The following is a 57,671-nucleotide window of genomic DNA, read 5'->3' as shown; positions in this document are numbered from 1 at the left end:
CAAAAGTCGCCCTAGACTCAGATGGAATAAATACAAGAAAAGAAAATATTTTAGCCATTGGAGTTGAAAAAAATGAAATTTTTACTACAGTTGATTTCGAAAAAATGAGCTATAGCCTTATTGAGCAAGCCCAAAAACAAAACAAAAATACTTCTGTAATTTACAATCAAGAAATTGTTCATATAGAAAAAAAAGATGATATTTTTGTTGTAAAAAGTTCTGACTTTAAAGAATATAGAGCCAAATTTGTAGTTGTAAACGCTGGAGCACATTCTTTGTATCTAGCACATAAAATGAATTTAGGTCTTGACAAGTCTTGTTGGCCAGTTGCTGGAAGTTTTTATCTTACAAAAAAAAGACTTTTAAATGGAAAAGTCTATACTGTTCAAAACCCCAAACTTCCTTTTGCGGCACTTCATGGAGATCCTGATTTGATGGCGGATATGAATACACGTTTTGGTCCAACTGCTCTTGTTATACCAAAATTAGAACGTTATAAAGGCTTAAAATCTGTACCTGAATTTTTTGAAGCATTAAAATTTGATAAAACTGTTTTAAGAGTATGCATAAAAATGCTAAAGGATCCAACAATTCGCAATTATATATTTTATAACTATCTTTTTGAGATTCCTTTTATTAATAAAAAAATATTTGTTAAAGATATAAGAAAGATTATTCCTTCTCTTAGAGTAGATGATATTTACTATGCTAAAGGTTTTGGAGGAATTCGACCACAAGTTGTTGATAAAACCAAAGAAGAACTTATGCTAGGAGAATCAAGTATCAATGATATACCAGGTATAATTTTTAATATGACCCCAAGCCCAGGTGCAACAAGTTGCTTATATAATGCTCAAAAAGATACAAAAATAATATGCGAGTATTTAGGAACAAGTATTAATGAAGATCGATTAAATTCAGAATTATTAAATTAAAAGGAAAATTTATGACAAAAAAAACAAAAATCGTTGCAACAATAGGTCCAGCAAGCGAAGATGAAAATATATTACGTCAAATGATAATCAATGGTGTTAATGTTTTTAGACTTAATTTTTCTCATGGAAGTCATGAATATCATAAAAAAAATTTAATGACAATTAGAAAAGTTAGCCAAGAGCTTAATATAAGAGTAGGAATTCTTCAAGATATTAGCGGACCTAAAATTAGAACCAAAGAATTAAAAGAAGCTTTTGAACTCAAAAAAGATGATAGACTTGATTTTTATAAAGAAGAAATTCTTGGAGAAAAAATTAGTGATAAGCATTATAAAATTAGCATAAATCATCCAGAAATTCTTGACATGCTAAAAATCGATGATTATATTTATCTTTATGATGGTAGCATTCGTGTTAAAGTATCTCGCATTGAAAAAGACTACATACAAACAATAGTTGAAAATGATGGTTTTTTAAATTCTAATAAAGGGATTAATTTTCCAAATACAAAAATTAATATTGATGTTATCACTCGCAAAGATAAGGAAGATTTATTTTGGGGTATAAAAAACGAAGTGGATTTCTTAGCTATATCCTTCGTTCAAAATGCTCATGACATCAAAGAAGTAAAAAAAATATTAAAAGATAACAATTCAAAAATAGCTATTTTTGCAAAAATAGAAAAATTTGATGCTGTAGAAAATATAGATGAAATTATAGATTCAAGCGATGGTATTATGGTAGCTAGAGGCGATCTTGGAATAGAAGTTCCTTATTATAAAGTTCCAAATATACAAAAAAGAATTATTCAAAAAGCTAACAATGCTAGTAAACCAGTTATCACTGCAACGCAAATGCTTTTTTCTCTTGCTAAAAGCAAAACAGCTACAAGAGCTGAAATTTCAGATGTTGCCAATGCGGTTTTAGATGGAACTGATGCAGTAATGTTAAGCGAAGAAAGTGCTATTGGAATAGATCCTGTAAATGCTGTTGATATAATGAGTAAAACTATTATAGAAATAGAAAAAACTTACCCTTATAATAAATTTAATACTTTTGATTATATTGATGACACAGATAAAATTATGCAATCAAGCACTCATTTAGCAAAAGATTTAAAAGTAGATGCTATATTTGCATTAACAAGTAGCGGAAAATCAGCTATTAAGATAGCAAGATATAGACCAAATATGCCAATTATTGCCATAGCTCATTCTGAAAAAACTTTAAATTTTTTAAGTATTGTTTGGGGGGTTAACCCTGCTATTTTGGTTAACAAAAGCGAAAATCTTAATGCTTTGCTTAAAGATTCTATACGCTCAAGCGTTCAAAAAGGTTTTATAGATAAAAATAAATGCTACATACTAACCGCAGGTTTTCCAACTGGAGTAGAAGGATCAAGCAATCTTATCCGTATACTTAAAAAAGAACAAATAGCTCATTATCTTGATTAAAAATCAAGATTAATTTTTATAAGATATATTGGCTAATTCTTGTAAAGAATAATCTGCTATTTTAATATAAGAAAATCCCTCTTCTTTTAAAAAATTTAATAAAATTTTTTCCATAATTTGAGTGCTCTTAATAATTTCATCAGAAATTGCAAAACTCATCTGCTCAATTCTTTTTGGGATACAAGCCAAAATTCTAGTTTCTGGAAGATCTCCTAAAATTTCCATATACTGTAGAGTTTGAAGCATTTCAACTTCATGAGCACTTCCACTCCACTTAATTTTATTGGGCATAGCACAATAAGGGAAAAAAAATACTTCTCCGATATTTGAATCATCAGCTGAAATGCAATCAAGTATAATTACCTTATCATATTTGGCGATAATATAACTTAATTGCAAAGCCAAAGTTCCTCCATCAACAAAATCTAAAATATATCCATTTGGATGAGAAAATTTATAATTTTTTTCAAGCAATTTACAAAGATGAACGCCTAAACCTTCATCTGCAAACATAATATTGCCTATCCCAAGAATTAAGAATTTCAATGTTTCTCTTCTTTTACAAACTTATATCCACTAATGATAGCATCTATAGCACCATCTTTGCCTTTAATTGCATTAAAAATCGCCATGTAAATATGAACTGGTACAAATATTATAATCACCCACATCAAAATTCTATGATAAGTTCTTACATCAGCTAAACCACCCATTGCAGCTTCAAGAGGTCTTAAAATATTATATAGCAATCCCCCTAAACCCTCATGATAAGTATGGGTATAAAGAATAAGTCCAGTTAAAATAATACCTAACATCACAAGATAAAAGAAAAAATAGGTCACAAACTGTAAAGGATTATAAACTCCTTTTAAATGAGGGTGTTTTCCTAAAAAAATATAAAATTTTATTTGTTCTATCCATAATTTGACATTAAAAATATCCCACACACTTCTACGTTCTTTTGCGCTTACCTTGTCACAAAAAAATAAATATATCTTAAAAATAATACAAGCAATCAAAACAAAACCCACTGCTTGATGAACTAAACGGTATTTTGCCTGCATAAAATTAACAGGCTCACCATTGCTAATTGGAGTTTGAAATACATAAGAAAGATAATATCCCGTGCCAATAAGTATTACTATCGCAATAGCTCTTACCCAGTGCGTTAAACGCAAACCTATGCTAAATTCGTATTCAGCTTTTCTTTGCAATCTTTCTTCCTTATTTTGCATGAAAGCCTCCTTATAAATTGACATTCACTTTATATTCACTTAAATTATTACCTTTTGTATCCATAACATGAACAGCGCAAGCAATACAAGGATCGTAAGAGTGAATTTTTCTAATAATTTCAAGAGGTTGTTTTACATCAGCAATTTTTAAACCTATTAAACATTGCTCATAGCTTCCGCCTACTCCTTTAGCATCTTTTGGACTTGCATTCCAAGTTGACGGTACTACTGCTTGCCAATTTTCAATTACACCATTTTTAATACGACACCAATGACTTAATGTTCCACGAGGCACATGACCCATATAACGGCCTTTATACTCTTTAGAATTATCAATTACATATGGAGCACAAGTACTTTGATCTACCTTTAAATTTTCTACCAAATTATCAAAAGCTCTTAAAGTATTGTTTGCCACAATTTTTGCTTCTATACAGCGTGCCGCTGTTCTTCCAAGCGTACTAAATATAGCATTTAAAGGAAGTCCTGTTTCTTTTAAAAACTCATCTACAACAGGGACAACATTTTTATTACCCTTAGCATAATTAACCACAATGTTTGCTAAAGGTCCTACTTGCATTGGCTCCCCATCATATCTTGGCGCTTTAATCCAACTATATTTACCTTTAGTATCAAATACTTTAGAGGTTACTTTATTTCCATGATGATCTATACTTTCTCCATCTATAAGTCCTGTATAATTTGGATTTGTTTTACCATCATAAGGATGTAAAGCTTCATTATCTGCATACCAAGAATGCGTTGCCTCTTCTGTAATTTTATCTTCATTAACTTCGTAAACTTTACTCAAATCACCATTTTTAATAATACCGCTTTCAAAAAGCCATTCATCTCTTCCAAGTTGAAATTCCTTAAAAGTATAAAGATTGGAAACACCTATATCATTTAAAACGCTTGCTTCGTTTGCATAAGCTTTAGCTGCCATAACAAGATCAGGATAATAAGCACGATTAACAAAATCCGCAACCTCTTGGAATTTGCTCATATATTCACCCATTCTAGAAGGAGATAATAAATCCATAACACAAGTTACCCCTCCTACAGTTAAACTTTGAGGATGTGGATTTTTTGCACCAAAAATTGCCATACACTGAGCAATTATCCTTTGAATTCTTAAGCATTCAAGATAATGAGAAAGAACTATAAGATTTTCCTCAGGACTTAAACGATAAGTTGGATGACCATAATAAGCATTAGCAAAAGGTCCTAAATTTCCTTTATCTACAAAAGTTTTAAGTCTTTGTTGCACCTCTAAAAGTTTATCTGCACCTGTTGCATAAGGATTAGATGTATAATTAAATGCAATATCACTAGCCTTTTTTACATCGGCACTTAAAGCACTTACAACATCTGCCCAATCAAGCCCATGAAGTTGATAAAAATGCACTATATGATCATGTAAAAATAAAGCAGCATTCATTAAAGTTCTAGTAAGCAAAGCATTAAGCGGAGGAGTAATTCCCAAAGCATTTTCAACAGCAACAATACCTGCTTTATAATGAGAAAAAGTACAAACTCCACAAATTCTTTGAGTCATAAAGCCAGCATCTCTTGGATCACGCCCCTTAACAATAACTTCTATACCACGCCATAAAGTAGAACCTGCATAAGCTTCTTTAACTATATTATTTTCATCAACAACGACTTCAACCCTTAAATGGCCTTCAATTCTTGTAATCGGATCTACGATAATTTTTTGATTCATTATTATTCCTTGTCTTTTTGTGTAGAAGATATTATAGCATGTGCTGCAATCGCAACACCAGTAAGAGTAAGAACTCCTATGCCAATTTTATCAGAAATACTATCAGCACCTAAACCAAAAACTGTATCAAATTTTCGACTTGCCATAGGCTCTTCAAAAGGACCCATAGTATCCCAAAAATCAGGCTCTGAGCAACCTATACAACCATGCCCTGCTTGAATAGGCCAAGAAGTGTGCTGATTAAATCTTTCTCTTGAACAATTATTAAAAGTATAAGGACCTTTACAACCTACTCTATAAAGGCAATATCCATTTTTTGCACCTTCATCTCCAAAAGAATGGACAAATTCTCCTGCATCAAAATGCCCCCTTCTTTCACAAAGATCATGAATTCTTAAACCATAAGCCCATTTTGGTCTATTATAGACATCTAAAGATGGGAGTTCGCCAAAAAGTAAATAATGTAAAACATTACCTACAATATTTTTCTCGCTAGGAGGACAACCTGGAATATTAATAACAGTTTTATTTGTTACTTTAGATAAGGCTTTAGCATTACTTGGATTTGGTCTTGCTGCCTGAATTCCCCCAAAAGATGAACATGTTCCTATAGCAAAAATAGCAAGAGCATTTTCACTTGCTTCTTTTGCTATTTCAAATCCACTTTTACCTTTTGGACCTATAGTTAAAAAATATTCTGTATCTCCAGAAGGAATCCCTCCTTCTACCATTAAAATATATTTATTTTTATGCTTAATGATAGCATTTTCTAAATTCTCTTCAGCTTGCCAACCTGCTGCTGCCATAACGGTTTCATGATATTCTAAAGAAATATAATCAAAAATTAAACTATCAATAGTTGGTGTATCTGTTCTCAATAAACTCTCTGAACAACCTGTGCATTCTGCCATATGAAGCCATATAACAGGAAGTCTATCAGCTAACTCAGCAGCACGAGCTACCATAGGAGTAAAACTTGCTGGAAGAGCCAAAAAAGCTGTCATAGCTGCTGCCCATTTCATAAAATCTCTTCTAGTAAAACCTGAGTTTTCCAAAGCTTTTACAATAGAATTATTGGATTTTAAAGAAGGAAGTTTTTCAAGCATTTTTAAACGGAAATCAATTTCTTTATAATCAATCATCCTTATTCCTTGCATAGTAAATTTATTTAATTATAAATATATAATAAAATAAAGAAATTTAAATTTAAATTAAATTTTGATTTATTATTTATAATATTTTTTAAATTAAAATACTAATTTTATTTATAAACCCTTTTTTAATTTTCTAATCAAAAATCTTGCAGGATGTATGTCAGAAATAAATCTTTTAAAAAATCCTAAGGGCTCTTCATTTATCAGAAAACAAATATATCTAGCAGCTAAAATACTCGTACTAAAAGCTCTTGAACCGTGTGCGAAATTCAAATAAAGATTGGGAATATTTTTTCCAGTTTTTTGTTCTTTATTTTTAGTCCATAATAAATTTTTATAATTTGCTTTATAAAACTGCTCATCATAAGCTGGACCTACTATGCAAAATCTATCACTTGAATAAGATCTAAAACCAACTTTTGAACCTACAACTACAGCCTTTTTAGTATCTTTTAAAAATCCGCTCACTTTTTCTATATTTTCTTTATCATCTACATTTTTAGAAGATAAACTTTCATCTAAGCGATCATAACTTGCTCCAATTACTTGTATATCATTTTTTATAGGGCAAATATAACCCTTTGAAGACAAAGGATATTTGATATCTAAAATAGGTTTTAGATGAGTAACTTGACCTCTAACCTTGCTTAAATTCATCCCATCATAATTTATAAAATCTTTGGTATCTGATCCTAATGCATAGATTAAAATCCCAAAGCCATCTTTTTTTTCAGCATCTTTAAAACTAAGTGAAAAAAGTTCATTATCAAATTCATAATTTAAAAATTCATGATTAAAATAAATCTTAGCATTGCTTTTTATAAAAAGTTCTTTTACAATTTTTTTAGGATCTATAATACCACCATCTTCTAAAAAAGCTTGATTATCTTTTATAGCAAATAAAGGATTATCTTTTTGACTTATAAATCTTTGTTTCATCAAATCATTATGAGCAAATTCAACTACTCCATTAAAAGACAGATTAAGAATTTGCCTATAAAAACGACTTGCTTCAATAAAAGATTCTTGAGAGAATTCTCCCAAAGAAACATTAGGCTTTAAAATTAAAGAACTTAAAATCCCACTTTCATTGCCACTTGCACCCAATCCTAAAGAAGATTTTTTCTCAAAAATACTTATATCAAACCCTCTTAAACTAAGTTCATATGCAAGCAATGCAGCACAAATACCTGCACCTACAATTGCAACTTTTTTATTTTTTACTTTTTGATCAACTTTTAAGAAATAAGCTTCTTTATCTTTGATTAAATAACCTTTAAAAAAAGCTCTAAGCATTTCTCTTTTTCTAAAGCCTGAAATTTTCTTTGTTTCAAAACCAAAATTTTCAAGATTTTTTCTTAAAAAACTCGAAGCAGAAAAAGTGCAAACTTGGGCTTTAAAATTGGATAATCTTGACATATTAAAGACAAGTTTTTCATCAAACATTTCTTTATTTTTACTAGGTGAAAAACCATCTAAGTACCAAACATCTGCCTTAAATTCAAGATCGCTTAAAATATTAGCATTGCCAAAAACAAGATCTAAAAAACAATCCTTAAAATAAAAACGATAATATCCCTCTTTACATTTTGGATAAAACTTTAAAAATTCTTCCAAATATTCTTTAAATTCATCATAAAATCCTAATTTTTTATAAATTTCCCTTAAAAAATCTTTTTCTATATAAAAACCTTCTATGCTTATATAAAAAAGTTTTTTAGGTCTTTTTGTGGCCTTTAAGAATCTTTTCAAAGTAAGAAAAAAATTTAAACCTATACCAAAACCTAATTCAGCAATCACAAAACTATCATTTTGTGTAAATTCAAAAGATTCACTGTAAATATATTTACTCTCATTTAAGCCATCTTTAGAATTAAAATAAAAATCATCAAAATCTAAAGAAAAAGGAGTATTATCTTTAAAAATAATATTAGCTTTTTTCATTTTCTTTAGCGATTGTTATAAAAATAACTCTCCACTCCATCCACTATACCCTTGGCTAAAGTATCCTGAAAACTCTTATTTGCTATTCTTTTGCCTTCGCTTGGATGGGTAATATAGCCTATCTCAATCAAAATCGCTGGCATTTGTGCTCCAACTAAAACCCAAAAAGGAGCTTCTCTTACCCCTCCATCAACAACTTTGTATTTTTTTCTTACTTGAGAAAGAATATTTTTTTGAACATCTATAGCAAATTTATTTGAAGCAATAATTTTTTCACGATTTAAAAAATTTAAAATACTTTGTTTTGAGAAATAATTAATTTCTTCAAAATCTCCCTGATTTTCTTTTTCAGCGGCTTTTTTGCTTCTTTCGCTTCTTGCTGGACTCAAAAAGAAAGTTTCAACCCCTTCTGCACTTTTAGCTTTTTTTGCATTAGGAGCTGCATTTGCGTGAATTGATATAAATAAATCAGCTTTTTTATCATTGGCAAATTTAGTCCTATCTCTTAAATTGATAAATTTATCTGTACTTCTAGTATAAAGAACTTTATAGCCTTTTTTCTTAAGTTCATTACCAAGTTTCAAAGCTGTGCTTAATACTATATTCTTCTCTTTTAAAGTGCCCTTTTTATCACTTAAAGCACCACTATCTTTTCCTCCATGTCCTGCATCAATCACTATCAGTTTTTTAGATCTAAAATTTGAATTCAAAGCACTCTTATTTGAATTAGTTTTTGTAGTATTTTTTGCAGTTTGAAAAGCTATCATCAAAGTTTTATCACTTAAATCTTGAGTAAATTGAAATTCTTTTGGTCCACTCAAAACTATACGGATAGTTTTAGGATTATACTGTGCTACTGTGATAGTATTTTGCTTAAAACTAAAACTTTTACGTGATCCTTCTAAAACTCCTTTAAAACTTATAATTTGTCTAAAAACATTTTGTTCCTTTGAGACAAAAGAATTTATCTCTTTTTCATCAATATCTCCACTTAAATTTAAAACTACCCCATTTAAAACTTTATCTACATCTAAAACATAAAGTGTTTCTTCTTTTTGATTTTTTTTATCAATTGGTTTTTGATTTTGTTTTTTTTCTAAGGCCTGAGATTTTATTTCTTGCTTATTTATTTTTTTTTCTATAGAAACTTCTTGTTTAATTTTTTCTTGAACTGAATTTTTTTTGATTTCTTTTTCTTTTTGCGAAATTAAAATGCTTAATTTACTTCCGTCTAATTTAAAACTAATAGGAAGTTTTTCTTTAGCATAAACAACAATACGCGTCGTTTTAGGATTATACTGAGAAATTACGACATTATAGTTATTAAAATCATACTTTTTTCTTCCACCTTCTAAAATAGCCTCAAAATCAATAATGTAACGAAAATTATTCTTTTCATCTAAAACAAAGTTCTTAATATCTTCCTTTTTTAAATTTGAATTAAGAATTAATTCTACATCCTGTTCATTTTTTTTTGAAGATAAAATATAAATTTTATCTGTTTTGATATTGCTTTTAGAATTAATTTCTTGAGTGTTTTTGCTAGTATTTTTTGTTAAATTCTTGTCTATTGTTTTATCTTGCTTTTTATTTTGTTCTTTTACCTGAACTTGTTTAATTTGATTTTCTTTATTTAGAGAATTTGATGTTTGAGTAATTTGAGCATCATTGTTTAAATTTGTTTTTGATGGTGCTTTAGATTTTTCATCTTTAAGTTTTATAACAATTTCTCTTAAAGCATTAATAACACTTTGTTTAACTCCACTTTCTTCTAATTCGCTAGCATAGGATTTATCATCTAAGCTTAAAGCATTTGAGCTAATAATCAAACGTTTTAAAACTTCTATTTTAGATTTTTCATCATCTTTTATTACGCTTTGTATATAAAGACTTTTGAGTTGATGATGAAATTTAATTTGTTCTTGATTATTAGAATTAATAAAATTTTTATCAAAATTTGATAATTCATTTTCAAAAGCACCAAAACAAAAATTAACAAAAATAAAAAATAATACTAAAATTTTAGTCATTATTCTCCATTAACAAGTTTATCTATAAGCTCTTTAACGCTTATTAATTTTTCTAAACGATAACCATTAGCACCAGTAAAAAACAATCCTGTTTCTTTTCTTCCATAATAAGCATCAAAAAGTCTATCAGCTATACAATATCCTACCTTTGTAGCTTCTTTTCCTCTTTCGCAAGGAGAAACACAATTGCTAACACAATTAATTTTTGGACCCATTCTTTTTTCAACCAAATTAAGTAAATTAGTTTGTATACCCCTTGCTGGATAACCTACAGGTGATTTTATGAGTTTAATATCATCTTCTTTACACTCAAGCAAAACATTTTTAAATTCATCACTTGCATCACATTCAAAAGTTCCAATAAATCTTGTTCCCATTTGAACTCCACTTGCACCAAGAGAAAGCATTTTCTCAATATCATTTTTATCCCAAATTCCACCAGCAACTATGACAGGAAAAGAACCCCAATTTTTTACTTCCTCTAATACAGGGGCAATTAGATTTTCAAGCTTATATGCAGGATTTAAACATTGTTCATAAGTAAAACCTTGATGTCCTCCACTTTTTGGTCCCTCTAAGATAACAGCATCAGGTAAACGATTATAACGCCCAAGCCATCTTTTGCAGATAATTTTTAGAGCTTTAGCAGATGAAACAATAGGAACAAGTGCTACATCTGGAAAATCTATAGTAAATTCTGGCAAATTTGTAGGAAGACCTGCTCCTGAAACAATAACATTAAACCCAGCTTCACAAGCATCACGCACAATCCTAGAATAATCATTACTAGCACAAAGTATATTGCACCCTAAAGGCGCATCTTTACAAATTTTTCTAGCATTATCAATTAAAGCTTGCAATCCTTTACGTGAATAAAAATTTTCACTTCCATAAGGTCTTGAATTAAATTCTTTGCTTACATATTGTAAATTTCCATAATATCCCGTTCCAACAGATGAAATAATTCCAAGTCCCCCATTTAAAGATACAGCTGAAGCCAATTTATCCCAACTTATACCAAGTCCCATTCCACCTTGAAAAATGGGATATTTTATAGTATGTTTTCCTATTTTCAAAGGTTTAAAACTCATTGAACTACCTTTAATTTTGCAAATTTTCTCTTACCAATTTGTATAACGTACTCGCCTTTGTAAAGTTGCATTTGCTCTTCTTTGGTTTTATTTCCATTAATACTTACTGAATTAGCCAATATGCTCCTTCTTGCTGAAGAGGTTGAATTCTCTAAACCACAAAATACCAAAGCCTTAGCAAGCCAAATACTTTCTCCTTTAAATTCAAACTCTTCAATTTCACTTGGCAAAGCATTAAAGCTATGAATTTTATCAAATTCTATTTTTGCATTATTTGCTTGTTCTTTAGAGTGAAAACGTTCTACTATTTCCAAAGCTAAATTTTCTTTAGCTATTTTAGGATGAAGTTTATTATTTTTAATATCTTCTTTTATTGATTCAAGCTCAATTAAACTTTTCTGACTTAAAAGCTCGTAATATCTAAACATAAGTTCATCGCTAATGCTTAAAATTTTAGCATACATATCATTAGCTTTTTCTGTAACTCCTATATAGTTATTTAAACTTTTGCTCATTTTATTAATGCCATCTAGACCTTCTAAAAGAGGCATCATTATAACAACTTGTTCTTTATTTGTATTGTAAATTCTTTGTAGAGTTCTTCCCATTAAAAGATTAAATTTTTGATCTGTTCCACCCATTTCTATATCATTTTTAAGTACAACACTATCATAGCCTTGAAGCAAAGGGTATAAAAATTCACAAATACTAATAGGACTTTGTTCCTTAAAACGTTTGGTAAAATCATCTCTTTCTAGCATTCTAGCTACACTGAAAGTTGAAGTAAGTTCAACCAATCCGCTTGCTCCTAATTCATTTAACCAAGTAGAATTAAATTTAATCTGAGTTTTATCCTTATCTAAAATCTTAAAAACTTGCTCTTCATAAGTTTTAGCATTTTTTAAAACTTGCTCTTTATCTAGTTTTTTTCTTGTTGCATTTTTACCGCTTGGATCTCCAATTTGTCCAGTAAAATCACCAATTAAAAATTGAACTATAGCCCCGTGTTTTTGCAAAAAGGCCATTTTATTTAAAACTACACTATGACCTAAATGCAAATCTGGAGCAGTTGGATCAAAACCTGCTTTAATGAAAAAATTTTCACCCTTTTCATAATAATTTTTAATTAAAATTTCTAATTTTTCTTCATCAATAATCTCAGCACACCCTCTTTTAACTTCGGCTAAAATATTTTCCATATTCATAATTTTTCCTTTATTTTATACCCCAGCTTTCTTTATATGCATCATTCAAAGATACAAAATCTAAAATTTTACAATGAGTTTTTAACCTATCTTTGATAAGCTCAGGATCAATATTATCTAAAAATTCTATTATAATTTCAAAATAATCGACAATAGAACTTTTTTCATTAAATAAATTAATTTTTAATAAATTTACTTGCATTTTAGCAAGTAAAGCTAAAAATTCAGCTAAAGCTCCTTTTTTATTTTCCAAAGAAAAAAGGAGCTTATAACTTTTTGGAATCTTAGCATCCCATTTTATAAAAACCATATCTTTGTTTTCTTCAAGCATTTTATCAGCTCTTTCACAAAATTTATGATGAACCATAGCATTTCCAGAATGAACAAAAGCCATAATAGAATCACCATATTTTGGATGGCAACAATAATCAAACTCTATATTTGAAATCTTATGATTTGAATAAAGAATAAAATTTCCTATCTTTTGCTCTTTAATCTCATATTTATCAAACCAATAGGATTTTTTTGCGTATTTTTTAAGTCCATTGACAATATCTTGTAAATATACCTTATCATTAGAAGCTTGTCTTATTCTTCGTTTTAAATTTTCTTTTTCAATCCAGTTTTCGATTTGATTTTTAGAAGTTCCAAAAATAAAACATAAAATATTAATCACATTAATAAGATTAATTTCTCTAGATTTTTGTTTACAAAATTCTCTTATGCTAGCTTTTGCTTTCCCAGTTTTAACACTATCAATCCAAGAGCAACGATAAAATTTTTCATCACTTGTTATAATATGCACAATATCACCGTTTTTAAGTTCTGTTAAAAGCGGAACCTTGATACGATTTACATAAGCACTTTTTGCATGAAGTCCTATTTTAGTATGAATTTCATAAGCAAAATCAAGAGCTGTTGCTCCACGTGGCAAAGTAAAAATTTCTCCTTTAGGAGAATAAACAGCTATATCTTCAACATATAAACTATCTTTAGCATATTCATAAAGCTCTATTGCGCTATAATCTTGCGAATTTAATACCTCATTTGAAGAAAGATCATTAATCCAATCAAGCTTAGGTACAGCAACATTTCCTTCTTTATATCTCCAATGCGCTGCTATTCCATATTCTGCAATCTTATGCATATCAAAAGTTCTAATTTGAGCCTCAATAATATTTTTTGTATCAAATAAAGTTGTATGTATTGTTTGATATCCATTTTGTTTTGGCAAAGCTATATAGTCTTTAAAACGAGAAATTAAAGGATTAAAATGCGTATGCAAAATTCCCAAAGCAAGATAGCAATCACTTACTTTTTCAACTAAAATTCTAACACCCAATAAATCTAAAACCTCTTCAATTCCTATACCTTTTCTTTGCATTTTAAGATATATAGAATAACTATGTTTAATACGTTTTTGTATTTCAAAGCTCCCTTGTCTAAAACCATTATTTAAAAACAAAAGCTCTATTTTGGAAATAAATTCATTAAGACCAAGTTGCATGTGTTGATTATTTGAATTAATATAACGACTAATTTGATTATATTCATCTGGCATTAAATATTTAAAACTTAAGTCTTCAAGATGGTTCTTAATACTTGAAATTCCAAGTCTATGAGCAATAGGAGCATAAACAACTAATGTTTCTTCGCTAATTCTTTTTTGTTTTTCACTTCTTAGGACATCTAAAGTAAGCATATTATGAAGTCTATCACAAAGTTTTACAACCAAAACTCCAACATCTTCTATACTTGCTAAAAGCATATTTCTAAATGTTAAAGCTGACTTAGTTAAATTTTGTTTAGACTTTGAGCTAATCAGATTATCTTCTCTGATTTCAATAATTTTAGTAAGGCCTAAAACAAGTTTTAAAACTTCTGAACCAAATTTTTTTCCCAATTCTTCTTCTGTGCAGTAAGTATCCTCGATTACATCATGAAGTAAAGCAGCGATTATACAAGATTTATTACCACTTAAAAATGCTACTAAAGTTGCCACTAAAATAGGATGAACAGCATAAGGTTCCCCGCTTTTTCTTGTTTGTCCTTCATGATAAGTTATACAACAATTTACCGCTTTTTCTAGCATAGAATCAGGTTTAAAAACACTATAAAGAAGTTCTTTTGCCTCCTCAAGATTTTTACAATTTTTAACTTGTTCTATTAATCTTTCAAGCAATAATTCTTCATCAACTAATTTCAACTAAACCCTCTAAGGTAATTTTATCATTTGCAATTTCATATAAAGCAATATCTGTTAATTTTACTTTATTTTTATCAAGTTCAACTAAACAAGTAGCACCATTAGCTAATTGTTCTGCTCTCTTTGCAACAACTAAAGATAATTTATAGCGATCATTATTCATTTTCTTTAAAGCTTTGGCAGTAATTTCTTCAATTCTCAACATTTTTATCCTTTAATTTTTAACTATAGAACAAAGACTGATATCGCCTTGTATTATTTTTAATAAATTTCCTTCTTTAAACATATTACATACTACAATAGGTAAAGCATTATCTTTTGCTAAGGCAATCGCAGTATCATCCATTACTTTTATATTATCTTGCATTGCTTCATCATAACTTAAAGTATTTAAAAACCTAGCATCTTCAAATTTATTAGGATCTTTATCATAAATCCCATCAACTTTTGTTGCCTTAATAACCATATGAGCATCAATTTCAACAGCTCTTAAAATGGCTGTTGTATCGGTTGTAAAATAAGGATTTCCAGTTCCTGCGGCAAAAATCACAACACGACCTTTTTCTAAATGTCTTTGAGCTCTTCTCATAATATAAGTTTCACAAAAAGCTTCCATTTGTATAGCACTTTGAACTCTAACATCAAGTCCACAACTTTCTAAGGCTTCTTGAATTGCTATAGCATTTATAACCGTTGCAAGCATTCCCATATGATCAGCACTTGTCCTTTTAATAAGACCGCCCTTAGACGCAGAAACGCCTCTTATTATATTACCGCCTCCTATAACAATACCAACTTCAATTTGGTTTTGAATTAAAGTTTTAATTTCTGCAGCAATGAATTTTAGAATAGAATTTTCAATTCCAAAGCCATTTTCTCCAGCTAAAGCTTCTCCTGAAAATTTTACCAAAACCCTTTTTTTATCTTGATGCATTTCTCCTCCTTAAACTTATAAAATTATATTTTAACTTCTATTAAAATTAGCTAATTTAAACTAATAAGCTCTAATGGATTAATATGAAAATTTTCTTGAGTAACTTCAAAAGTTAAATCATTCTTAATCCTTCCAACCACAGATCCTTTTTTAACATTTTTTCCAACTTTAATTGTTGGTGCTATTTTATCTAAATGTGCATAGATGGTATGAATACCATTATTATGTTCTATGATAACCACTCTTTGAAGCATAGAAGTATCTTTAGCAAAAACAACTTTTCCATCTAAAACACTTCTAACTGTTGCATCACTTTTTGTACTTCTTAATATTACATTTTCATTGAAAATTTTTATATTGTATATGGGATCTAAATAATTGCCAAACTTTTGCTTTACAGTAAAAGAATCTAAAGGTGCTATAGTTTTTTTTCCGGTATATTTTTTAATATTACCACTTTGATAACTTGAACCAAGCTGTCTAATAGTTTGTTTATTATTTGAAGGCTTTGATTTATTGTCCTTTGTCTCTTCTTGCTTTTTATTTTGAATGATTTTTAATTGATTTAAAGTTTTTCTTAATTCTTCTTGCTGGGCTTGCAAATTCTCTAATTTTTTAGCATAAATACTTCTATCGGTTTTTTGTTTATTAATTTCATTAAGTTGATTTTGCTTTAAAAGTTGTAACTTAGCTATTTGATCATTATAATCTTTAAGATTAAGATTAATCTTTTGAATTTGAGCCTGTTTGTTATCAATAAGACGTGTTATATCTTCATAATCTTTAGAAAGCTTAAAAATCTCTTCGCTCAAAACCCTATCAAGACCTTCTAAAACCTCAAAGGCCATAAAACTTTCTTTACTCTCTATATAACCTTGAGGGATAGGCAAATCATAGGCAAAATCTTTGGCCATTAAGACTATAAGCTTATTTTCCATTAAAGCCTTGCTTTTGAGCAATTCTTTATTTTGAGAGCTTAAAGTTTGGAGCTCTTTATTTTGTGCTTTTGCATTAGCTTCTAACTTATTTGTTTGTAAATTTAAAACTTGAATTTGATCACTTAATTCTTTTAATTTTTTTTCTCCACTTAAAATATCATTTGCCAAATCTTCGAGTTTTTTATTAAGTTGTTCTTGAATCCTTTTATTGCTTTCCAAATTTTTAGTTTTTTCTGAAATTTCATTGGCAAATAAACCCAAAAAACAAAAAAAGATAAAAAAGATTTTTCTCATTTTTTAACTCTAAACATAACAGAATTAACACAAATTAGACAAATCAATAAAGTAAAAATAAAAATTCCACCTAAATGTAAAATAAAATTGATTTTAGGTAAAATAAGATCTATAGACTTTAAACTTTCTTGTATAAATGAAAAATTATAAATTTGTGTAAAAAATATAAGCAAAATTAAAAATGCGATCAAACAATCAATTAAAACGATTTTATAAAGCATAAAAGATCTAAACCAAAATGGCGCACCAAATAAGCACATAATTTCAACTCTTTGCGTATGCTCATAAAGCCATATTCTCATCTGTTTTAAAAATAACACAAATGAAAGTAAAATAATAATACACATAAAAAACCAAAATACCACTTTAATAAGAACAAGTAAGGAATATATTTTATCATGAGTTTTTGAAAAAGTTTCAACCTTATTAATTCCAGGTATTGTTAAAAGAGTTGTTCTAATTTGCATCAACTCCTCTTGAGTTGGGAGATAATCAAGCTTAAGGGTATAAAACTTTGGCAAAGAAGCTCTTAAAATTTTTAAATTTTTATCAGAAATATCATTTTTAAGTCTTTCAATAAGTTTTTTAGGATCTAAAATTTCTACTGATACAACTGATGGTATTTTAGTTTTAATTAAATTTTGACTTAATTCATTAGAACTAGTTACTATAATATTATATTCTTTGTTTAAAACTTGTTCATAATGCTTTAAAGTAGCGTTAGTTAACAAAATAAATTCAAAAGCAAACATCATAAAAAGCAAAGGTAATATTAAAGATAAGTGGGTTTTAAAAAATTTCATTCATTTTTCCATTTTCTATATTAAATCTTCTATAATTAAGTCTTAAATTGCTTGGAATTCTATGTGTAACAACTACAACACAAGTTCCCAAAAGCTCCCTAGCTGATTTTAAAAGAGTCCAAATAATATCAGATGAATACTCATCAAGATTTCCAGTTGGTTCATCACAAAGCAAAAGCTTTGGATTGTGAGCCAATGCTCTTGCCATAGCAACTCTTTGTTGTTCTCCTCCTGAAAGCTGATCTGGTTTTTTATCTGCCTTAAAGGTTAAATTGACATGTTTTAAAAGCTTAGTTGCTTGTTCTTGACATATTTTTTTACTATAACCTTTTATCATGAGAGGAAGCATAACATTTTTTTCAACACTAAATTCTTTGATTAAGCGATAATCTTGAAAAATAATACCTATTTTTTGTCTCAATTTAAGAAGTTCTAAATTTCCTATTTTTTTCATACTGCTTCCACAAATTTCAAGTTGACCTGAAAGCAATTCTAAGTCTCCATAAAATGATTTTAAAAGTGTACTTTTGCCACTTCCACTTTTTCCAGTAATGAAAACAAAGTCATCGTCTTTAAAAGCAAAACTCGCCTCTTTAATAACTAGCTCATCATAACCTAAAGATAATTTTTGTGCTTTTATAAGGTTAGACATTAATTTTCCTTAAAAATAAAAAATTAAAATAAATTATTTTGCTTTATTTTCACTTAAAATTCAAGAAAATAATCTATTTTCATAGTAAATTATTTTTTTAAATTCTTCTATAGCTTTTAAATTCTCTAAAGTTTTAAAAGGAGCTTTAAATACAAAATAACATTTATCTCCTAAAAAAATATAGGCATGTTCAGGTTTATTAAAAGCTCCAAAAGCTATTTTTACAACTAAAGAATCTGAAGTTATATAAAAATTTTCAATATGAAGAAAAAAATCTTTATATTTAAATGTTTGATTTTTAAAATTACGCAAAAGCTTTAACTGCTCTTTAGAAAAATGAATAGATTGTAAATTAAAATCTATAATACTTCTTTCTTGATCAAAAGAATTAAGATTATAAACAATTAAATCATAAATATTTTTATTTTGTTTTTTCCATCTATCCTCGTATTTACTCGAAATCTCCAAATCTTCATTCTTTTTTATATCAAATTTTGGATTTTCAAATTCTAAAAAAATTCCTAAACTATAATTAAAATATTCATAACTATCTGTTCTAAGTTCAAATTTTCCATTACTTTTAAGCACTCTAGCACATTCTTTTGAAAAAGCTTCACTCATTACTCTACGATGCGGTTTCTTATCCCATGGAACAGGAAAATGCAAAAAAATCTTATCAATACTTTGTTTTTGCAAAACGCTCAATAACAACCTTGCATCATTTTGTATCAATAAAATATTATTTATTTCTTGATTTAAAGCAAGCTTAGCAACCTGTTCTATAGCAGGAGTATATATTTCTATACCTAAAATCAAAATATCTTGATTAGTTTTAGCCTGATAAAGCAAATGTCTTCCTGAACCAAAACCTATTTCTATATAAATTTTTTTATAATTTTGTATTTTTTCTAAAATCTCATTAAAATCATATGCTATTAAGGGAATTTTTTTATCTAAAGCATTTTTCTTAAAAGCAAAAGACTCACTTACAATCTCGTTGCAAAAATTTTCTTTAAAACACAATAAAGCTTTTTGTAAATATGTTATTTTAGATGGTTTAGAATGCTTATCAGCCTTAATAATAAAAAATTGATTATCTTGCTTAACTTGTAAAAAAAAACTTTCTTCTTCTACTTTTGTAAAAATCAAGATAACATTTTCATTATATGCTTTCCATAAAAACTCTACTCCATTGCTACAAAAAGGCAAAGTTAATTCTTTAATGGATTTAGCTTTAAAATTTGGCATTACTGTGCTGCTTTTACTTTTTTAGAAGGTTCAGACTCTAAACCTTGATTATCAATAGAAATAACCTCATAAGTATATTCTACTCCAGGCAAAGCTTTAATATCTCTAAGTTTTTTTTCTTTAAGACCTTTAAAAATAGCAGTACTGCCTCCACCATATCTTTTTACCATATATTCAACAGCCCTATTATCATTATCTATCCACTCAACCTCGATTGCTCCATCTTTAATTTGTGCAAGTATGATACTTGGCGCCAATGGATCTCCTAAAGTCTTTCCTTCTATACCATTTTTTGGCATAGGGCTTTCAAGTCCATCTTTATCAACTATAGTTACTTTATAATATTTACTTTTATTTTTTCCATTTACAATATCTTCATAGTTGTTTTCTTGAGTTTTTGCTAGCAAAGTATAAGGCAAAAAACTTGAACTTGTAGAATAGATCTTATAATAAGAAAAATCTTTATAATCACTTTTATCCCAATTTAAAAAAATTCTATTTACCTGATCAAAACTAGCGCTTAAAGAAGTAATTTCAGGTGGTAAAGCTTTTGAATTTGAACTTAAAATATCACTTGGCTCACTCATCACACCGTCAAAACTAAGTGCAAAAATTCTATAAGAGAAATTTTCATTTGGTTTTAAATTATCATCTATATATTCTGCGTTTAAACGATTTTTAACTTCTGCTATTTTTTTAAATTCTCCCTCTCCATCTTTCTTTCTCTCAATGATATAAGAACTTACTCGCAAATCAGGATGAGGACGCCAAATAAGCTTAATACGATTAGGCAAATTTGTAATAGCTTCAACAAAAGGAATTTTTTCAAGACGTGGCATAGTGTAAACTTCTATCACTTTGCCTTCTTCAGAAATATGACCTTGATCATTAAAACTTCTTAAACTATAAAAATACTTAGTCCCGGGATTTAATTTTGTATCAACAAAATGAGTTTGAAATTTATCTTTAATCGTAGCAATAATTTTAAAATTTGGCTCACTATCACTAGCACGATATAAATAAAATCCGGCTATATTTTGATCATACAAAGGATCCCATTCAAAGCCTATGCTACTCATTTCACTTATACTTTTTAAATTTTCTATTTTTGGCAAAGACTCATTAACTAAAATTTCTTTTGCTTCTATAGTATTAAACAAAAGAATTAAACAAAGAAAATAAAACTTGAACTGAAATTTTTTCATCTAACTCTCCTAAAGTATATTTTTTAAATAAAACTTTTTTAAAATCATCCATCAAAGGAGCATTAATTAATAGCATTTCCTTTGTTCTAGGATGGATAAAATATAAAATGTAAGCATGAAGCATAACCCTTAAATCATTTCTACCTTTATATCCATATAAATAATCTCCTAAAATATAACGATTTAAACTTGCTAAATGCGCTCTTATTTGATGAGTTCTTCCTGTAAATAACTTTGCCCCAATTAAGCAAAATTCATCATTTATCATTAAATTTACAAAAGCACTTTTTGCACTTTTTGCACACGTTAATTCCTCATTTATAGCTATTTTTTTTATCGGATTACTAGGAGATCTCATTAAAAATTTTTGTATTATTATTTTATCTTGTTTTAAGGGTAAGTTGATTAATGCAAGATAAATTCTCCCCATTGATTTATCTTTTAATTGTTCGCTTAAAATTTTATGAGAATAATTATTTTTTGCAATAACTATTGCCCCACTTGTTTGCTTATCCAATCTATGTACAAGACCTGCTCTAAGTTCACCTCCTAAATTTGAAAGGGTGTAATTTTTTTGCATTAGCCAATCAACCAAAGTGGCCTCTTTAACACTTTTTGCACCATGAACGACCAAATGAGGAGGTTTATTTAACACAACTACATCATCATCTTCATATAAAATATCTATATCAAAATCTACATTGTATTTAAGATTTTTTTCTTGCAAAATTACTTCTTTAATATCAACCGTATCGCCTATTTTTAGTTTAAAAGAATTTTTAGTTTGAATTTTTTTATTAACCAAAACATAACCATTTTTAATGAGTAAAGCTACTTGATTACGACTTTGTTCTAAATTTTTACTTAGAAAAATATCTAAACGAATATCATTACCTACTAAAAAATTCTGCATTATTTTTTCAAACCCTTTGTAAAATTAAAGAATTTTAACATATAATTCAATATAAAAAACTATAAGGTTAATTTTGTTTAAACTAGATAGACGTATTTTAACACATTTTGATTATATTCAACCTATTTTAATTTTGCCTATTATACTGATATCATTTTTTCTTGTATTTGAAGCAAATACTTTTCTAGCCGAAAAACAATTTATTTATACTTGTGTGGGATTTTTAGCATTTAGCTTTTTCTTTCTTTTGCCACTTAGAAAGCTAATATGGCTTATTCCTGTATTTTACTGGCTTAATATAGCCTTACTTTTAAGTGTAGATATTTTCGGTGTTGAAAAGCTTGGAGCTAAAAGATGGCTTGAAATTCCATTTACACATTTTACCATCCAACCTTCTGAAATATTTAAACCTTTTTTTATTTTAATGCTTGCTTATCTTATTCATCAAAATCCACCATCAAGAAATGGTTATAATGTAAAACAATTTTTAAAATTAAGTTTTTATATACTTTTACCTTTTTTACTTATCACAAAAGAACCTGATTTAGGAACTGCCACAATATTACTTATCGTTGGATTTGGTGTGCTTTTTATTATAGGAGTAAATTACAAAATTTGGCTAAGTATTTTTTTAGCATTATCTTTAAGTTCTCCTTTAATTTATACCCATTTTTTAAAACCATATCAAAAACAAAGAATTCATGATTTTTTATCAGAAAAACCAAGTTATCAAGTTATTCAATCAATGATAGCCATAGGTAATGGGGGGCTAACCGGAAAAACTTACGAAGAAGCTACTCAAACCCATTTTAAATTTTTACCTATTTCTACAAGTGATTTTATATTTGCATACATGATAGAAAGATTTGGATTTTTAGGAGGACTTTCTTTAATCATACTTTATATTTTACTTATACTTCACCTCTTAAGCTTAAACTATAAACTCAAAGAAGATTATTTTGCTAGAGTTGCTATTAACGCTGTTGCACTTTTTATTTTTATTTATGCAGCAGTTAATATCTCTATGACTATAGGTTTTGCACCTGTAGTTGGAGTTCCCTTGCCATTTTTTAGTCACGGCGGAAGTTCTTTTACAACTTTTATGGTTTTTTTTGGAATTTTGCAACACTTAATTACTTTTAGATTTTTTTGGACACAAAAAATTAAAAAATAAAATATTTTTAAGAAAATTTAATTATAATTACAATCTTTAAATATTTATAAGTTTCGGATTTATAGCTCAGTTGGTTAGAGCAACCGGCTCATAACCGGTTGGTCGCAGGTTCGAGTCCTGCTAAATCCACCACATTTTATTAATTTCTATAAACAGAAATTTTATAATCCTTATACTTATAATCTAACAATTATTTTAATATAAAACATCTGCTATATAATATTAAAACAATTAAAACAGTTTATTCAATTATGAAAACTATTTTAAAAATTTATGATAGAAGTTATTTTTGAATCTAGTATTTAAAAGAATAATGGTGGTTAGAGGCAGAATCGAACTGCCGACACGCAGATTTTCAGTCTGCTGCTCTACCGACTGAGCTATCCAACCACTTTAAAAATTTTTCATAGAGTGTAATTCTATCTTTTTATCTTTAATATAACTTTAAATTTAATTTTTATTTTTATTAAAGTTTCAAAAGCTAGAATTATAAAATTTTAAAATAAAAATTTTATCGAGGATTTCTTGAAACAATTTGGACTTGATAGACGCACTTTTAAAATATTATTAATTGGTTATATTATCATTGCTTTAATAGGAGCTTTGCTTTTATTATGCGATTGGGCTCATACAAAATCTATTAGTTTTTTAGACGCTTTTTTTATAAGCACCTCAGCTGTTAGTATGACGGGGCTTGTGACAAAAAATATCGCTACAGATTTTACCGTATACGGACAAATTATTATTTTAGCTCTTATACAAATTGGTGGTTTAGGCTATGTAGGAATAGGACTTTTGGTTTATATTTTAATCAGAAAAAAAGTAGGTTTTGATGGAAAAAATTTATTAAGAGAAACTTTACTTTATCCTTCTATGGATGGATTATTTAAATTTTTTAAAAAAGTTTTATTATTTATTCTTGCCATAGAATTATGCGGTGCTATTTTGCTAACCCTACGCTTTGCTTTAGAAATGAATTTTTCAAAAGCTTTGTGGTTTGGCCTATTTCATTCTATAAGTGCATTCAATAACGCTGGTTTTAGTATAATCAAAACAGGACTTATGGATTATAAACATGATTTAGCTATAAATTTTATTATTACAACCTTAATCATTATCGGTGGATTGGGATATTTTGTTTTAATCGAACTTTATTTTTTTCAAAAAAAACGTTTGCAAAATCTTAGTTTACATGCTAAAATTGTTATTATTGCAACGGTATTTTTAATTTTATTTTCGACTTTCATTATATTTACTTTTGAGTATTCTAATACTAAAACAATTGGAAATTTTTCTTTTTTTGATAAATTGCTTGCTTCGTATTTTACGGCAATTAACTATAGGACAGCAGGGTTTTCAACACTTGACTTAGGTGGCTTAAGAGATGCCAGTTTATTTTTTGGTTCTTTATTTATGGTGATAGGTGGAGCACCAGGAGGAACTGCTGGAGGAATGAAAGTTACAACAATAGTTGTATTATTAGTTTATGCTTATTGGTCTATTAAAAATGGTCGTGTAAGAATTTTTAATTATGAAATTCCACAAGAAACTATCAATAAAGCTTTTATTATTGCCATTGGTTCAGCTGTTTATATTATTGTATGCGTAATTTTACTTTCTTTATTAAATCCAGATATTCGTTTCATTACTTTATTATTTGAAACTTCTTCAGCATTTGCTACGGTTGGAGTTTCAGTAGGAGATGGCGGATCGCTTTCTTTAAGTGCTTTATTAAATGAACCAAGTAAAATTATTTTAATTGTTTTAATGATAAGTGGAAGAATAGGTGTCTTTGCATTTTTACTTTCTGTATTTAACAAAGATAAAACAATGTATATTAAATATCCAGAAGGAAGAATAAATTTATGAAAAATATTACTTATGGGATTATTGGACTAGGAAAATTTGGATCGGTTGTAGCTGAAGAATTAATTTCTCAAGGGCATACTGTTATAGTTGCTGATAAAGACGAAGAAGCTTTAAAAAATATTCAAAATTCTACTAATTATGCTTATATTCTAGATTCTGCCAATACCACAGCTTTAAAAGAAGCTGGTTTTCACGAAGCTGAAACTGTCATTGTGAGTATTGGGGAAAATGTTGAAAAAAGTATTTTAACCTTAATGGCTCTTAAAGATATAGGGGTAAATACAATTATTGCAAAAGCAACTTCTACTATGCATGGACAAATTCTTTCAAAATTGGGAGCATCAAAAGTCATATATCCTGAAAAAGAAAGTGCAAAAAGACTTGTAAAAGAATTTCTTTTGCGATCAACAGATTTTGAAATTTTTGACCTATCCGCTAATACAATTCGTGCTATTAAGATGATTGTAGATGATAAAATAGCAGGAAATTCTCTTAAACATATAGCACAAAATATGAAAATAATTGCTTATAAAAAATCAAATGGGGATTGGGAAATATTACCAGATCTTGAAACAATTATTGCTTATAGTGGTGATGTTATAATTTTACTTGGAACAAATAAAGAATTAGAGAATTTTGAACATTAGAAAAAAAGCTTAATAAAATATGGTAAAATATCTCTTATTAATTAAAATTTAAGGAGATAAAATGTCAATAGCAATAGTCTATGGAAGTTCAATGGGAAACACAGAAGGCGCTGCAAATACAATCGCTTCAAAACTTGGAATAAGTGATGTTTTTAATATCAGCGATATTGATGCTGATAAAATTAATTCTTACGACAAAATTCTTTTTGGAACTTCAACTTGGGGAAGCGGTGATTTACAAGATGATTGGGATAGTTTTGATTTTTCAGCTTTAAAACTCTCAGGTAAAACTGTAGCTGTTTTTGGTATGGGAGATAGCGAAAGCTATTCTGATACATTTTGTGGAGCTATGGGAAAACTAGCTGAAAATTTAAAAAATGCTGGTGCAAATTTAGTAGGAGAAGTTTCAACCGATGGTTATACTTTTGAATCAAGCGATGCAGTAGTTAATGGTAAATTTGTTGGACTCGCACTAGATAATGACAATCAAGAGGATCAAACAGAATCAAGAATTGATGCTTGGATTGAACAAATTAAACCTTATTTTTCTTAATTTAAATTTAAAGTTTGCATTTTGCAAACTTTAAATTTATCCAGATTAAAACCAAAACAATTTCAAATTTATACAAATATATAATTCTACAATACTTCTTTATCTGAAAATGTATATTTTAAAGATATAAATTATTTATTTTATTTAACATTTTTCTTTCAATTATAAAATTTATAATAGAAAAATAAATTCTAGTTTAAATTTATAGAACTTATCAATTATTAATTAAAATTCTAATTATTTTTCAATACCGCATAAAATATAATTTTAAAATCAAACATTAAAAAATTATAAAAAACTATTTTGTTTTTCTAAATTCATAAAAAAATCAAATAAATCATTTGCTTCTTTGATGTTTAATCTTATGCAAACATTATTTAAAAATTTCATCTTTAATTCTTCAAAATTTAAAGGATTATCAAAATTACCTTTATTGATAAAAATATCTTTTTGAATTATATTTCCATTTTGCAAGATAGCTTCTAAGTGACCTGGAAAATATTTTGGAAAACCTTGAGATTTTCTTTTTTTATAAGTAATTTTTTTAGCAAAATCAAGCACTTCTTTACGCTTTAAATTTTCATAAGATTTAAGAGTAATCTTGCCATCAAAAAATCCCAAAGCCATTAAAAAAGGCATAGAAAATTTAGCCTCATAAGCACTATTTGGAGTATATTTTGCCTCTAAAGGATCACAAATAAAAGAAACAGCAACCTCATCTACAAAACAACAAATACTTTTAATTTCATCAGCCTTTAAGCCATCATTTTTTAAAGCAATAGCACAATCAATTAGTCCATGAGCAAAATGACAACTTGGATAAGGTTTTATTGAAACTTGCATAGTTTGCCAAATTTCACCCAAAGCCTTATTAAGCTCTGTTTTATCACATTCTTGTTCTATACCAAAACATTTAAAGATATTATCCCTACCCTCAAAAATACTCAAAGGTCCGCTCATATTATTCTTAGCAAAATGGGCGATCATAATCCCATTTTTAATAGCATTAGCTATATGCAAAACCTTAGAATTAGAACCATTGGATAAAAATTCATTAATCCCACTTGCAAAACTTCCAGCAAGTCCCAAAGCATTAATGATTTGTTCTTTGTTTAGATCTAGCAAGATTGCGCTTGCACTTGTGCTTGCAAAAATTCCAGCAATAGCAGTAGTATGAAAACCACGCTTATGAAAAGTTCCTTTACCTGCAATACCTACTCTAGCTGCAATTTCCCAGCCAACAATAAAAGCTTTGATAATTTTTTGAGCCTCTTTGTTAATATAAAAACCATAACTCAAACAAAGCGGTGCTAAAATCGCACTTGCATGTAAAATAGCTTCTGTATGTGTATCATCAAAATCTAGTGCATGAGAAGCAATACCATTAAGCATAGCAGCATATATAGGATCTAATTTTTGCTCATTTATCCATACAGGAGTATTTTTTTCTGTACTTAAATTTTTAAAGGTTTTAAAAGCATTCAAAACACATTCTTCATTACTTGCTGCTATAGCAGTTCCAAAGCTATCAAGCATAAGCTCTTTAGCTCTTTGAACAACAACATCAGGAATATTTTCATATCGAATGTTTAAAATAAAATCTGCTAAAATTTCGCTATAAAACATAATTTTCCCTATTTTAAAATAGCACTATTTTTGATTTTTGCTAAAAATTCATCTACAAGTTTTGGTGCATATCCTACATAAGTTGTCGCATCAAGCAAAGCATCAATTTCTTTTTCTTTTAATACTTTAGATACTCTTTTATCAGCAAGCAAAACTTCCTTAAAAGTTTTTTGTTTTTCAATGCCTAGCATTGCATTTTCATAAACGATTTCATGAGCATGTTGTTTTCCATAATGATCGCTTAATGCAAACATAATGCGCTCTGCTAAAACAAAACCATTAAGAGTGTTTAAATTTTTGAGCATCTTATCTTTTTTTACTTCCAAATCACTAAGAGCAAATTTCATATTTGCTAAAACCACAGAAAGCATTAAAAACATTTCAGGTAAAAGCTTCCACTCCATTTTCCAAACTTGACCATCTCTTTCATGTTCGTGTCTTTCTATATCGCTTAAAATTGCTAAATTTGCTTTAAAAGCATTGCTTACAGTAACAGCATTTTCGCTTATAGCAGGATTTCTCTTATGTGGCATAGTGCTTGATCCTACTTGACCCTTGCCAAAAGGCTCTGCAACTTCATCAATTTCATTATGAGAAAGAATTAAAATTTCATGGGCAATTTTATTAAAGGTTGCATTGATATTGCCTAAGACAAATCCAAGCTCTATAAAGCGATCACGTGCACTTTGCCAAGAGATATTAGGAGTTTCAAGTCCTAAATTTTCTAAAGTAAGCCTTTCTACTTCATTACACTTATCGCTTAAACTTGCCTTAGTTCCTACAGCACCTACTATACTACCAACATAAAGTCTTTTTTCAAGTTCAAGTATTCTTTCAAAATGACGTTCAAGCTCACTTAACCAAATAGCGACTTTATGTCCAAAGGTAATAGGTAAAGCTTGAAGAGTTAAAGTTCTTCCCATCATAGCAGTATTTTTATGTGTTTTAGCTAGTTTTACTAAAGCTTTTGCAATAATTTTTAATTCACTTTTTATAAGCTGCATTGCTTCTTTAAATTGTAAAATAAGTCCTGTATCGATAATATCTTGAGTGGTTACTCCAAAATGCACATATTCGCCTAAATTATTATCACAAGCTTTTTCCAAACCTCTAACCGTAGGAACTAAAGGATGTTTAGTCTTTTTAAATTCAGCAAATATAAAATCCATATCCATAAATTTATAATGAGCCTTTTTTACAATCTCATCAGCTGCCTTTTTAGGAATAATTTTAAGTTTTGCTTGTGCCTTTGCTAATGCTGCTTCAACATCTAGCCATTTTTGTATGCGATTTTGCTCACAAAAAATCGCACGCATATTTTCAGTGCTCCAAGAGTTTGCTAATAATTTTTGATCAAATACACTAATTCCTGTCATTTTATCTCCTTATTTTTTAATACTATCAAAAGCTTGTGTTAAATCAGCAATCAAATCTTTAGTATCTTCAAGGCCTATATGAAATCTTACAAATGGACCCCTTTTGCTTAGATCTGCTATGGTTCTAGGTGGAGTAGTTACAGTTGCTAAACTTTCATAGCCACCCCAACTTGCACCTATTGAAAAATATTCTAATTTATCTGCAAATTTAATAGCATCATCTTTACTAAAATCTTCTATAAATTCAATGGTAATCATGCCATTAGCCCCTTTATGATCACGCATAAAAATTTCATGATTTGGATGAGATTTAAGTTTTGGATAAAAAATAGTTTTAACTTCTTTTCTTGTTTGTAAAAATTCTACAATTTCATCTGCATTTTTTTCATGGGCTCTCATTCTTACATCTAGTGTTCTCATACCACGAAGTACTAAATAAGCATCATCAGGACTTGTTGTAAAACCTAAAACTTCTGGAAGTTTATCAAAATTTTTCCACTCTTTTTCATTAACAACCACTATACCCATAGTTACATCAGAGTGCCCACTAAGATATTTTGTAGCAGCAATAACTGAAATATCTACACCAAACTCTAAAGGATTTAAAAAATACCCACTTGAATAAGTATTATCAATAGCTACTGGGATATTATGAGCGTGAGCAACTTTACAAAGTTTTGGCAAATCTATAATCTCATAAAGTATAGATCCTGGACTCTCACATAAAATAAGCTTAGTATTAGGTTTGATTTTTTCTTCTACATCACTTGCATCAGCTTTTAAAAAATCAATCTTGACTCCTATTTTTTCCAAAAATAACTCACAAATCGTTCTAACAGGTCCATAAATAGCATCAGTGATTAAAAAATGCGCATCTTTACTTGCATAGTTTAAAAGCACCATAGCCAGTGCCGCAAGTCCTGTTGGAAAAAGTTGAGCTCTATATCCACCTTCTAAAGTGCAAATAAGCTTCTCAAGTTCAAAATTGGTCACTGTTCCTCTAGCGCCATAACTTAAAACACGATCTGTCTTTCTTAATTCTTTGTATTTTTGCCAAGTTGCATGATCTTTAAAAAGTATAGTTGATGCACGCATAAGAGTAGGATTAACCGATCTTACTTCAGTATTTTGATCGCCTCTACCACAATGAATAAGCTTAGTTTTTGAATTCATTTTTTCTCCTTTAAAGATAGATATAAGTCATAATAATATTTACAATAACCGCTACAAGCATAGGAATAGCTGTTCTTTTAACCACAGCAAACGGACTTACTTTTGCAATAGCTGAAATAGCTAAGATCGCTGGCGCAATAGGACTAACACACCTTCCAAAACCTGTCATAATTTGAATAGGTGCTATCATGGTAATAGTTTCGATGTTAAAATGTTTTGCTATATTTGGGATAAGTGGGGCAAAACTAAAAAATGCTGCATTTCCTGAGCCCATTAAAAAAGCACAAATTGCAAGTAAAATTGAAATAGCACTAATAATAGCAAGCACCCCAAAACCTGCATTTTTACAAATTTCTATTAAAGTATCTACAAAACCTACAGATAAAAGGCCACTTGCAAATACTTGACCACAAACGATGAGTGAAACCGTAATTACAAATAAATGACCCATTCCTTTAAAGAAAATCATAATAGAATTAAGAGTTTCTACTATACTTTTATAACGTATTATTTCAAAAATAATAGCTACAAAAGTTGAAATTATCATTGCTACTGGAACATTCATTTTAATTGCTGTAGCAGTTTCTGTTTTTAACTCTTGTGCATTAATAATTCCCATTAAAACCAAAATACTATCAAATACTGAACTAAATCCTAAAATTAAAATCAAAGGAATGATTGGTAAAATAGCATAAATTCTAGGAGGTTTTTTAAGTTCTTTTTCTTTACTTTCATTTTCATTAAGTTCTTTTTCAATTTCTTGTTTATTAAAAATAAAATTATCTTTCTTATCAAAAAATTTATTGCAAAGATATATCGCAATACCTACAGCTATAATGATAGGCAAAGTTGTAGGGAGTTGATAATGAACAAAATAGATCGCAGGATCAATCTCAGCTATCTTTGATGCCATAATAACATTTCCACTTCCAGGACCATGATCAATGTATTGACAAATGGCAATAACACTTAATGCAGAAAGCTTTGAAACACCAGAACGCACAAGTATAGGATACATAGTAACCATAAGTAAAAGTGCTAAACCTGCATGAGAAGGGATAAAAAGCACTAAAAATTGCACGGTAAAATAAGCAACTATGAGTAAAACATAAGGAGATTTTACCGCTTTTAAAGGTTTTTCAAAAACTTTAAAAAGCGCATAAGAAGCTCCAACATGATCCATATAAGCAGAAAAACCTGCTATACTCATTAGCGTAAGACCAAGTCCTGCTAATGTCTTTGACATAGTTTGATTAAAAACTTCAAATATATCAAAAAAACCTAAATTTAAAGAACCTTTAGCAACAATATGCGGAGAGAGCCCAAAAATAGCAGCCAAAGAAAGCAAAAGCAATCCGCTTAAAAGCAATGCCATATGAGCGTTAATTTTTTTATAAAGCATAAACACAAGCAAAGCTATACTAAAAAATGAAAAAATAAGTCCCAACATAATTACCCTTTAGCCGCTATAACCTCAATCTCAACTAAAGCATTTTTTGGTAAATCTTTTACTGCAAAAGCACTTCTTGCAGGATAAGGAGCTTTGAAAAAGCTTGAATAAATTTCATTAAAATTTACAAAATCATTAATATTGGCTAAAAAACAAGTTGTTTTAATTACATTATCAAAACAAAGATTATTTTCTTTTAAAATAGCTTCTATATTTAATAAAGATTGTTTAGTTTGTTCTTTGATATCTTTAGCTTCTATCTCACCACTTTCTGGATTGATAGGAAGTTGTCCTGAAATAAATAAAAATCCATTAGCTTCTCTATAAGCTGAGTAAGGTCCTATAGCTTTTGGATAGTTTGACATAAAATCTCCTTTATGGTAAGTTAATTTTCATTTAATAAAAAATACACGGATTATAATTTTGTTTTATATATAAAATATTATCTTAAAATATATTCTTAAAAAATAAAAATATAAAATATAGACAATCTAACTATAAGAAATTAAATAAAAATCATAAAAACTAAGCAAGAGATTTAAAAGTAAAACATATGAAAATAAATACCCTTATTTAAATAAAGGGTATTTTTGCACATCAAACTGATTTAATTCTCCTCTTATTTCTTTGTGTCCAACGTGCTTATGACAACTAACACAACTTAAAGTTTGATTTGAATCAAAATATTTTTTATGCATTAAATTTTGTTTTGTCGATGCTAAAAGATTATCTTTTATATTAGAGTGACAATTTAAACATCCAGAATCATAAACAAATTTTTTTCTATTTTCTAATTTCTCTAACCAATTTATATTTTCATCATGATTAATAGCTGTTATAAACACTTCTTTAACGCCATTGTGAATTTTAGTTGTAAGATAATTGATTAAATTATCATGAGGTAAATGACAATCTACACAAGCTGCTTTAATACCGCTTGATCCTATACCAGAATGAACATCTTTTAAGTAAGAATTTTCCATAGGCTCCATAACATGACAAGCTCTACAAAATGGCAAATCCCCAGTAATTTTAATCATCTTTTGTACAAAAAATATAGTTATAAGTCCTATTAAAAAACCGCAAAATACAAGAAAAATTATTTTCTTCATTTTATATCCCTCATCCAAGTTGAAGTATTGTGACAATCTTTACACATATTGTAAGATGGTTTGTGTTCACTATGACAAGAATAACAATTTAAGATTTAAGCCATCATGTATAGAATTATGAGGATTTTTACCCTTTAAAAAATCTAATTTTTCTGCTAAACTTTGCTTACTTTTATGGCACTCAAGACAAATAGGAGTCTTAACTGGTTTAAAATCCTTTTTATCAATCCGCCCATGGCAATCTCTACAATCTATCAAAACTTCTTTATGATGAGGCTTTATGGTTCTATTTTATTCATCTGAATAGGAATTTTCAAAAACAAAACAATAATAAAATAATTATTTTTCTCATATTAATTTTTCACTTATAATATTTTTTGCACAAAGTAACCCAGAAGTCATACAATCAGGTATAGAACAACTTGTAAGTCTGCTAGAGCCCATGTACCCCTCCTGTAGCTTCTCCTATAGCGTAAAGATTTTTAATAGGCTGATTATTTTCAATAGATAAAATTTCATATTTGTATCTATAAAAATTCCACCAGGTGTATAGCTTAAACTTGGCATAGCTTTCATAGCATAAAATGGAGCTTTATTAATTCCTGAATTTTTTGATTTACTAAGATCTTTTTCAAACTTATCTTTTTGATTACTTAAACCTTGTTCATATTCATTAATCGTTTTTTTAAGCTCATTTAAATCAAGATCAAAAAAACTACTTAATTCTTCTAAATTTTCAAAACGAAACATCTTTCCAGAACTAATAAAACTTTGCATTCTTCTTGGATCATGCGAATTTGAAAATCCATTAGAATCAAAAATAACAATTGGATAAATATCAGTTTTAAATTATCCATATGTGCTAAAATTTTATTTGAAAGAACTTGATGATCTCTATCTTCATTCATAAATCTTTGTGCATTTTTATCTACAATAATTCCATAAATTAAATCTTCTGTAGGAATGCCAAAAGAAAAGCGACTTAAAGAAACTTGCACAGGGTTTACTCCAGCAGTTTGTCCAAGATTTGATGGAGTATGGGCGCATTTTAATCTTGGATTTTCTATGCTTCTATATTCAACATCTCTACTAAATCCACTCGTAGCAAAAACTACCGCCATTCTTGCGCAATATCTTTTTTTAATTCCTATTTTATTTTCTCTATCATCATTTTTTAAATTTCAATCAAAACGATAATTTTCTCTTACTTCTATCCCTATAACCTCACCTTTATCATTTTTAATAATTTCATCACATTTGGTTTCTTTTTTGAATTTTCCACCCTCTTTTAAAAAGGTATTATGGATAGTTTGTATAGTCTTTCCACCTCCACCTATAGCTTGAATAGTTCTTGGGACACTATGACCTCCTAAAAATTTTAATTTATTGCTGTATTTAATCCCGCAAGATTTAGCAAATTCATAAGCTTCATTAGAATATTTAATCAATCTTAAGTTTTGCTCTTTATGGTTATACCCCCCCCCCGCCAGCTTTATTTAGATCCTTTAAAAAAAGTTCTACACTATCTTGTATATTTTCTTTTTTTTGAAGATCAGAACCCATTACAGCAAAATCTTGTTGAGATAAAACAGAATTTCCGCCAATTCTATCCATTTTCTCTATCATGAGAACATTAATTTTATTTTTTTGCAAGATAGGTTGCAAAATATGCGCACTAATTCCACTTCCAACAACAATAACATCGTAATATTCATCAAATTTTTCATTATTTTTTTATCTTGAGAAGCATTTATCGACAAAGGAAAACCAAGGACTGATATAACAGCAAAAGAAATAAATTTTCTTCTAGATATTTTTTTCATTGTTATCCCTTTTTTAAAAAAAAGGGATAATTATAATTTAACATCAATAAAAAACAAACAAAAACACAATAAAATGTTATTTAGAATATATTCTCAGTAAAAAAATAGCCTTTATATATTTAAAAAAATATTTTAAACCTATTTTTTAAATATCTTTAAAATATTTAAACTTATCTTTTTTAAAAAGCTTTTTTTAGAATTTTGAAGCAAAAACTCGGCAATTTCTTTTCTTGCAAACATTAATGCAAAAGTATAAGGAGTCATTCCCAAACCATTATTTTCATCAATATTAGCCCCATATTTAACCAAAAGTTTACACATAGGCAAATATCCCTTAAAACATACCCCAGCTAAAGGTGTTTGTCCGCGATCATTTTTCTCATCAACTTTTGCACCTTTTTCTAAAAGCATTTTTGCACACTCATAAGAATTATTATAAGCAGCAAGCATAAGCAAAGTATCTCCTTTGTGTGTTTTTAAATTTATATTTAAACCCGCATCTAACATTATTTTTAAATTTTCATAGTCATTATTTCTTGCAAAATCAAACGCCATTTTGCAAAGTTCGGCAAATCTTTTTTCTTCTTCTAAGCTAAGTTGCATAATTTATCCTTTCAATAACCTTTAGTTTGCCTCCAAAAAGAGGCAAGTAAAGATTACTTATTTAAAGCTTTTTTAACACCATCTGCATAAGCAGGTGAAATTTTTTCAAAATGATTTAAAGCTTTATTGATAATCGCTTCTTCAACCCCATCCATAGAAGATGCAATATTATTAAAAAGTTGTTTTTTTTGTTCTTCATTCATCAAATCAAATAAAGCACGAGGTTGACTATAAAAATCATCATCCATTGGTTTATATCTTTGAGCATTACCTTCTAAAATCAAATCAGGCTCAAGATAGCTTTTATCTTCTTTTGGGCTATCATTATAACTATTTGGCTCATAATAAGCTTTACCGTTTTTATAAGTATCAAAATTCATAGCACCCGCAACATTATAAGTATTTACTTCACTTCTAGCACGATTTACTGGTAAAAGGTGATAATTTGTCCCTATTCTATATCTTTGCGCATCTGGATAAGAGAAAATTCTTGCTTGAAGCATTTTATCTGGACTAAAACCAATCCCTGAAACTATATTACTAGGACTAAAAGCAGCTTGTTCTACTTCATTAAAATAATTATCAACATTTTTATTTAAGATCATTTCACCTACATCCATTAAAGGAACAATTTTATGAGGCCAAATTTTAGTTAAATCAAAAGGATTAAAACCAAGTTTTTCTATATCTTTTTCAGCTAAAATTTGAAGCTGAACTTTCCATTTTGGAAATTCTTTTCTCTCAATAGCCTCATAAAGATCTCTTTGATGACTCTCTCTATCTTTTGCTATCAAATTAGCCGCTTCTTCATTGGTTAAATTTTTAATACCTTGCATAGTTTTAAAATGAAACTTCACCCAAAATCTTTCATTTTTATCGTTGATAAAACTATAAGTATGACTTCCAAAACCATGCATATGGCGATAACTCGCAGGAATTCCTCTATCGCTCATTAAAATAGTTACCTGATGCAAGCTTTCAGGGCAAAGCGTCCAAAAATCCCATGCGGCATTATTACTTCTTAAATGAGTGCGTGGATCCCTTTTTTGAGTATGGATAAAATCAGGGAATTTATAAGCATCACGGATAAAAAAGGTCGGAGTATTATTACCTACTAAATCCCAGTTTCCTTCTTTAGTGTAAAATTTAATCGCAAAACCGCGAACATCTCTTTCAGCATCAGCCGCTCCTGCTTCTCCTGCAACAGTTGAAAAGCGTAAAAAAAGTGGAGTAACTTCTCCTTTTTGAAATACTTTTGCTTTAGTATATGCACTTAAATCAGCTGTTATTTTCATTTCTCCATAAGCTGCGCTTCCTTTAGCATGAACTGTTCTTTCAGGAATTCTTTCTCTATTTTGATGGGCAAGCTTTTCAAGCAAAATATAATCTTGCATAAGCAATGGCCCTTTAACACCTGCACTTAAAGAGTTTTGATTATCAGCAACAATATTTCCAAAATCATTTGTTAATTTTCTCATAATTTCTCCTTTATAAAAAAATAATTCATTAAAATTATTATATTCTTTAAAAGTAAAAATAATATTAATTGATAAAAATTATTAATAAAAAATAAAAATTATTTATATAATCATTTTTTTAAAAATATTTTTTATTTTATACGCTTTTATCCCTGCAATGTTTTATTTTTTAAGTCTTAACATTAACCAATAAATTCAACAAAACATATAATTTACAATAAATTTTTTTGAATTTAAACTTTATTATATTAAAATTAAATATTTCACATTAAACCATAAAGGAGATTTTATGTCAAACTATCCAAAAGCTATAGGACCTTACTCAGCTTATAGAGAAGCTAATGGATTTTTATTTATTTCAGGACAACTTCCTATCAATCCAGAAAGTGGTGAGATAGAAGCTAAAGATATCAAAGAACAAACTAAACAATCTTTATTAAATATAGAAGCTATTTTAAAAGAAAATAATCTTTGTTTTGATAATGTAATTAAAACAACTTGTTTTTTAGCCAATATTAATGATTTTGTAAATTTTAATGAAATTTATTCAAGCTTTTTCAAAGCTCCTTATCCTGCAAGAAGTGCTTTTGCAGTAAAAGATTTACCAAAAAATGCTTTAGTTGAGATTGAGGTTATAGCGGCTAAAAATTAATTCTAGGAATTTTCCTAGAATTTTTGCATAAATCTTTCAAACCAATGATAAATCTAACTTTTAAATTTATTTAACACACTTAATACTCTATATAAAAGAAAATTTAAAATAAAAATGTAAAATTCCAAACTATAAAATAAAAATTATAAAATCATCTTTAAGGTATAAAATGAATCCAATTTTACAAAGAAATATAAAAGCTCTTGCATCAGGAGTTAATGAACCCTTAGCCTTAAAATTACAAAATCATAAAAAATCACAACGTTTCATTTTAAATGATAAATTCAACATTTACGATAATAAATTTGAAACTTTTATTTATGATGATGATTTTATGCACGAAGAACTAAATCATTCTTTTGATAATTTTTTAGCCAAAACTAAACATTATCCTTATATTTGTTTTTTTGGTATAGCTAATGCTCTTTTGATTAAAAATCTAGCTCCATATTATAAAAGAATTTTCATTTTTGAAAGCGAAATTGAGCTTTTATATCTAGCTCTTAGTATTTTGGATTTAAGTGAAGAATTAAGCAGTGGCAAAATTCATCTTTTAGACACCACAGAAGAAAAAGTAAATATCCAGTTTTTAATCCTTTTTGATATGAAAGGTGTTTTTGAGTATTTAAATTTATTTGAACTTTTTCCTATTAACTCTTATTATGAAAGATTTCACAATCAAACCTATCAGCAAATTTTAAATTTTGCTTTAGCAAATACTACTTTACTTATTAGAAATTTACATTATACATTAGATGTTCCTTTTTTAGTTTATGACAATATACTTTGCAATATCCCTACCATGCTAGAAAACATTCCTTTTCAAAGACTTCTAAATCAAAGAAAAAATACCTTTGATACAGCCATAGTAGTTTCAGCAGGACCTTCACTTGCTAAGCAACTTCCTTTACTTAAAAAATATCAAAATAAAGCTTTTATTTTTTGTGCAGATGGAGCTTTGAGCATTTTATTAAAAGAGGATATTAAGCCTGATTATGTGACCAATTTAGATTTTTCTGATTTAACAAAAAATTTTTACGAAGATCAAGATAATAAAATTTTAAATGTATTAGCCATTGGAACAAATTATAATGTCGCAAGCAAAATTACAAACAAATGTATTATTTTAAGAGAAGATCCTTTCTTTAAAAATTTAGGCCTTAGTGATTTTGGTTACATAGATACAGGAACTCATGTAAGTCATTTCTCTTATACTCTAGCTCTTGCTTTAGGATTTAAAAATATTATTATGATAGGACAAGATTTAGCCTATGATGAGAAAGGAAATTCGCATTCTGAAAATTTTGCTTATGGAAGTGAATTTGAAAAAGAAAGTGATATAGAAAAAAATTACTGCATAGCTTATGGGGGCAAGGGTGAAGTTTTAACTCACGTGCTTTGGAATGATTATCGTATCAAATTAGAATACCTTTTTGCCTGTAATCAAGAAGTAAATTTTTACAATGCCACAGAAGGTGGAGCAAGGATAAATTTTACTAAAGAAATATCTTTTAAAAATGCTTGTGAAAATTTACTTCATAAAGAAAAACCTAAATTTGAAAATTTAAAACCTTTAACTAAAAATAGAAGCTCTAAACTCATTGCTAAATTTTTTGAAAAATTAAAACAAGATAAACAAACTTGCGAAAATTTATTAAATGATGCTAAAACTTTAAAAGAAGCATTGGATAATATCTTAAGCAAAGATATTATTTTACCTTTAGAATTTTTACAAAATGTTCATAAAAATATAAGTAGTTTTAATGAAATTTTAAATAATAGTGCATTTTTGGAAGACTCAATAGGCAAAGCTTTAATCTTTAATAGAGGTTTTAATATGTCTAAAGTTTTAAAAATGCATTTAAATGATGAAAGAGAATACTTATATCATCTCATTCTAGCTTATAAAAATTTCTTAGAATACTTTATACAAAATTTAAAAACCAAATATGAAATTATGAAAAAATATAACTGATTAGCCTTTTTTATCCTTTTAAAAACTGATATTTTAAAAATTTTCAAAAAAATATAAAAAAAATTTTTAACTTTACGATATAGCTTTTGACAATCGCATGAGGTGATTGAATTTATTTAAAAGGATTTAAAATGGGATTTCGTATTAACACAAACGTTGCAGCACTTAATGCTAAAGCAAACTCTGACTTAAACGCTAAAAGCTTAGATCAGTCATTAGCAAGACTTAGCTCAGGTCTTAGAATTAACTCAGCCGCTGATGATGCTTCAGGTATGGCGATCGCTGATTCTTTAAGATCTCAAGCAAATACTTTAGGTCAAGCTATTTCAAATGGTAATGATGCTTTAGGTATCTTACAAACCGCTGATAAAGCTATGGATGAGCAACTTAAAATTTTAGATACTATCAAAGTTAAAGCTACTCAAGCTGCTCAAGATGGTCAAAGTGAAAAAACAAGAACTATGCTTCAAGCAGATATCAATCGCTTGATGGAAGAACTTGACAATATCGCAAATACAACTTCATTTAATGGAAAACAACTCTTAAGTGGAAACTTTATCAATCAAGAATTCCAAATCGGTTCAAGCTCTAATCAAAGTATTAAAGCTACTATTGGTGCAACTCAATCAAGTAAAATCGGTGTAACAAGATTTGAAACAGGTGGTAGGATTACTGCTAGTGGAACTGTTGGAATGGTGATTAAAAACTACAATGGTATAGATGATTTTAAATTCAAAGATGTTGTTATCTCAACTTCAGTAGGAACAGGAATTGGAGCCTTAGCTGAAGAGATAAATAAATACGCTGATAAAACAGGTGTTAGAGCAAGTTTTAAAGTAGAAACTAATGGTATGTCAGCAGTAAAAGCAGGAACTACTTCATCTGATTTTGCTATCAATGGAGTAGTTATAGGAACTGTTGCTTATAAAGATGGCGATGAAAACGGAGCTTTAGTTTCAGCTATAAATTCCAAAAAAGACACAACAGGTGTTGAAGCTTCACTTGATAGTGAAGGAAAACTTCTTTTAACTTCAAGAGATGGGCGTGGTATTAAAATAGATGGTAGCATAGGAGCTGGTGCTTTCATAAGCCCTAATATGAAAGAAAATTACGGACGTTTATCTTTAGTAAAAAATGATGGAAAAGATATTCTTATTTCAGGAAGCGGTCTTTCATCTGCTGGATTTGGAGCCTCTCAATTTGTTTCTCAAACTTCAGTATCTTTAAGAGAATCAAAAGGGCAAATTGATGCTTATGTAGCTGATGCTATGGGCTTTGGTACTGTTAATAAATCAACAATTTTAGCTGGATACTCTTCTGTATCTGCTTATATGTCAAGCGAGGGAAGTGGTTTTTCTGAAGGTTCTGGTTATTCTGTAGGAACTGGCTATTCTGCAGGTTTTGCAAATGCTGTAGTTATTTCGGCAGCTTCTCAACTTTCAGCTGTGTATAATGTTTCTGCTGGAAGTGGTTTCTCAAGCGGATCTTCTATGTCTCAGTTTGCTACCTTTAAAGCAAGTGCATTTAATGTTACAAATGAAACTGCAGGGGTTACAACACTTAAAGGTGCTATGGCTGTTATGGATATAGCTGAAACTGCTATTGCAAATCTTGATCAAATCCGTGCAGATCTTGGTTCAGTTCAAAATCAATTAACTTCAACCATCAATAACATCACAGTTACTCAGGTAAATGTTAAATCAGCTGAATCACAAATTAGAGATGTGGACTTTGCAAGTGAAAGTGCAAACTACTCTAAAGCAAATATCCTAGCACAAAGTGGATCTTATGCGATGGCACAAGCCAATGCTAGCCAACAAAACGTATTAAGATTGTTGCAATAATACGAACTCTAAGTTTGGGAAAAATTTCCCAAACTTTATACTTACTTACAATTTTACTTCTTAAAACTTTTAAATCTTTCAAAATAAAAATTAAATTTATTGGAACACTTATTGCTTTATCCTTTTGAACAATATTTTTGAAAGGATTTAAAAAAATGGGTTTTAGGATAAACACAAATATAGGAGCATTAAATGCTCATGCAAATTCAGTCGTCAATGCCAGAGAGCTTGATAAATCTTTAAGTCGTTTAAGTTCTGGTCTTAGAATCAACTCAGCCGCTGATGATGCTTCAGGTATGGCTATCGCTGATTCTTTAAGATCTCAAGCAGCAACTTTAGGTCAGGCTATCAATAATGGTAATGACGCCATTGGTATCTTACAAACCGCTGATAAAGCTATGGATGAGCAACTTAAAATTTTAGATACTATCAAAGTTAAAGCTACTCAAGCCGCTCAAGATGGTCAAAGCCAAAAAACAAGAACTATGCTTCAAGCAGATATCAACCGCTTGATGGAAGAACTTGACAATATCGCAAACACAACTTCATTTAACGGAAAACAACTCTTAAGTGGAAACTTTATCAATCAAGAATTCCAAATCGGTGCTAATTCAAATCAAACCATTAAAGCAAGCATAGGGCCAACCCAATCAAGCAAAATCGGTGTGACAAGATTTGAAACAGGTGGCAGAATTACTTCTAGTGGCGAGGTTCAATTTACACTTAAAAATTACAATGGCTTAGAAGATTTTCAATTTCAAAAAATAAAAATTTCAACTTCAGTAGGAACAGGACTTGGAGCCTTAGCTGAAGAGATAAACAAATACGCTGATAAAACAGGTGTTAGAGCAAGTTTTAAAGTAGAAACTAATGGTATGGCAACCGTAAAAGCTAGTTCTACCTCTGAAGATTTTGCCATAAATGGAGTAAGAATCGGACAAATTCAATACAAAGATGGTGATGAAAACGGAGCTTTAGTTTCAGCTATAAACTCAGTAAAAGATACAACTGGAGTGGAAGCTTCACTTGATAGTGAAGGAAAACTTCTTTTAAGCTCAAGAGATGGACGTGGTATTAAAATAGATGGTAGTATAGGAGCTGGTGCTTTCATAAGCCCTAATATGAAAGAAAATTACGGACGTTTATCTTTAGTAAAAAATGATGGAAAAGATATTAATATAGTTGGAACTGGACTTTCTCATGCAGGATTTGGAGCTTCTCAATTTATCTCTCAAGCTTCAGTATCTTTAAGAGAGTCAAAAGGGCAAATTGATCCTCAAATAGCTGATGCTATGGGCTTTGGTAGTGTTAATAAAGGAACAATTTTAGCTGGATATTCTTCTATATCTGCCTTTATGTCAAGCGAGGGAAGTGGTTTTTCAAGTGGTTCAGGTTTTTCTATAGGAAGTGGTAAAAACTATTCTGCCTCTTTACAAAATGCTGGTTTGGTTCCTATTTCAGGAGCTTCTCAACTTTCAGCTGTGTATAATGTTTCTGCTGGAAGTGGTTTTTCAAGTGGTTCAGGTTTATCACAATTTGCTCCTATGAAAGTAAGTGCAGGAGCTTTTGATGTCCCACCTGAAAGTGCAGGAGTTACAACACTTAAAGGCGCTATGGCTGTTATGGATATAGCTGAAACTGCTATTACCAATCTTGATCAAATTCGTGCTGATATTGGTTCGGTTCAAAATCAACTTCAAGTAACTATCAATAACATTACAGTTACTCAAGTAAATGTCAAATCAGCTGAATCAACCATAAGAGATGTGGATTTTGCTGCAGAAAGTGCTAACTTTTCTAAATACAATATTCTTGCACAAAGTGGTTCTTATGCTATGTCGCAAGCTAATGCTGTGCAACAAAATGTATTAAAACTTTTACAATAATTTTAAAGCTTGAGAACTTCTCAAGCTTGAATTATTTATCTTAAAAACTTATATTGCTTATTTAAAAATTCTATTTTAAATTAAATTCTTTTTCTCTAAGACATCTTGTAAAGGAATAATTGCTTGTTTTAATCTTTGATTTTGAACACCTAGTATATCAATGATATCTTCAAGCCAACTTTCATGAGAATACACCCAAGCTAAAAGCTTATTTTGTTTATCGCTTTCGTTGTTTATATTTTGCACATATAGTTTTGAGGATAATAAATTATGATGATACAATAAAGATGAAAGCACATTACTAAGATGGCTATATTTTTTTCTATTTAATTTTTCTTTGATCAAATCAAGCTCATCTACAAGCTCATCTAAGCTATATCTACTCTTAGAAGAGTAAATAAATTTTTTAATACGTCTATCAATTTTTTTACAATGTTTTAAAAAATTTTCTCCCATTGTAATACTTTTTTTTACCCTTTTATAATTTTCTAGCATTAAATGATTTCTTTGTTCTTTGCTAGGATTTTTAAGCTTTACTAAAGGTTTTTTAAGCTCTTTGATTAAAAACTCTTTACAAGCCTCTTTAAAAGGTTTTTCTATACTTCCTTCTATCCTTGCACCACCTTCTGTGCAATTATAAATCTTAGCATAGGAATTCGCAGCACAAAAATTTTCAAAAATTTGTTTAAACAAAATCCATACTTGAGAACTTTGAACTATACCCTGACCTCCATAAGCCATGGTTGTATAACGATTAAAATCTCTTTCATAATCTCCTATATGATAATCATCATGAATAAAACCTTTTGAATGATGACTTCCATCTTTAGCATAGGCTAAATCTTGACCTATTAAAATAATATTTTTAAATCCTAATTTCAAAGCTAATTCACAAGCCATATGAGATACGCTCATACCCCCGCCTATATATCCAAAAGAAGATAAATCAAGATAGTTTGTATAAGTAGAAGCCCTAGCTACAAGCATATATTTTCTATGATTTTTTTCTAAATAATCTATAGTTTTTTTACTTACCAAAGAAGCTAAGATAAAAAGTATATCTTTATCAAAATCTCCAAAGTCATTATTAAAACACTCACTTACTATCTCATCACGCTCTAACATACAAACATAATCAGGTTTAATGCCATGTTTAGCTAGTATAGCATAAGCACTATCAGCGCAGAAAATTACAGCTTTATTTTGATACTCTTTAAGTAAAGGAAGTTGCTTAGTGAGTGAAGGTCCTGTCCCTACTATAATAGCGCTTGCTTTATTTTTATTAGATCTTTTTTGTTTTAATTCATCATAACTTGGATGAGTAAAAACTTTTGGCAAATTATAAACGGCTTGTTCAATACCTATCATAGTATCTTTTGGATCATTTCCTTGTCTTAGAGTGATATTAGTAATAGCTTTCATAAGAAGATCATTGATTCTTTCAATATCTTCTTTATAGTATTTTTCATAAAATTCACAAGTAATTTTTAAATCATAAAGTTTAAAAGAAATACTAATTTGTGGCAAAGAGCAAAGAACGTCGGCTTTAACATAATCCATCTCTTTACTATGCATTATAATAAATCTTCCTTGCCTTAACTCTAAATCAAAATCTATCCAATGAAAAACAAGATAAATGATTTCAAGCTCTGCTTCAAAAACAACTATTCTTTTATGTAAATCATTTTGCAAAAGTGCCTTAAAAAATATACCATTCCCTAAACCATAAAAGAAAAAAAATGGATATCTTGCAAATTCTTTAAAAGCCTTTATTTTATCTTCAAGCTCTTCTTTTGGATTTTTAAAAATAGTTTTTAAATCGCTTTTTCTTGTTATATTAATATCAAGTGGATCTTTTTTTAAAAAATAATTAAATTTTTTAAGCTCTTTAATATTTTGCAATTTCTTTTTAAGCTCTATATAATTAGATCCCACTAAAGCATCTAAGTTTTTCTTAAAAAGATCTACTTTTGCTTTATCCATTTCTCAAGTCCCCTTTTATATAACTCTTCTTCTAAAGGCTTAATGTTTTTTATTAAAGCAAGTTCAAGTGCATTAATATGTGCATATATCATTTTAAGCCATTCTAAATGTTCTTTGATCCAAATTAATGATTTATTAAAAGAATCTTCTTTTGTTTTTGCTTTTAAGACATAAATTCTAGCTAAATTTAATTCAAATTGGATTAAAGTAGCTTGTAATATGTCATAGAAGAAATTTAAATTTTTTAAATTTTCTATTTTTGTTTTTATTTTATCAATTCTTTGTATAAGAACATTTAGCATTTGATTGATTTCTTCTTCGTTTATATCGTTTAAATTAGAATTTGAATTTAGACTTTGATTATTTTTTTTACTTGAGATTAAATTAGCTAAACTTAAATAAAGCTCATTAAGCTCTTCGTATTCTTTTAAACAATCATTTTTAAAAGTATTAGAGTGTTTTATGGCTTTTATAATTTTTGCATAGGCTTTAAGTAATAATTCATCTTGTTTGTTTTTATTTAAAGAATTTAGTTTTTTAAAGGGTTTATTTAAATCTTTAATCAGTAATTCTTCACATACTTCTTTAAAGGGTTTTTCTAAGCTTCCTTCTATTCTTGCTCCACCCTCTGTGCAGTTGTAGGTGGTAGAAAAAATATTTTCATTAATAATTTGTTCCAAAAAAGATTTAAAATACACCCAAATTCCATGTGTTGTAACTTTTCCATTACCACCATAAGCCATTATTTCTATATGCTCTTCTTCGCTCTCAAAATTTGATCCGTGTTTATAATCACTAGGATGAGAATTTCCTTTTTCATCATAGGCTAAGTCTTGTCCTATTAAGATGATATTTTTGTGTTTTAAAAGCATAGCTAAAGAGTAATTCATATAAGCTACACTTGGACCACCACCAAGATAACCAAATAAATGAAGTTTAAAATCAAGACACATTCTAGATGGTTTTGAAACAAGCATAAAAGAACGATTTTCAAGATAAGAAAGTGCTTTTGGATGAACCAATGAAGCAAGAATAAAAAGCACTCCCCCATCAATCCCCTCATATGCCTCTTTAAAGAATTCTGCCGTGAAATCAGTTCTTTCCAACATACAAACATAATCAGGCTTAATACCATGTTTAGCTAATATAGCATAAGCACTATCTGCACAAAATATTGTGGCTTTGTTTTGATATTCTTTTAGAATAGGAAGTTGTTTAGTAAGTGAAGGTCCTGTTGAAACTATTATGGCTGTATCACTTAAATTTGATCTTTTAGTGAGTAATTCTTTAAAAGTAGGATTTGTGATCATTTTAGGTAGATTATAGGTAAATTGTTCTATACCTTGTAAAGCATCTAAGGGATCATTTCCATAAGAGAATATTGCTTTTTTAAAATGACTCATCATGTTTTGATTGATATTTAATATATCTTCTTTATATTTTTCATAATAATCAGAGCTTAATTCTAAAAAATATACTCTTGAAAAAGAAAAGAAAGGATTAGATGAACAAAGTTCATTATAATCATTTAAATTTAAGGTATTAGCATTAAGTATTATTAAAGAATTATTCTTAAGTTCATGGCAAAAGTCTATTAGGTGAAACATAATATAAATGATTTCTAATTCTTTTTCAAAGACTACTATATGTTTATGGTTTTTGTTTTGAAGTAAGGCTTTAAATAAAATACCATTTCCAAAACCATAAAAATAAAGAACAGGATATAAGAAGTATTTATCATTATAAGTATTTAATAAGGAGTTTAGTTCAGTAAGGGGGTTAGTGTAAAGATAGCAATCCCCCCCCCCAGTTGTTTCTTTTAAATTAATATCTAAATTATCCTTACCTTGTATAAGTTCAAATTTAAGATTTGATTTTATTTTTTTTAGTTCTTCTTTTAAGAAAGTATTATTTAGAGCATTTAGGTTTTTTAGGAATAAAGAGGGATTCATTTAATCCCCCATTCTTTTATAGCTTTATTAATAGTTTCATTTTGAGCTTTTAAATAATCTAAAATTTGCAAAAACCAAAGATTTTGAGAAGAAAGAAAATCTATCAATTTTTCATCTTGTTTTAAAGAATTTAAAACTTCATACTTCATCACTTCGCATTCATTATGAAAATACATAGCCTGAGAAAGCTCATTAAATAATTTTAATGTTTTTAATTCTTTAAAAAATTTAAGCAAGTTATCTTTAATTTTTCTTAGAGTTTGTAAATTCTTTTGCTCTTTGCTAAATTCATAATCTAATTTTTTAAGCTCATTTTTGCATTTTTTAATGTAATTTTCACTCTCGCTTACATTTTTTTCAATATTTTTCTTGGTTTTTTTTAATTTTTCTCTCATCTCATTTAAACTTAAGGTTTTTGGAAATTCAAAAGGCTTTTGAAGATCACTTTTTAAAAGCTCTTCGCATACTTCTTTGAAAGGTTTTTCTATAGTTCCTTCTATCCTTGCTCCGCCTTCTGTGCAATTATAAGTAGTGATGCCTAATTTAGTTTTAGTAAAAAAAATATCTTTTTCAAAATGCTGTCTAAAAAGTTGCCAAGAAAGCTGAGTTCTAACTTCTCCTTTACCCCCATAAGCTAAGGTATAAAGATTATCTCTTACTTCATCACCTTGCTCTCCAAAAATATGTTCTACAGCGTGGCTCTTCCCATCATCAGCATAGGCTAAATCCTGACCAATTAAAATCACATTTTTAAATCTCAGTGCGCCGATTAACTCATAAATCATATTAGCAACACTCATTCCCACACCAAGATAACCATACTCATCTAGTTTTAAAGAACCTGCTGAATTTAAAGGGCGATGCACTAGCATATATCTTCTATGATTTTTTTCTAAATATTCTATACTTTTCTTATAAACCACAGAAGCTAAGATAAAAAGTATATCTTTATCAAAATCTCCAAAATCATTATTAAAAAATTCAGAAGTTAAAACAACCCTTTCTAAAGATAAAACATAATCAGGTTTTATATTATGTTTTGCTAAAATTGGATAAGAACTATCAGCACAAAAAATAGCAACTTTATTTTGATACTTTTTAAGCAAAGGAAGTTGCTTAGTAAGCGAAGGTCCTGTTGAAACCACTATGGCATTTTCAAGTTTTGCCCTTCTTGCTTTTAAAAATTCTTGAAAAATCCCATGACTTAACATGTTTGGGATATTATTTAAAGTATGTTCTATCCCTGTCATAGAGTCTATAGGATCATTGCCATGATTTAATACTATAAATCTTATAATTTCCATTAAATCTTTGTTTAGGCTTTCGATTTTATCATAATAATACTTTGCATAAAAAGAACTATGGATATGAAGATTATAAATTTTAATACTCTTTTTTATAAATTCAAAAGAAAATAAAGCATTTAAAGAAGCTAGATTAAGATCTTTAGTATAAAAAAGTATCAGTTTTTCATTTTTAATTTCTTTGGAAAAATCAAACAGATGAAAAGCTAAAGCCAGAATTTCAAGCTCATCTTCAAATACAACTATAGCTTTATGATTTTTATTTTCACATAAAAATTTATAAAGCTTTCCATTTCCAAAACCATAAAAAAATAAAACAGGATATTTAGAAAAATCATTTTTAAAGAATTCTAAACTTTTATTTAGTTCCTCATTCACATTTTCGTAAATTTTATTATTATCATTTCTTATAAAATTAGCATCTTCGTCCATATTAAATTGAGAAAAATTTTCTAAGGATCTAAGTTTATAAGCTAAAACTTGATCAACCTCAAAAAGTGCTGCTGTATTTTTTAAAAATAGCTCTTTTGCCTCATCCATTTCTCAAGTCCCCTTTTATATAACTCTTCTTCTAAAGGCTTAATGTTTTTTATTAAAGCAAGTTCAAGTGCATTAATATGTGCATATATCATTTTAAGCCATTCTAAATGTTCTTTGATCCAAATTAATGATTTATTAAAAGAATCTTCTTTTGTTTTTGCTTTTAAGACATAAATTCTAGCTAAATTTAATTCAAATTGGATTAAAAAAGCCCCAACAGCTTGAGCTAGTTCTTTTAAATCTTCAGTTTTTACCTTATACTTATCAATTCTTTGTATTATAATATCTAATAAACTTTGATTTTCTGTATGATTTAAACTTAAATAAAGCTCATTAAGCTCTTCGTATTCTTTTAAACAATCATTTTTAAAAGTATTAGAGTGTTTTATGGCTTTTATAATTTTTGCATAGGCTTTAAGTAATAATTCATCTTGTTTGTTTTTATTTAAAGAATTTAGTTTTTTAAAGGGTTTATTTAAATCTTTAATCAGTAATTCTTCACATACTTCTTTAAAGGGTTTTTCTAAGCTTCCTTCTATTCTTGCTCCACCCTCTGTGCAGTTGTAGGTGGTTATTCCTTGTTCTTTGGTAAATTGTATATCGCTTTCAAATTCTTGGCGAAAAAGAGTCCAAGCTTGGTGTGTGTTAATTAGTTTTTTACCTCCATAAGATAAGACCTTATCAAAATTCTTAAATCTTTTACTTTCAAAATTTGATCCGTGTTTATAATCACTAGGATGAGAATTTCCTTTTTCATCATAGGCTAAGTCTTGTCCTATTAAGATGATATTTTTGTGTTTTAAAAAAAATGCTAAAGCAAAATTAACATTAGCCACGCTATGACCCATATTAAAATATCCAAATTTATCCATAGCAACATAATTAATAAAATTTGCCCAAGTAGAAATTACCATATAAGAACGCTTATTTTGATCAAGATAAGAAAGTGCTTTTGGGTGAACTACAGATTTTAATATAAAAGTTATTCCCTCATCAAATTCTTTAAAATCATTATTGAAAAATTCTGCTGTAATCTCTTTTCTTTCCAACATACAAACATAATCAGGCTTAATACCATGTTTAGCTAATATAGCATAAGCACTATCTGCACAAAATATTGTGGCTTTGTTTTGATATTCTTTTAGAATAGGAAGTTGTTTAGTAAGTGAAGGTCCTGTTGAAACTATTATGGCTGTATCACTTAAATTTGATCTTTTAGTGAGTAATTCTTTAAAAGTAGAATTTGTGATCATTTTAGGTAGATTATAGGTAAATTGTTCTATACCTTGTAAAGCATCTAAGGGATCATTTCCATAAGAGAATATTGCTTTTTTAAAATGACTCATCATGTTTTGATTGATATTTAATATATCTTCTTTATATTTTTCATAATAATCAGAGCTTAATTCTAAAAAATATACTCTTGAAAAAGAAAAGAAAGGATTAGATGAACAAAGTTCATTATAATCATTTAAATTTAAGGTATTAGCATTAAGTATTATTAAAGAATTATTCTTAAGTTCATGGCAAAAGTCTATTAGGTGAAACATAATATAAATGATTTCTAATTCTTTTTCAAAGACTACTATATGTTTATGGTTTTTGTTTTGAAGTAAGGCTTTAAATAAAATACCATTTCCAAAACCATAAAAATAAAGAACAGGATATAAGAAGTATTTATCATTATAAGTATTTAATAAGGAGTTTAGTTCAGTAAGGGGGTTTTGGTAGAGCAAGGCATTTGTGCTTCTATCTTTTAAATTGATATTAAGCTTATCCTCTGCTTCAATAAGTTGATATTTTGTATTAATTTTTATTTTACTTAAAGCATTCTTTAAGGCAATATCTCTTAAAGAATTTAAATTTCTCTCAAAAAGTTCTTTTAAAAACATTAAAGTCCCCACCCATCACTAACTACTAAGGTTTGCCCTGTAATAAATTTACTTGCATCACTAAGCAAAAATACCAAAGTTCCGCATAAATCGCTTGCTTCTAGCATTCCTTTGCTTGCACAACATTTTCTATAAGCATCTAAGAAAACCTGCGGTTGATTATCTAAAATTCCTCCAGCTGCTAAAGTATTTACACGGATATTAGTGTTAAAAAGTTCTTTAGCAAGCCATACACCCAAATGATTAATTCCTGCTTTAATCACGCTATATTCAAGTGAGCTTTGCATACTGGTATTTTTATAATTTTCAAATTTAGGAGCATATACACCCATAATAGAGCTAAGATTGATAATATTTCCATAACCTTGCTTTTTAAAATATTTTACAAATTCCTGAGAAGCTAAAATAAACCCGCCAAGATGCAAATTTAAATTTTCACAAAGTTCTTCATAACTTAATTCATAATAAGGCGTTTTTCCCCAATTTTTTCCACAAGGATAAGAAGAATTAACAAAAGCATCAATTTTTTTATATTTTTGCTCAGTTTTTAAAATGGCATCATTAAGGCTTTCTTTAGAAGTGATATCAAGCTTAAGACTTAAAAGTTCTTGATCAAATTCTTTGTGCAATTCTTCTTTTAGATCTTTTAAAGCTTTTTCATTAATATCTGCTAAAACTGCAATGCCTTTATTTTTTAAAATAGCCTTGCAAAGTTCTTTTCCTATACGCCCACAAGCCCCTACAACAAAAATAATTTTTCCCTCAAGCATTAAAACTCCTCTGGTTTTAAATTTCTTTCTTTGATTAAAAACTCAACTATCTTAAAATCAAGCTCGCTATCTACATCAAAAGCTGTGCTTTCATCCATAACATAAAGAGAGGTTTCTTTTCCAAATAAATCATCACTCTTAAGTAGTCTTTCGCGTTTAAACATATAAATACTTGCATTCATATCAAAACATTTTGGTGCGCTTTGGCGTGTTGTAAAAAAACCCTGTTTTGATCTTTTTACTTCGCCATTATCAAGTTCTATTAAATTAAAATAAGGATTACGCCTTGCTAAAGTTGCAGTAATTAAAACTTCTTTATTTTCTTTTATAAATAATTCATAAGCTTTTTTTATATCTTGACTTGTTCTAAGAGGAGCTGAAGCATCTAAATCTACCAAAATATCAAATTTTACACCAAAATATTTTTCACTTCTTAAAAGTGCATCACGCATTACAGGAAGTTTTGGAGCACTATCGCTTGCAAGATGCGCTTCTCTTTTAAAAAAAACCTCGGCTTTATATTTTAATGCAACATTTGCTATCTCATCGCTATCCGTGCTTACAACTATATGTTTAAAAAGCTTTGAATTTCTTGCTTGTATAATACTATAAGCTATCATTTCAAGATCATTGATTTTTTTGATATTTTTATTTAAAACTCCTTTAGAGCCACCCCTTGCACAAATTGTGCATAAAATTTCAGCCATTTTTAACCTCATCGCAAATTTTTAATACATTTAAAGCCTCATCTAAAGAACATAGATTTTTATCATTATTTAGTATAGCCTTATGCATTAATTCTAAAGTTGAAATTGTGTCACTTTTATAAATTTGTGTTTTAATGCTTTTATCCTTATTATAAATTTTTAAAATATTTTGGATCAAATCGGCTTCATAGCTTTTTTTTGGAGTATGAATAATAATCTTTCTTTGAGTAAGCTTAGAAAAATAATCAAGCTTGATATGAATTCTTAAGCCTTTGGAATTTTTTAAAGATAAAAAAGCAAAATCATCACTATTAATCTCAAGTTCTGAAAATTTTAAATTTTCACTATATAAAAGTTTTAATTCTCCAAAAAGAAAAAAAGCTAAATCAATCTCATGCGAGAGATCAAGCAAAACTCCTCCCCCTAACTCTTTTTTTGAGCTATAATTTTCCCTATAATCCACATCACGCCAGTTAGGCAAATAAGAATGACAACTTAATTCTACAAAATAAGGTTCTTCATCTTGTAAAATTTCTTCTAAAGCTTTTATTAAAGGATTAAATCTCAAAAGATAGGCAATAAATATTTTATTTTTATTGCTTTGAAAAGGGATAAATTTTTCAAATAAAGGTTTTTCAACTAATATAATCTTATCTTTTACGAGTGTATCAATTTTTTTTAAAGTCTCTAAATGCAAAGTCGTGATATTGGCAATCACAAAAAGATCAAAATCTTTTAGAGAGATTTTATTCCAAGAATTATAAAGCTTTACTTCATTGATATCTTTTTTACAAGCACTAAAAGAGAGTAAAGAAACATCAAAGCCTAAATTTTTAAGAGCTAAAAAATGTTTTTTTCCAATACTTCCAAAGCCTATAATTAAAGCTTTCATCTAAAATCCTCATTTGCTCTTGCAAATTCTTCAATTCTACCTATATCAATCCAATAATCACGCAATAAAAAAGTATTAATTCTTTCATTTTTTTGCATTAAAATTTTAATTAAATCGGGCATATCTAAATATTCATTTTTTTTAAAAAAGTTCAAAACTTCAGGTTTTAACGCATAAATACCAGCACTAACCAAAAATTTCATAGTTGGTTTTTCTTGTATATTTTTTATAAAGCCATTTTGTTCTTTTATAACTCCATAAGGTATATTTTGTTCAAATTCTCTTACACACACACTCATTAAAGCTCTACTTTTTTCATGAGCTTTTAAAAATTCTAAAAAATTAAGCTCAGTTAAAATATCTGCATTCATCACAATAAAACTTTCTTTTAAAGGCTTATCAACCAAACTCAAAGCTCCTGCTGTTCCTAGCTTTTTCTTTTCTTTAACATAAGAAATTTTAACCCCAAAATCCATTCCATCTTTAAAATAATCTTCTATAATTTGTCTTTTATAATTTACGCAAAAAATAAAATTCTCAAAGTTTTGCAAAGAAAGCCTTGAAACAATACTTTCTAAAATAGGTTTTTTTCCTACTTTTAACATAGGTTTTGGTGTATGTTTAGTAAGCTCTTTAAGCCTTGATCCAAGTCCGCCTGCCATTAAAATTACATAATTTGGAAGTTTTATTTTAGCTAAAAGCGAAGAAATAGACCTTATAGAGAGCACCTCGCCTTTTTCGTTAACTACAGGAAAATCATAAATATCTGTTTTTGAAGAAAGCTCTAAAAGTTCAGCTTTATTTGTATTTTCTTTTATTACGATAGGATTTTTAGTATAAATATCTTCTATACAATCATAAATCATTTTTCCATTGATTAAAGCTTTTCTAATATCAGAATCGCTAATTACCCCTAAAAATTTATCTTTTTGATCGACTACAATACCAAGTCTTACTCTTTCTTTTCCAACTATATTTAAGGCTTCTTTTATGCTAGAATTTGGACTTAATTTTAATTTTTTGATATCCATAACAAATCCGTAAATTTTTTATTTAAAATTGTATCTAATTTTACATTTTTAAGTTTTGTTTTAATAAATTTATTAGGATTTTTTATCCTGCTCTCAAAAGGATTTTTAAAATTTTTTAAATTATCTTGAAATTTTTTATCTTCTAGTTTTTGAAAGGCTTGTTGTAAATCTTTTATACTTGTATCAATGATATTTTCGCTTCTTATTCTTCCTTTTTGACGATCACCTATATTGATACAAGCTACTCTTAAAAAAGGACTTTCTATAATACCGCTAGATGAATTTCCTATTACGGCTTTTGAAATTTTCATTAAACTCAAATATCTCTTAGATCCAAGATTATCAAAAAGTTTTGCTTTTTTAGGATATTTTTTACAAAAATCTGCTAAAAAATTATTGATCAAAAGTCCATTTTCATCAGCATTTGCTTTAGTAAAAATTAAACTTGCTTTTTTAAGCTTTGTTAAATTGCAAAGCAATGTTTGAATATTATTTTTAGTTTGTTTTAAATTTAAAGTTTCAGGATGATAAGTAATTAAATAAATATTTTCATCAAATTTAAAATCAAGCTCTTTTTCAAGCTCTTCTTTGCCTAAAAAATCCATATTTTTTACAATAAACCCTCCAAGAGAACCTATATTAAAAACAGAATTTTTATTTTCGCCCAATTGTAAAACCCTATCTTGATATTCTTTTGTGCTTACAAAATGAAGATGAGCCATTTTAGTAATACTATGTCTTATACTATCATCAATAGCGCCTAAAGTAAGTTCTCCGCCACAAAGATGAGCAATAGGAATTTGCATTAAAAGGCAAACGCTAGCAACCGCTAACATTTCATAACGATCACCCAAAATCACCACTATATCAGGTTTTAAACTTTTAAATGCCTTAGAAAAACCTTCAAATACCAAAGCCATACTTTTACAAAGGCTTAGATTATCATCATTTGAAAGTAAAATAGGGATTTTTTCATCGATCTTAAATTCTTTTTCTATCTCTTTATAGGTTAAACCAAATTCTTGGCTTAAATGTGTGCCTGTTACAAGAATTTGAACAATTAAATCTTTATCTTTTTTAATTTCTTTACATAAATGACTCAATAAATACCACTCAGCTCTTGTAGCACTTACAAGGCAAATTTTTCTTTTATTCACGGATCAAATCATCTTTTTTATAAGATCTTTTAGCAATTTTATTTAAAAATTTATCATATTGCATTGCACAAATTCCATTTCCTGGACGCTTTGTAGTTAAATTTTCTTCGCTAAATTTTTCACCCTTTAAAATATCTTTTTTTGCTACAAGGCTTTTTCTTGCTATATTTATGTTTTTCTTTTCACTCTTGCTTATTCTTTTAATGCCATCACCTAAAGCTAAATCAAGCTCTTTTATACTTTGACACATGAGTTTAAGTTCGCTTGGTTCTAAACTTGCTTTATGATCAGGACCACTCATTGATTTATCTAAGGTAAAATGCTTTTCAATAATACAAGCACCTAAAGCTACAGCACCTAAAGCTACACTTATACCTTTGGTATGATCAGAATAACCCACATTTAAATTAAAAGCATTTTTTAAAGTTTGCATGGCTTTTAAATTGACTTCATTAAAGGGAGCGGGATATTCGGTTGTGCAATGCATTAAAGTGATATTGTTCCTTTTTTGACCATTTTTACAAAGTGCATCTAAACAAGCCTCAATTTCACCTAAATTTGACATTCCTGTTGAAAGTATGATTTTTTTATTTAATCTTGCAATAGCCTTAAGATAAGGAAGGTTTGTGATTTCACCGCTTGGAATTTTAAAAATTTCAAGCCCAAGACAATGCAAAAGTTCTATACTGTCCAAATCAAAAGGGGTTGAAAGAAAAGAAATATTATGAGCTTTAGCGTGAGCTATAAGAATTTGATGCGCTTTTAAATCAAGCTCTAATTTTTTTATCATTTCAAACTGACTCTCGTTTTGATTTGTTGTTTGAAGTTGATATTTGGCTTTTTTTGCATTAATGCTTACGCAATCTTTGGCTTTAAAAGTTTGAAATTTGACAAAATCAGCTCCGCATTCTGCTGCAACTTCTATCATTTTTTTAGCTAGATTCAAATCTCCATTATGATTTACCCCTGCTTCTGCAATGATAAGAGTTTTTTTCATTTTGTGCCTTTATTGCTAAAAGATAAATTTTAGTTTTTACTATTGTAAATACAAATACATTTTTTTAAAAAACTAAACCCATCATAAGGCTTAATTTATCTTGTTTATTTATATATTATTTTGTAAATAATATTTTATTGTAGCAAAAAATATTCCACTCTTTTTTTAAATTTATAAAGATTTAATATATAAAAACTTTCAGCTTAAAATTTAAACCAAATTTATTTATATATTTAAATCTATTTATTTTTTAGTTTATTGAGAAATTTCGTTTTTAAGTTTAAATTCTCCAAATTCATTTTTATAAAATAAATCCATATTATAATGCTTCTCAACAATGCGGTAAAAACGATCTTTATTGATACCAACAAAAGAACAAAAATCTTCTATACATTTATCATCTAGCCTGTGATCTCTTTCTTTAACAATTTTAATAGCTTTTTCTCTATCTAAAAGTCCATATCTTATAAGCCTAGCCGCATAATCACTAGCCATAGCATGCCCAAATTTTGGATATTTCATCCAAGCATGAATAATATAACCTATGCTATCAATTTGATCAAAATTCTCAACACAATGAGTTCTATCCCACTCATTTTGTAAATCTGTAAAGCCTCTACTTTTTGCAAAAATATAATTTGAATAAGAATTCCATTTAATAAAATAACTAAGATAAATAGGATCTAATTTAGCAAGATCATTTTCATTAGGTTTGAAAAAAAGTTGAAGATTTTCCTCTTTGATTTCATCATCTATAAATTCGCTTAAATCCAAATCTTCTGCCACTCCATTTAAAAAAATATCTTTAGCACTAGGAGTTTCTAGGTCATACCCCCCCCCATACTCATAACTTACATTTTCACCATAAACTAATAAAGGCGTGTTAAATTTCAAAGCCATGGCAAAAGGATAAGTATAAATAAGCCTATCAATAAACCACGTTGGTTTTCCATATTTTTCAAAAGTTTTTAAAGTAATTTTTCTTTGAGTTTTTAAATCAGGTTTTAAGCTGATAATATGACAACCAAAAGTCTCGCTTAAATTTCTTAAATTTTTTCTTCCAGCCTTTGTAGTCGTAAAATTATCTTCAACGCTAAATAAAATAGGATTCATTCCTAACTTTTCTTTCATGATATGCACTTGAAAGTGAGAGTCTTTTCCTCCACTTACAGCAATAGCACAATCATACTCAAATTTTCCATTCATCCTACGGTATTTATCACATAATTCTTCTAACT

At 28.4% G+C, this 57,671-nt stretch carries 52 protein-coding genes and 2 tRNA genes (2 of these 54 cut by a window edge); 11 read left to right on the top strand and 43 right to left on the bottom strand.

Annotated features, from left to right (window positions below; all coding sequences use genetic code 11):
- On the top strand, window positions 1-935 hold the 3' portion of the coding sequence (locus CNZW441b_RS02130; RefSeq protein ID WP_131166252.1) for an FAD-dependent oxidoreductase. Its footprint begins 412 nt before the window's first position; 935 of the gene's 1,347 nt are visible here — the last part of the coding sequence; its start codon lies beyond the left edge, outside the window; it ends in the stop codon at window positions 933-935.
- 11 nt (window positions 936-946) lie between these two features.
- A complete protein-coding gene (pyk, locus tag CNZW441b_RS02125) occupies window positions 947-2,389 on the top strand; it encodes a pyruvate kinase (RefSeq protein WP_131163750.1) in 1,443 nt (480 codons plus the stop codon).
- A gap of 9 nt (window positions 2,390-2,398) precedes the next feature.
- On the opposite strand, the gene CNZW441b_RS02120 is transcribed toward pyk, so the two are convergent.
- From CNZW441b_RS02120 to CNZW441b_RS02040, 17 genes are all read right to left on the bottom strand, one after another.
- Window positions 2,399-2,935 carry a HyaD/HybD family hydrogenase maturation endopeptidase gene (locus CNZW441b_RS02120; protein WP_131163751.1) on the bottom strand — a complete coding sequence of 179 codons (537 nt, stop codon included), beginning with the start codon at window positions 2,933-2,935 and terminating at the stop codon, window positions 2,399-2,401.
- Complete coding sequence (gene cybH, locus CNZW441b_RS02115; protein ID WP_131163752.1) at window positions 2,932-3,624, bottom strand: Ni/Fe-hydrogenase, b-type cytochrome subunit; 693 nt, start codon at window positions 3,622-3,624, stop codon at window positions 2,932-2,934. The genes CNZW441b_RS02120 and cybH overlap by 4 nt, the downstream gene beginning before the upstream one ends.
- Window positions 3,625-3,634: 10 nt before the next feature.
- Window positions 3,635-5,350: a nickel-dependent hydrogenase large subunit gene (locus CNZW441b_RS02110; RefSeq protein ID WP_131166253.1), complete on the bottom strand. Its 1,716-nt coding sequence runs from the start codon at window positions 5,348-5,350 to the stop codon at window positions 3,635-3,637.
- A gap of 2 nt (window positions 5,351-5,352) precedes the next feature.
- The gene (locus tag CNZW441b_RS02105) at window positions 5,353-6,492 is read right to left on the bottom strand and encodes a hydrogenase small subunit (RefSeq protein WP_131163754.1); all 1,140 of its coding nucleotides are present in this window, start codon (window positions 6,490-6,492) and stop codon (window positions 5,353-5,355) included.
- Between the two features lie 123 nt (window positions 6,493-6,615).
- Entirely contained in the window at window positions 6,616-8,448 is a 1,833-nt protein-coding gene (mnmC, locus tag CNZW441b_RS02100) for a bifunctional tRNA (5-methylaminomethyl-2-thiouridine)(34)-methyltransferase MnmC2/FAD-dependent 5-carboxymethylaminomethyl-2-thiouridine(34) oxidoreductase MnmC1 (protein ID WP_131166254.1), read from the bottom strand.
- Between the two features lie 5 nt (window positions 8,449-8,453).
- A complete protein-coding gene (locus tag CNZW441b_RS02095) occupies window positions 8,454-10,478 on the bottom strand; it encodes an N-acetylmuramoyl-L-alanine amidase (protein WP_131166255.1) in 2,025 nt (674 codons plus the stop codon).
- Window positions 10,478-11,569, bottom strand: a complete 1,092-nt coding sequence (locus CNZW441b_RS02090) for a nitronate monooxygenase (protein WP_131163757.1) — start codon at window positions 11,567-11,569, stop codon at window positions 10,478-10,480. Before CNZW441b_RS02090 ends, CNZW441b_RS02095 begins: the two co-directional genes overlap by 1 nt.
- Window positions 11,566-12,774, bottom strand: a complete 1,209-nt coding sequence (gene tyrS / locus CNZW441b_RS02085; RefSeq protein WP_131163758.1) for a tyrosine--tRNA ligase — start codon at window positions 12,772-12,774, stop codon at window positions 11,566-11,568. Before tyrS ends, CNZW441b_RS02090 begins: the two co-directional genes overlap by 4 nt.
- A 10-nt stretch (window positions 12,775-12,784) precedes the next feature.
- Window positions 12,785-14,980 carry a RelA/SpoT family protein gene (locus CNZW441b_RS02080; protein WP_131163759.1) on the bottom strand — a complete coding sequence of 732 codons (2,196 nt, stop codon included), beginning with the start codon at window positions 14,978-14,980 and terminating at the stop codon, window positions 12,785-12,787.
- Entirely contained in the window at window positions 14,967-15,185 is a 219-nt protein-coding gene (locus tag CNZW441b_RS02075) for a DNA-directed RNA polymerase subunit omega (RefSeq protein ID WP_131163760.1), read from the bottom strand. The genes CNZW441b_RS02080 and CNZW441b_RS02075 overlap by 14 nt, the downstream gene beginning before the upstream one ends.
- A gap of 9 nt (window positions 15,186-15,194) precedes the next feature.
- Window positions 15,195-15,914 (bottom strand): UMP kinase, encoded by a 720-nt coding sequence (gene pyrH / locus CNZW441b_RS02070; RefSeq protein ID WP_131163761.1) that lies wholly within the window; start codon window positions 15,912-15,914, stop codon window positions 15,195-15,197.
- Between the two features lie 50 nt (window positions 15,915-15,964).
- A complete protein-coding gene (locus tag CNZW441b_RS02065; RefSeq protein WP_131163762.1) occupies window positions 15,965-17,146 on the bottom strand; it encodes a murein hydrolase activator EnvC family protein in 1,182 nt (393 codons plus the stop codon).
- A complete protein-coding gene (locus tag CNZW441b_RS02060; RefSeq protein WP_131163763.1) occupies window positions 17,143-17,949 on the bottom strand; it encodes an ABC transporter permease in 807 nt (268 codons plus the stop codon). The genes CNZW441b_RS02065 and CNZW441b_RS02060 overlap by 4 nt, the downstream gene beginning before the upstream one ends.
- Window positions 17,936-18,601 carry a cell division ATP-binding protein FtsE gene (locus CNZW441b_RS02055; RefSeq protein WP_131163764.1) on the bottom strand — a complete coding sequence of 222 codons (666 nt, stop codon included), beginning with the start codon at window positions 18,599-18,601 and terminating at the stop codon, window positions 17,936-17,938. Before CNZW441b_RS02055 ends, CNZW441b_RS02060 begins: the two co-directional genes overlap by 14 nt.
- 60 nt (window positions 18,602-18,661) lie before the next feature.
- The gene (gene trmB / locus CNZW441b_RS02050) at window positions 18,662-19,849 is read right to left on the bottom strand and encodes a tRNA (guanosine(46)-N7)-methyltransferase TrmB (RefSeq protein WP_131166256.1); all 1,188 of its coding nucleotides are present in this window, start codon (window positions 19,847-19,849) and stop codon (window positions 18,662-18,664) included.
- Window positions 19,849-21,054, bottom strand: coding sequence for a fibronectin type III domain-containing protein (locus tag CNZW441b_RS02045; RefSeq protein WP_131166257.1), 1,206 nt, complete (start codon window positions 21,052-21,054; stop codon window positions 19,849-19,851). Before CNZW441b_RS02045 ends, trmB begins: the two co-directional genes overlap by 1 nt.
- Window positions 21,002-21,967 carry an RluA family pseudouridine synthase gene (locus CNZW441b_RS02040; protein WP_131163767.1) on the bottom strand — a complete coding sequence of 322 codons (966 nt, stop codon included), beginning with the start codon at window positions 21,965-21,967 and terminating at the stop codon, window positions 21,002-21,004. The genes CNZW441b_RS02045 and CNZW441b_RS02040 overlap by 53 nt, the downstream gene beginning before the upstream one ends.
- Before the next feature lie 73 nt (window positions 21,968-22,040).
- Here CNZW441b_RS02040 and CNZW441b_RS02035 point away from each other — a divergent pair, with 73 nt between their 5' ends.
- Window positions 22,041-23,141 (top strand): FtsW/RodA/SpoVE family cell cycle protein, encoded by a 1,101-nt coding sequence (locus tag CNZW441b_RS02035; protein ID WP_131163768.1) that lies wholly within the window; start codon window positions 22,041-22,043, stop codon window positions 23,139-23,141.
- Window positions 23,142-23,196: 55 nt separating this feature from the next.
- Window positions 23,197-23,273: transfer RNA gene (locus tag CNZW441b_RS02030), tRNA-Ile, on the top strand.
- Between the two features lie 182 nt (window positions 23,274-23,455).
- Here the strand turns inward: CNZW441b_RS02030 and CNZW441b_RS02025 are convergent.
- Window positions 23,456-23,531, bottom strand: a tRNA-Phe gene (locus CNZW441b_RS02025).
- Between the two features lie 135 nt (window positions 23,532-23,666).
- Between CNZW441b_RS02025 and CNZW441b_RS02020 the strand changes: the two genes are divergently transcribed.
- From CNZW441b_RS02020 to fldA, 3 genes are all read left to right on the top strand, one after another.
- Window positions 23,667-25,010, top strand: coding sequence for a TrkH family potassium uptake protein (locus CNZW441b_RS02020; protein ID WP_131163769.1), 1,344 nt, complete (start codon window positions 23,667-23,669; stop codon window positions 25,008-25,010).
- The gene (locus tag CNZW441b_RS02015; RefSeq protein WP_131163770.1) at window positions 25,007-25,657 is read left to right on the top strand and encodes a potassium channel family protein; all 651 of its coding nucleotides are present in this window, start codon (window positions 25,007-25,009) and stop codon (window positions 25,655-25,657) included. The genes CNZW441b_RS02020 and CNZW441b_RS02015 overlap by 4 nt, the downstream gene beginning before the upstream one ends.
- Window positions 25,658-25,718: 61 nt before the next feature.
- On the top strand, window positions 25,719-26,210 hold the full coding sequence (gene fldA, locus CNZW441b_RS02010; RefSeq protein WP_131166258.1) for a flavodoxin FldA: 492 nt from the start codon (window positions 25,719-25,721) through the stop codon (window positions 26,208-26,210).
- A gap of 288 nt (window positions 26,211-26,498) precedes the next feature.
- Here the strand turns inward: fldA and CNZW441b_RS02005 are convergent, their stop codons facing one another.
- The 14 genes from CNZW441b_RS02005 to CNZW441b_RS01960 form a co-directional block, all read right to left on the bottom strand.
- Window positions 26,499-27,836, bottom strand: coding sequence for an MmgE/PrpD family protein (locus CNZW441b_RS02005; RefSeq protein ID WP_216681515.1), 1,338 nt, complete (start codon window positions 27,834-27,836; stop codon window positions 26,499-26,501).
- 8 nt (window positions 27,837-27,844) lie between these two features.
- Window positions 27,845-29,212, bottom strand: coding sequence for an adenylosuccinate lyase (gene purB / locus CNZW441b_RS02000; RefSeq protein ID WP_131163773.1), 1,368 nt, complete (start codon window positions 29,210-29,212; stop codon window positions 27,845-27,847).
- Window positions 29,213-29,221: 9 nt separating this feature from the next.
- Entirely contained in the window at window positions 29,222-30,385 is a 1,164-nt protein-coding gene (locus tag CNZW441b_RS01995) for a trans-sulfuration enzyme family protein (RefSeq protein WP_216681514.1), read from the bottom strand.
- Between the two features lie 10 nt (window positions 30,386-30,395).
- Window positions 30,396-31,835: a C4-dicarboxylate transporter DcuC gene (gene dcuC, locus CNZW441b_RS01990; RefSeq protein ID WP_216681513.1), complete on the bottom strand. Its 1,440-nt coding sequence runs from the start codon at window positions 31,833-31,835 to the stop codon at window positions 30,396-30,398.
- Window positions 31,836-31,837: 2 nt separating this feature from the next.
- The gene (locus CNZW441b_RS01985; RefSeq protein ID WP_131163958.1) at window positions 31,838-32,200 is read right to left on the bottom strand and encodes a Rid family detoxifying hydrolase; all 363 of its coding nucleotides are present in this window, start codon (window positions 32,198-32,200) and stop codon (window positions 31,838-31,840) included.
- 204 nt (window positions 32,201-32,404) lie between these two features.
- Window positions 32,405-32,947: a cytochrome c3 family protein gene (locus CNZW441b_RS01980; RefSeq protein ID WP_216681512.1), complete on the bottom strand. Its 543-nt coding sequence runs from the start codon at window positions 32,945-32,947 to the stop codon at window positions 32,405-32,407.
- A gap of 69 nt (window positions 32,948-33,016) precedes the next feature.
- The gene (locus tag CNZW441b_RS08270; RefSeq protein WP_425331637.1) at window positions 33,017-33,229 is read right to left on the bottom strand and encodes a cytochrome c3 family protein; all 213 of its coding nucleotides are present in this window, start codon (window positions 33,227-33,229) and stop codon (window positions 33,017-33,019) included.
- A gap of 183 nt (window positions 33,230-33,412) precedes the next feature.
- Window positions 33,413-33,724, bottom strand: a complete 312-nt coding sequence (locus CNZW441b_RS08115) for a hypothetical protein (protein WP_244985443.1) — start codon at window positions 33,722-33,724, stop codon at window positions 33,413-33,415.
- Window positions 33,676-34,068, bottom strand: a complete 393-nt coding sequence (locus CNZW441b_RS08110) for a hypothetical protein (protein WP_244985442.1) — start codon at window positions 34,066-34,068, stop codon at window positions 33,676-33,678. The genes CNZW441b_RS08115 and CNZW441b_RS08110 overlap by 49 nt, the downstream gene beginning before the upstream one ends.
- A gap of 60 nt (window positions 34,069-34,128) precedes the next feature.
- On the bottom strand, window positions 34,129-34,395 hold the full coding sequence (locus tag CNZW441b_RS08105) for a hypothetical protein (RefSeq protein ID WP_243830601.1): 267 nt from the start codon (window positions 34,393-34,395) through the stop codon (window positions 34,129-34,131).
- A gap of 22 nt (window positions 34,396-34,417) precedes the next feature.
- Window positions 34,418-34,612, bottom strand: coding sequence for an FAD-binding protein (locus CNZW441b_RS08100; protein ID WP_244985441.1), 195 nt, complete (start codon window positions 34,610-34,612; stop codon window positions 34,418-34,420).
- Window positions 34,570-34,770 (bottom strand): hypothetical protein, encoded by a 201-nt coding sequence (locus CNZW441b_RS08095; RefSeq protein WP_243830603.1) that lies wholly within the window; start codon window positions 34,768-34,770, stop codon window positions 34,570-34,572. Before CNZW441b_RS08095 ends, CNZW441b_RS08100 begins: the two co-directional genes overlap by 43 nt.
- 138 nt (window positions 34,771-34,908) lie before the next feature.
- Entirely contained in the window at window positions 34,909-35,376 is a 468-nt protein-coding gene (locus CNZW441b_RS01965) for a Cj1386 family hemin-binding protein (RefSeq protein ID WP_216681596.1), read from the bottom strand.
- A gap of 50 nt (window positions 35,377-35,426) precedes the next feature.
- A complete protein-coding gene (locus CNZW441b_RS01960) occupies window positions 35,427-36,851 on the bottom strand; it encodes a catalase (protein ID WP_131166265.1) in 1,425 nt (474 codons plus the stop codon).
- A 289-nt stretch (window positions 36,852-37,140) separates the two neighbouring features.
- Between CNZW441b_RS01960 and CNZW441b_RS01955 the strand changes: the two genes are divergently transcribed.
- From CNZW441b_RS01955 to CNZW441b_RS01940, 4 genes are all read left to right on the top strand, one after another.
- The gene (locus CNZW441b_RS01955) at window positions 37,141-37,503 is read left to right on the top strand and encodes a Rid family detoxifying hydrolase (protein WP_216681510.1); all 363 of its coding nucleotides are present in this window, start codon (window positions 37,141-37,143) and stop codon (window positions 37,501-37,503) included.
- A 169-nt stretch (window positions 37,504-37,672) separates the two neighbouring features.
- Window positions 37,673-39,478, top strand: coding sequence for a motility associated factor glycosyltransferase family protein (locus tag CNZW441b_RS01950; protein ID WP_131186960.1), 1,806 nt, complete (start codon window positions 37,673-37,675; stop codon window positions 39,476-39,478).
- Window positions 39,479-39,609: 131 nt separating this feature from the next.
- Window positions 39,610-41,322 carry a flagellin gene (locus CNZW441b_RS01945; RefSeq protein WP_216681509.1) on the top strand — a complete coding sequence of 571 codons (1,713 nt, stop codon included), beginning with the start codon at window positions 39,610-39,612 and terminating at the stop codon, window positions 41,320-41,322.
- 155 nt (window positions 41,323-41,477) lie between these two features.
- Window positions 41,478-43,208, top strand: a complete 1,731-nt coding sequence (locus CNZW441b_RS01940) for a flagellin A (protein ID WP_131166268.1) — start codon at window positions 41,478-41,480, stop codon at window positions 43,206-43,208.
- 75 nt (window positions 43,209-43,283) lie between these two features.
- Here the strand turns inward: CNZW441b_RS01940 and CNZW441b_RS01935 are convergent, their stop codons facing one another.
- The 11 genes from CNZW441b_RS01935 to CNZW441b_RS01885 form a co-directional block, all read right to left on the bottom strand.
- The gene (locus CNZW441b_RS01935) at window positions 43,284-45,191 is read right to left on the bottom strand and encodes a motility associated factor glycosyltransferase family protein (protein WP_131166269.1); all 1,908 of its coding nucleotides are present in this window, start codon (window positions 45,189-45,191) and stop codon (window positions 43,284-43,286) included.
- The gene (locus CNZW441b_RS01930; protein ID WP_216681508.1) at window positions 45,173-47,143 is read right to left on the bottom strand and encodes a motility associated factor glycosyltransferase family protein; all 1,971 of its coding nucleotides are present in this window, start codon (window positions 47,141-47,143) and stop codon (window positions 45,173-45,175) included. Before CNZW441b_RS01930 ends, CNZW441b_RS01935 begins: the two co-directional genes overlap by 19 nt.
- Window positions 47,140-48,987 (bottom strand): motility associated factor glycosyltransferase family protein, encoded by a 1,848-nt coding sequence (locus CNZW441b_RS01925; RefSeq protein WP_216681507.1) that lies wholly within the window; start codon window positions 48,985-48,987, stop codon window positions 47,140-47,142. Before CNZW441b_RS01925 ends, CNZW441b_RS01930 begins: the two co-directional genes overlap by 4 nt.
- Window positions 48,960-50,879: a motility associated factor glycosyltransferase family protein gene (locus CNZW441b_RS01920; protein ID WP_216681506.1), complete on the bottom strand. Its 1,920-nt coding sequence runs from the start codon at window positions 50,877-50,879 to the stop codon at window positions 48,960-48,962. The genes CNZW441b_RS01925 and CNZW441b_RS01920 overlap by 28 nt, the downstream gene beginning before the upstream one ends.
- Window positions 50,879-51,649 carry a flagellin modification protein PtmA gene (gene ptmA, locus CNZW441b_RS01915; RefSeq protein WP_131186602.1) on the bottom strand — a complete coding sequence of 257 codons (771 nt, stop codon included), beginning with the start codon at window positions 51,647-51,649 and terminating at the stop codon, window positions 50,879-50,881. The genes CNZW441b_RS01920 and ptmA overlap by 1 nt, the downstream gene beginning before the upstream one ends.
- A complete protein-coding gene (locus CNZW441b_RS01910) occupies window positions 51,649-52,356 on the bottom strand; it encodes an acylneuraminate cytidylyltransferase family protein (protein WP_131186601.1) in 708 nt (235 codons plus the stop codon). The genes ptmA and CNZW441b_RS01910 overlap by 1 nt, the downstream gene beginning before the upstream one ends.
- A complete protein-coding gene (locus CNZW441b_RS01905; RefSeq protein ID WP_216681505.1) occupies window positions 52,349-53,248 on the bottom strand; it encodes a Gfo/Idh/MocA family protein in 900 nt (299 codons plus the stop codon). Before CNZW441b_RS01905 ends, CNZW441b_RS01910 begins: the two co-directional genes overlap by 8 nt.
- Window positions 53,245-54,279 (bottom strand): nucleotidyltransferase family protein, encoded by a 1,035-nt coding sequence (locus CNZW441b_RS01900; RefSeq protein WP_216681504.1) that lies wholly within the window; start codon window positions 54,277-54,279, stop codon window positions 53,245-53,247. Before CNZW441b_RS01900 ends, CNZW441b_RS01905 begins: the two co-directional genes overlap by 4 nt.
- Entirely contained in the window at window positions 54,261-55,436 is a 1,176-nt protein-coding gene (gene neuC / locus CNZW441b_RS01895) for a UDP-N-acetylglucosamine 2-epimerase (protein ID WP_216681503.1), read from the bottom strand. Before neuC ends, CNZW441b_RS01900 begins: the two co-directional genes overlap by 19 nt.
- Complete coding sequence (gene neuB / locus CNZW441b_RS01890; RefSeq protein WP_216681502.1) at window positions 55,429-56,433, bottom strand: N-acetylneuraminate synthase; 1,005 nt, start codon at window positions 56,431-56,433, stop codon at window positions 55,429-55,431. The genes neuC and neuB overlap by 8 nt, the downstream gene beginning before the upstream one ends.
- A gap of 255 nt (window positions 56,434-56,688) precedes the next feature.
- Window positions 56,689-57,671 carry the 3' portion of an N-acetyl sugar amidotransferase gene (locus CNZW441b_RS01885; RefSeq protein WP_216681501.1) on the bottom strand. The gene runs 142 nt beyond the window's last position, so 983 of the gene's 1,125 nt are visible here — the last part of the coding sequence; the start codon falls outside the window, past its right edge — the gene reads right to left on this strand; its stop codon occupies window positions 56,689-56,691.

Source organism: Campylobacter novaezeelandiae, from assembly GCF_018968685.1.
GTDB classification, from domain to species: domain Bacteria; phylum Campylobacterota; class Campylobacteria; order Campylobacterales; family Campylobacteraceae; genus Campylobacter_D; species Campylobacter_D novaezeelandiae.
The sequence above is the reverse complement of the archived record's forward strand: the minus strand, read 5'-3'. Positions and strand labels throughout refer to the sequence as shown.

Bases quoted from the DNA above. Each gene is read 5' to 3' on its own strand.
- pyk (WP_131163750.1), top strand. From the start codon at position 947: ATGACAAAAAAAACAAAAATCGTTGCAACAATAGGTCCAGCAAGCGAA.
- cybH (WP_131163752.1), bottom strand. From the start codon at position 3,624: ATGCAAAATAAGGAAGAAAGATTGCAAAGAAAAGCTGAATACGAATTT.
- CNZW441b_RS02110 (WP_131166253.1), bottom strand. From the start codon at position 5,350: ATGAATCAAAAAATTATCGTAGATCCGATTACAAGAATTGAAGGCCAT.
- CNZW441b_RS02105 (WP_131163754.1), bottom strand. From the start codon at position 6,492: ATGATTGATTATAAAGAAATTGATTTCCGTTTAAAAATGCTTGAAAAA.
- mnmC (WP_131166254.1), bottom strand. From the start codon at position 8,448: ATGAAAAAAGCTAATATTATTTTTAAAGATAATACTCCTTTTTCTTTA.
- CNZW441b_RS02095 (WP_131166255.1), bottom strand. From the start codon at position 10,478: ATGACTAAAATTTTAGTATTATTTTTTATTTTTGTTAATTTTTGTTTT.
- CNZW441b_RS02090 (WP_131163757.1), bottom strand. From the start codon at position 11,569: ATGAGTTTTAAACCTTTGAAAATAGGAAAACATACTATAAAATATCCC.
- tyrS (WP_131163758.1), bottom strand. From the start codon at position 12,774: ATGAATATGGAAAATATTTTAGCCGAAGTTAAAAGAGGGTGTGCTGAG.
- CNZW441b_RS02075 (WP_131163760.1), bottom strand. From the start codon at position 15,185: ATGTTGAGAATTGAAGAAATTACTGCCAAAGCTTTAAAGAAAATGAAT.
- pyrH (WP_131163761.1), bottom strand. From the start codon at position 15,914: ATGCATCAAGATAAAAAAAGGGTTTTGGTAAAATTTTCAGGAGAAGCT.
- CNZW441b_RS02065 (WP_131163762.1), bottom strand. From the start codon at position 17,146: ATGAGAAAAATCTTTTTTATCTTTTTTTGTTTTTTGGGTTTATTTGCC.
- CNZW441b_RS02060 (WP_131163763.1), bottom strand. From the start codon at position 17,949: ATGAAATTTTTTAAAACCCACTTATCTTTAATATTACCTTTGCTTTTT.
- CNZW441b_RS02055 (WP_131163764.1), bottom strand. From the start codon at position 18,601: ATGTCTAACCTTATAAAAGCACAAAAATTATCTTTAGGTTATGATGAG.
- trmB (WP_131166256.1), bottom strand. From the start codon at position 19,849: ATGCCAAATTTTAAAGCTAAATCCATTAAAGAATTAACTTTGCCTTTT.
- CNZW441b_RS02045 (WP_131166257.1), bottom strand. From the start codon at position 21,054: ATGAAAAAATTTCAGTTCAAGTTTTATTTTCTTTGTTTAATTCTTTTG.
- CNZW441b_RS02040 (WP_131163767.1), bottom strand. From the start codon at position 21,967: ATGCAGAATTTTTTAGTAGGTAATGATATTCGTTTAGATATTTTTCTA.
- CNZW441b_RS02015 (WP_131163770.1), top strand. From the start codon at position 25,007: ATGAAAAATATTACTTATGGGATTATTGGACTAGGAAAATTTGGATCG.
- fldA (WP_131166258.1), top strand. From the start codon at position 25,719: ATGTCAATAGCAATAGTCTATGGAAGTTCAATGGGAAACACAGAAGGC.
- CNZW441b_RS02005 (WP_216681515.1), bottom strand. From the start codon at position 27,836: ATGTTTTATAGCGAAATTTTAGCAGATTTTATTTTAAACATTCGATAT.
- purB (WP_131163773.1), bottom strand. From the start codon at position 29,212: ATGACAGGAATTAGTGTATTTGATCAAAAATTATTAGCAAACTCTTGG.
- CNZW441b_RS01995 (WP_216681514.1), bottom strand. From the start codon at position 30,385: ATGAATTCAAAAACTAAGCTTATTCATTGTGGTAGAGGCGATCAAAAT.
- dcuC (WP_216681513.1), bottom strand. From the start codon at position 31,835: ATGTTGGGACTTATTTTTTCATTTTTTAGTATAGCTTTGCTTGTGTTT.
- CNZW441b_RS01985 (WP_131163958.1), bottom strand. From the start codon at position 32,200: ATGTCAAACTATCCAAAAGCTATAGGACCTTACTCAGCTTATAGAGAA.
- CNZW441b_RS01980 (WP_216681512.1), bottom strand. From the start codon at position 32,947: ATGAAGAAAATAATTTTTCTTGTATTTTGCGGTTTTTTAATAGGACTT.
- CNZW441b_RS08115 (WP_244985443.1), bottom strand. From the start codon at position 33,724: ATGCAAAGTTTTATTAGTTCTGGAAAGATGTTTCGTTTTGAAAATTTA.
- CNZW441b_RS08110 (WP_244985442.1), bottom strand. From the start codon at position 34,068: ATGGCGGTAGTTTTTGCTACGAGTGGATTTAGTAGAGATGTTGAATAT.
- CNZW441b_RS08095 (WP_243830603.1), bottom strand. From the start codon at position 34,770: ATGAAAAAAATATCTAGAAGAAAATTTATTTCTTTTGCTGTTATATCA.
- CNZW441b_RS01960 (WP_131166265.1), bottom strand. From the start codon at position 36,851: ATGAGAAAATTAACAAATGATTTTGGAAATATTGTTGCTGATAATCAA.
- CNZW441b_RS01955 (WP_216681510.1), top strand. From the start codon at position 37,141: ATGTCAAACTATCCAAAAGCTATAGGACCTTACTCAGCTTATAGAGAA.
- CNZW441b_RS01950 (WP_131186960.1), top strand. From the start codon at position 37,673: ATGAATCCAATTTTACAAAGAAATATAAAAGCTCTTGCATCAGGAGTT.
- CNZW441b_RS01945 (WP_216681509.1), top strand. From the start codon at position 39,610: ATGGGATTTCGTATTAACACAAACGTTGCAGCACTTAATGCTAAAGCA.
- CNZW441b_RS01940 (WP_131166268.1), top strand. From the start codon at position 41,478: ATGGGTTTTAGGATAAACACAAATATAGGAGCATTAAATGCTCATGCA.
- CNZW441b_RS01935 (WP_131166269.1), bottom strand. From the start codon at position 45,191: ATGGATAAAGCAAAAGTAGATCTTTTTAAGAAAAACTTAGATGCTTTA.
- CNZW441b_RS01930 (WP_216681508.1), bottom strand. From the start codon at position 47,143: ATGAATCCCTCTTTATTCCTAAAAAACCTAAATGCTCTAAATAATACT.
- CNZW441b_RS01925 (WP_216681507.1), bottom strand. From the start codon at position 48,987: ATGGATGAGGCAAAAGAGCTATTTTTAAAAAATACAGCAGCACTTTTT.
- CNZW441b_RS01920 (WP_216681506.1), bottom strand. From the start codon at position 50,879: ATGTTTTTAAAAGAACTTTTTGAGAGAAATTTAAATTCTTTAAGAGAT.
- ptmA (WP_131186602.1), bottom strand. From the start codon at position 51,649: ATGCTTGAGGGAAAAATTATTTTTGTTGTAGGGGCTTGTGGGCGTATA.
- CNZW441b_RS01910 (WP_131186601.1), bottom strand. From the start codon at position 52,356: ATGGCTGAAATTTTATGCACAATTTGTGCAAGGGGTGGCTCTAAAGGA.
- CNZW441b_RS01905 (WP_216681505.1), bottom strand. From the start codon at position 53,248: ATGAAAGCTTTAATTATAGGCTTTGGAAGTATTGGAAAAAAACATTTT.
- CNZW441b_RS01900 (WP_216681504.1), bottom strand. From the start codon at position 54,279: ATGGATATCAAAAAATTAAAATTAAGTCCAAATTCTAGCATAAAAGAA.
- neuB (WP_216681502.1), bottom strand. From the start codon at position 56,433: ATGAAAAAAACTCTTATCATTGCAGAAGCAGGGGTAAATCATAATGGA.